Origin of the sequence: Streptomyces cyanogenus (genome assembly GCF_017526105.1) — a bacterium.
Lineage (GTDB): Bacteria > Actinomycetota > Actinomycetes > Streptomycetales > Streptomycetaceae > Streptomyces > Streptomyces cyanogenus.
In genome coordinates this window covers 5,145,502-5,201,563 of record NZ_CP071839.1, presented here as the reverse complement: position 1 = coordinate 5,201,563, position 56,062 = coordinate 5,145,502, and the positions used below count along the sequence as shown (strand labels likewise).

53 protein-coding genes and 4 tRNA genes (2 of these 57 running past the window's edge) are annotated in these 56,062 nt (G+C 70.3%); 12 read left to right on the top strand and 45 right to left on the bottom strand.

The annotated features are described in order from the left end of the window. The 10 genes from rplD to S1361_RS23445 form a co-directional block, all read right to left on the bottom strand. Positions 1 to 130 carry the 5' end (the start) of a 50S ribosomal protein L4 gene (gene rplD, locus S1361_RS23490; protein WP_208033768.1) on the bottom strand. Its footprint begins 521 nt before the window's first position, so only the first 130 of its 651 coding nucleotides appear in the window; the start codon lies at positions 128 to 130; the stop codon falls past the left edge of the window. 8 nt (positions 131 to 138) lie between these two features. Continuing rightward, positions 139 to 783, bottom strand: coding sequence for a 50S ribosomal protein L3 (gene rplC / locus S1361_RS23485; protein ID WP_030641186.1), 645 nt, complete (start codon positions 781 to 783; stop codon positions 139 to 141). Positions 784 to 799: 16 nt separating this feature from the next. After that, a complete protein-coding gene (gene rpsJ / locus S1361_RS23480) occupies positions 800 to 1,108 on the bottom strand; it encodes a 30S ribosomal protein S10 (protein WP_003948644.1) in 309 nt (102 codons plus the stop codon). A gap of 432 nt (positions 1,109 to 1,540) precedes the next feature. Beyond that, positions 1,541 to 2,602 carry a hypothetical protein gene (locus tag S1361_RS23475; protein WP_208033767.1) on the bottom strand — a complete coding sequence of 354 codons (1,062 nt, stop codon included), beginning with the start codon at positions 2,600 to 2,602 and terminating at the stop codon, positions 1,541 to 1,543. 168 nt (positions 2,603 to 2,770) lie between these two features. After that, complete coding sequence (locus S1361_RS23470) at positions 2,771 to 2,950, bottom strand: hypothetical protein (RefSeq protein WP_208033766.1); 180 nt, start codon at positions 2,948 to 2,950, stop codon at positions 2,771 to 2,773. Positions 2,951 to 3,121: 171 nt separating this feature from the next. Beyond that, positions 3,122 to 3,622 (bottom strand): hypothetical protein, encoded by a 501-nt coding sequence (locus S1361_RS23465; RefSeq protein WP_208033765.1) that lies wholly within the window; start codon positions 3,620 to 3,622, stop codon positions 3,122 to 3,124. A gap of 95 nt (positions 3,623 to 3,717) precedes the next feature. Beyond that, positions 3,718 to 5,505 (bottom strand): alpha/beta hydrolase, encoded by a 1,788-nt coding sequence (locus tag S1361_RS23460; protein WP_208033764.1) that lies wholly within the window; start codon positions 5,503 to 5,505, stop codon positions 3,718 to 3,720. Between the two features lie 8 nt (positions 5,506 to 5,513). Continuing rightward, the gene (locus S1361_RS23455) at positions 5,514 to 5,936 is read right to left on the bottom strand and encodes an amino acid ABC transporter permease (protein ID WP_208033763.1); all 423 of its coding nucleotides are present in this window, start codon (positions 5,934 to 5,936) and stop codon (positions 5,514 to 5,516) included. A gap of 166 nt (positions 5,937 to 6,102) precedes the next feature. Then, positions 6,103 to 6,354, bottom strand: a complete 252-nt coding sequence (locus S1361_RS23450) for a DUF397 domain-containing protein (RefSeq protein ID WP_208033762.1) — start codon at positions 6,352 to 6,354, stop codon at positions 6,103 to 6,105. Beyond that, a complete protein-coding gene (locus S1361_RS23445) occupies positions 6,351 to 7,196 on the bottom strand; it encodes a helix-turn-helix domain-containing protein (protein WP_208033761.1) in 846 nt (281 codons plus the stop codon). The genes S1361_RS23450 and S1361_RS23445 overlap by 4 nt, the downstream gene beginning before the upstream one ends. A 138-nt stretch (positions 7,197 to 7,334) precedes the next feature. On the opposite strand from S1361_RS23445, the gene S1361_RS23440 reads away from it, so the two are divergent. The 4 genes from S1361_RS23440 to S1361_RS23425 are packed head-to-tail and all read left to right on the top strand — an operon-like array spanning position 7,335 to position 13,174. Continuing rightward, entirely contained in the window at positions 7,335 to 7,859 is a 525-nt protein-coding gene (locus tag S1361_RS23440) for an ATP-binding protein (protein WP_208033760.1), read from the top strand. Between the two features lie 39 nt (positions 7,860 to 7,898). Next, positions 7,899 to 8,819, top strand: a complete 921-nt coding sequence (locus S1361_RS23435) for a protein kinase family protein (protein WP_208033759.1) — start codon at positions 7,899 to 7,901, stop codon at positions 8,817 to 8,819. Beyond that, complete coding sequence (locus S1361_RS23430) at positions 8,819 to 11,020, top strand: protein kinase domain-containing protein (RefSeq protein WP_208033758.1); 2,202 nt, start codon at positions 8,819 to 8,821, stop codon at positions 11,018 to 11,020. The genes S1361_RS23435 and S1361_RS23430 overlap by 1 nt, the downstream gene beginning before the upstream one ends. Positions 11,021 to 11,038: 18 nt before the next feature. Continuing rightward, a complete protein-coding gene (locus S1361_RS23425; RefSeq protein WP_208033757.1) occupies positions 11,039 to 13,174 on the top strand; it encodes a protein kinase domain-containing protein in 2,136 nt (711 codons plus the stop codon). Between the two features lie 147 nt (positions 13,175 to 13,321). On the opposite strand, the gene S1361_RS23420 is transcribed toward S1361_RS23425, so the two are convergent. The 5 genes from S1361_RS23420 to rpsL form a co-directional block, all read right to left on the bottom strand. After that, positions 13,322 to 14,269, bottom strand: a complete 948-nt coding sequence (locus S1361_RS23420; protein WP_243769272.1) for a hypothetical protein — start codon at positions 14,267 to 14,269, stop codon at positions 13,322 to 13,324. A gap of 121 nt (positions 14,270 to 14,390) precedes the next feature. Continuing rightward, positions 14,391 to 15,584 carry an elongation factor Tu gene (gene tuf / locus S1361_RS23415; protein WP_014674366.1) on the bottom strand — a complete coding sequence of 398 codons (1,194 nt, stop codon included), beginning with the start codon at positions 15,582 to 15,584 and terminating at the stop codon, positions 14,391 to 14,393. Between the two features lie 156 nt (positions 15,585 to 15,740). Then, complete coding sequence (gene fusA / locus S1361_RS23410) at positions 15,741 to 17,867, bottom strand: elongation factor G (protein ID WP_208033756.1); 2,127 nt, start codon at positions 17,865 to 17,867, stop codon at positions 15,741 to 15,743. A gap of 39 nt (positions 17,868 to 17,906) precedes the next feature. Next, positions 17,907 to 18,377, bottom strand: coding sequence for a 30S ribosomal protein S7 (gene rpsG / locus S1361_RS23405; protein WP_003998848.1), 471 nt, complete (start codon positions 18,375 to 18,377; stop codon positions 17,907 to 17,909). A gap of 2 nt (positions 18,378 to 18,379) precedes the next feature. Beyond that, a complete protein-coding gene (gene rpsL / locus S1361_RS23400; RefSeq protein WP_003948652.1) occupies positions 18,380 to 18,751 on the bottom strand; it encodes a 30S ribosomal protein S12 in 372 nt (123 codons plus the stop codon). A 389-nt stretch (positions 18,752 to 19,140) separates the two neighbouring features. Between rpsL and S1361_RS23395 the strand changes: the two genes are divergently transcribed. After that, positions 19,141 to 20,073: a hypothetical protein gene (locus tag S1361_RS23395; RefSeq protein WP_243769271.1), complete on the top strand. Its 933-nt coding sequence runs from the start codon at positions 19,141 to 19,143 to the stop codon at positions 20,071 to 20,073. Positions 20,074 to 20,080: 7 nt separating this feature from the next. On the opposite strand, the gene S1361_RS23390 is transcribed toward S1361_RS23395, so the two are convergent. The 12 genes from S1361_RS23390 to S1361_RS23335 all read right to left on the bottom strand — a co-directional run bounded on the left by S1361_RS23390 (position 20,081) and on the right by S1361_RS23335 (position 35,416). Next, positions 20,081 to 20,785, bottom strand: a complete 705-nt coding sequence (locus S1361_RS23390; RefSeq protein WP_208033755.1) for a hypothetical protein — start codon at positions 20,783 to 20,785, stop codon at positions 20,081 to 20,083. Positions 20,786 to 20,958: 173 nt separating this feature from the next. After that, positions 20,959 to 24,858 carry a DNA-directed RNA polymerase subunit beta' gene (locus S1361_RS23385; protein WP_208033754.1) on the bottom strand — a complete coding sequence of 1,300 codons (3,900 nt, stop codon included), beginning with the start codon at positions 24,856 to 24,858 and terminating at the stop codon, positions 20,959 to 20,961. Between the two features lie 100 nt (positions 24,859 to 24,958). Then, complete coding sequence (gene rpoB / locus S1361_RS23380; RefSeq protein ID WP_208033753.1) at positions 24,959 to 28,444, bottom strand: DNA-directed RNA polymerase subunit beta; 3,486 nt, start codon at positions 28,442 to 28,444, stop codon at positions 24,959 to 24,961. 549 nt (positions 28,445 to 28,993) lie between these two features. Next, the gene (rplL, locus tag S1361_RS23375) at positions 28,994 to 29,383 is read right to left on the bottom strand and encodes a 50S ribosomal protein L7/L12 (RefSeq protein ID WP_208033752.1); all 390 of its coding nucleotides are present in this window, start codon (positions 29,381 to 29,383) and stop codon (positions 28,994 to 28,996) included. A 111-nt stretch (positions 29,384 to 29,494) separates the two neighbouring features. Beyond that, the gene (rplJ, locus tag S1361_RS23370) at positions 29,495 to 30,025 is read right to left on the bottom strand and encodes a 50S ribosomal protein L10 (protein WP_014674354.1); all 531 of its coding nucleotides are present in this window, start codon (positions 30,023 to 30,025) and stop codon (positions 29,495 to 29,497) included. Positions 30,026 to 31,053: 1,028 nt separating this feature from the next. Then, positions 31,054 to 31,971 (bottom strand): SCO4651 family lipoprotein, encoded by a 918-nt coding sequence (locus tag S1361_RS23365; protein ID WP_208033751.1) that lies wholly within the window; start codon positions 31,969 to 31,971, stop codon positions 31,054 to 31,056. 164 nt (positions 31,972 to 32,135) lie between these two features. Then, on the bottom strand, positions 32,136 to 32,861 hold the full coding sequence (gene rplA / locus S1361_RS23360) for a 50S ribosomal protein L1 (RefSeq protein WP_208033750.1): 726 nt from the start codon (positions 32,859 to 32,861) through the stop codon (positions 32,136 to 32,138). Between the two features lie 106 nt (positions 32,862 to 32,967). Beyond that, positions 32,968 to 33,402 carry a 50S ribosomal protein L11 gene (gene rplK / locus S1361_RS23355; RefSeq protein ID WP_023547415.1) on the bottom strand — a complete coding sequence of 145 codons (435 nt, stop codon included), beginning with the start codon at positions 33,400 to 33,402 and terminating at the stop codon, positions 32,968 to 32,970. Between the two features lie 133 nt (positions 33,403 to 33,535). After that, complete coding sequence (locus tag S1361_RS23350; RefSeq protein WP_208033749.1) at positions 33,536 to 33,988, bottom strand: hypothetical protein; 453 nt, start codon at positions 33,986 to 33,988, stop codon at positions 33,536 to 33,538. 26 nt (positions 33,989 to 34,014) lie between these two features. Next, complete coding sequence (nusG, locus tag S1361_RS23345) at positions 34,015 to 34,869, bottom strand: transcription termination/antitermination protein NusG (RefSeq protein ID WP_208033748.1); 855 nt, start codon at positions 34,867 to 34,869, stop codon at positions 34,015 to 34,017. Positions 34,870 to 34,949: 80 nt separating this feature from the next. Next, positions 34,950 to 35,237 carry a preprotein translocase subunit SecE gene (gene secE, locus S1361_RS23340; protein ID WP_208033747.1) on the bottom strand — a complete coding sequence of 96 codons (288 nt, stop codon included), beginning with the start codon at positions 35,235 to 35,237 and terminating at the stop codon, positions 34,950 to 34,952. A 106-nt stretch (positions 35,238 to 35,343) separates the two neighbouring features. Continuing rightward, positions 35,344 to 35,416, bottom strand: a tRNA-Trp gene (locus S1361_RS23335). A 260-nt stretch (positions 35,417 to 35,676) separates the two neighbouring features. Here S1361_RS23335 and S1361_RS23330 point away from each other — a divergent pair. Beyond that, positions 35,677 to 36,903: a pyridoxal phosphate-dependent aminotransferase gene (locus S1361_RS23330; RefSeq protein WP_208033746.1), complete on the top strand. Its 1,227-nt coding sequence runs from the start codon at positions 35,677 to 35,679 to the stop codon at positions 36,901 to 36,903. A gap of 127 nt (positions 36,904 to 37,030) precedes the next feature. Then, the gene (locus S1361_RS23325) at positions 37,031 to 38,071 is read left to right on the top strand and encodes an adenosine deaminase (protein ID WP_208033745.1); all 1,041 of its coding nucleotides are present in this window, start codon (positions 37,031 to 37,033) and stop codon (positions 38,069 to 38,071) included. A gap of 27 nt (positions 38,072 to 38,098) precedes the next feature. Here the strand turns inward: S1361_RS23325 and S1361_RS23320 are convergent, their stop codons facing one another. Continuing rightward, a complete protein-coding gene (locus S1361_RS23320) occupies positions 38,099 to 38,707 on the bottom strand; it encodes a TetR/AcrR family transcriptional regulator (protein ID WP_208033744.1) in 609 nt (202 codons plus the stop codon). A 137-nt stretch (positions 38,708 to 38,844) separates the two neighbouring features. Here S1361_RS23320 and S1361_RS23315 point away from each other — a divergent pair, with 137 nt between their 5' ends. Next, a complete protein-coding gene (locus S1361_RS23315; RefSeq protein ID WP_208033743.1) occupies positions 38,845 to 39,477 on the top strand; it encodes an NAD(P)-dependent oxidoreductase in 633 nt (210 codons plus the stop codon). A gap of 35 nt (positions 39,478 to 39,512) precedes the next feature. Here the strand turns inward: S1361_RS23315 and S1361_RS23310 are convergent, their stop codons facing one another. The 8 genes from S1361_RS23310 to S1361_RS23275 form a co-directional block, all read right to left on the bottom strand. Then, the gene (locus S1361_RS23310) at positions 39,513 to 40,574 is read right to left on the bottom strand and encodes a UDP-N-acetylmuramate dehydrogenase (protein ID WP_208033742.1); all 1,062 of its coding nucleotides are present in this window, start codon (positions 40,572 to 40,574) and stop codon (positions 39,513 to 39,515) included. A gap of 304 nt (positions 40,575 to 40,878) precedes the next feature. Beyond that, positions 40,879 to 42,339, bottom strand: coding sequence for an MFS transporter (locus S1361_RS23305; RefSeq protein ID WP_208033741.1), 1,461 nt, complete (start codon positions 42,337 to 42,339; stop codon positions 40,879 to 40,881). 82 nt (positions 42,340 to 42,421) lie between these two features. Beyond that, entirely contained in the window at positions 42,422 to 42,991 is a 570-nt protein-coding gene (locus tag S1361_RS23300; protein WP_208033740.1) for a TetR/AcrR family transcriptional regulator, read from the bottom strand. Between the two features lie 168 nt (positions 42,992 to 43,159). Further along, positions 43,160 to 43,588: a MaoC family dehydratase gene (locus S1361_RS23295; RefSeq protein ID WP_208033739.1), complete on the bottom strand. Its 429-nt coding sequence runs from the start codon at positions 43,586 to 43,588 to the stop codon at positions 43,160 to 43,162. Positions 43,589 to 43,595: 7 nt separating this feature from the next. Next, positions 43,596 to 44,048 (bottom strand): MaoC family dehydratase N-terminal domain-containing protein, encoded by a 453-nt coding sequence (locus tag S1361_RS23290; protein ID WP_208033738.1) that lies wholly within the window; start codon positions 44,046 to 44,048, stop codon positions 43,596 to 43,598. A 159-nt stretch (positions 44,049 to 44,207) separates the two neighbouring features. Further along, complete coding sequence (rpmG, locus tag S1361_RS23285) at positions 44,208 to 44,372, bottom strand: 50S ribosomal protein L33 (RefSeq protein WP_003948671.1); 165 nt, start codon at positions 44,370 to 44,372, stop codon at positions 44,208 to 44,210. A 90-nt stretch (positions 44,373 to 44,462) separates the two neighbouring features. Then, positions 44,463 to 44,535, bottom strand: a tRNA-Met gene (locus tag S1361_RS23280). A 46-nt stretch (positions 44,536 to 44,581) separates the two neighbouring features. After that, a tRNA-Thr gene (locus tag S1361_RS23275) sits at positions 44,582 to 44,654 on the bottom strand. 412 nt (positions 44,655 to 45,066) lie between these two features. Here S1361_RS23275 and S1361_RS23270 point away from each other — a divergent pair. Further along, positions 45,067 to 46,326: an amidohydrolase family protein gene (locus S1361_RS23270; protein WP_208033737.1), complete on the top strand. Its 1,260-nt coding sequence runs from the start codon at positions 45,067 to 45,069 to the stop codon at positions 46,324 to 46,326. A gap of 365 nt (positions 46,327 to 46,691) precedes the next feature. Continuing rightward, on the top strand, positions 46,692 to 47,348 hold the full coding sequence (locus S1361_RS23265) for an SDR family oxidoreductase (protein ID WP_208033736.1): 657 nt from the start codon (positions 46,692 to 46,694) through the stop codon (positions 47,346 to 47,348). Positions 47,349 to 47,465: 117 nt separating this feature from the next. On the opposite strand, the gene S1361_RS23260 is transcribed toward S1361_RS23265, so the two are convergent. The 4 genes from S1361_RS23260 to S1361_RS23245 form a co-directional block, all read right to left on the bottom strand. Then, entirely contained in the window at positions 47,466 to 47,678 is a 213-nt protein-coding gene (locus S1361_RS23260) for a hypothetical protein (RefSeq protein WP_208033735.1), read from the bottom strand. A 62-nt stretch (positions 47,679 to 47,740) separates the two neighbouring features. Further along, a complete protein-coding gene (locus tag S1361_RS23255) occupies positions 47,741 to 47,965 on the bottom strand; it encodes a hypothetical protein (protein ID WP_208033734.1) in 225 nt (74 codons plus the stop codon). A gap of 44 nt (positions 47,966 to 48,009) precedes the next feature. Then, on the bottom strand, positions 48,010 to 48,363 hold the full coding sequence (locus S1361_RS23250; RefSeq protein ID WP_208033733.1) for a DUF6233 domain-containing protein: 354 nt from the start codon (positions 48,361 to 48,363) through the stop codon (positions 48,010 to 48,012). A 692-nt stretch (positions 48,364 to 49,055) separates the two neighbouring features. Then, positions 49,056 to 49,137 (bottom strand) — tRNA-Tyr (locus tag S1361_RS23245). 226 nt (positions 49,138 to 49,363) lie between these two features. Between S1361_RS23245 and S1361_RS23240 the strand changes: the two genes are divergently transcribed. Continuing rightward, complete coding sequence (locus S1361_RS23240; protein WP_208033732.1) at positions 49,364 to 49,852, top strand: YajQ family cyclic di-GMP-binding protein; 489 nt, start codon at positions 49,364 to 49,366, stop codon at positions 49,850 to 49,852. Positions 49,853 to 49,939: 87 nt separating this feature from the next. Here the strand turns inward: S1361_RS23240 and S1361_RS23235 are convergent, their stop codons facing one another. Beyond that, on the bottom strand, positions 49,940 to 50,206 hold the full coding sequence (locus S1361_RS23235; protein WP_208033731.1) for a GlsB/YeaQ/YmgE family stress response membrane protein: 267 nt from the start codon (positions 50,204 to 50,206) through the stop codon (positions 49,940 to 49,942). 154 nt (positions 50,207 to 50,360) lie between these two features. On the opposite strand from S1361_RS23235, the gene S1361_RS23230 reads away from it, so the two are divergent. Then, positions 50,361 to 51,614, top strand: coding sequence for an APC family permease (locus tag S1361_RS23230; RefSeq protein WP_208033730.1), 1,254 nt, complete (start codon positions 50,361 to 50,363; stop codon positions 51,612 to 51,614). 150 nt (positions 51,615 to 51,764) lie between these two features. Here the strand turns inward: S1361_RS23230 and S1361_RS23225 are convergent, their stop codons facing one another. The 4 genes from S1361_RS23225 to S1361_RS23210 form a co-directional block, all read right to left on the bottom strand. Beyond that, positions 51,765 to 52,157: a YccF domain-containing protein gene (locus S1361_RS23225; protein ID WP_208033729.1), complete on the bottom strand. Its 393-nt coding sequence runs from the start codon at positions 52,155 to 52,157 to the stop codon at positions 51,765 to 51,767. Next, positions 52,154 to 53,014, bottom strand: a complete 861-nt coding sequence (gene htpX / locus S1361_RS23220; protein WP_208033728.1) for a zinc metalloprotease HtpX — start codon at positions 53,012 to 53,014, stop codon at positions 52,154 to 52,156. Before htpX ends, S1361_RS23225 begins: the two co-directional genes overlap by 4 nt. Positions 53,015 to 53,203: 189 nt before the next feature. Further along, on the bottom strand, positions 53,204 to 54,721 hold the full coding sequence (locus S1361_RS23215) for an NADH-quinone oxidoreductase subunit N (RefSeq protein WP_208033727.1): 1,518 nt from the start codon (positions 54,719 to 54,721) through the stop codon (positions 53,204 to 53,206). Then, a protein-coding gene (locus tag S1361_RS23210) for an NADH-quinone oxidoreductase subunit M (protein WP_208033726.1) crosses the window boundary here: on the bottom strand, positions 54,718 to 56,062 show its 3' portion. 230 nt of this gene lie beyond the right edge of the window; the window shows 1,345 of its 1,575 coding nt (coding positions 231-1,575); its start codon lies beyond the right edge, outside the window — the gene reads right to left on this strand; its stop codon occupies positions 54,718 to 54,720. Before S1361_RS23210 ends, S1361_RS23215 begins: the two co-directional genes overlap by 4 nt.

Genomic DNA, 56,062 nt, shown 5'->3' with positions numbered 1-56,062 from the left:
CAGCGGCCAGCTGCGCGACGACGACCTGGTGGATCAGCGGAACGCTGACCTTGGCGTCGAAGATCTCCGCGGGGAGCTCGACGGAACCGGCCTTCTCGCCAGCCGGCGAAAGGATGTCAACAGTGCTCATCGGTTACCTCAGGCCCCCTTGGCCGCGGTGCGGACCAGGACGAGGCCGCCGTTCGGACCGGGAACCGCGCCCTTGATGAGCAGCAGACCCTTCTCCGCGTCAACGGCGTGGACGGTCAGGTTCTGGGTGGTGACCCGCTCGTTGCCCATGCGACCCGCCATGCGGAGGCCCTTGAACACACGGCCCGGGGTGGCGCAGCCACCGATGGAACCGGGAGAGCGGTGCTTGCGCTGGGTGCCGTGTCCGGCGCCGAGGCCACGGAAGTTGTGGCGCTTCATGACACCGGCGAAGCCCTTGCCCTTGCTCTTGCCGGTGACGTCGACCTTGGTACCGGCCTCGAACACCGCAGCGGTGATCTCCTGGCCGAGCGTGTACTCGGAGGCGTCCGCGGTGCGGATCTCGACGAGGTGACGACGCGGGGTGACGTCGGCCTTGGCGAAGTGGCCCTTGAGGGGCTTGTTCACCTTGCGCGGGTCGATCTCGCCGAAGGCGATCTGGACCGACTCGTAGCCGTCAGTGTCGTTGGTACGGACCTGGGTGACGACGTTGGGGCCGGCCTTGACGACGGTGACCGGAACAACACGGTTGTTCTCGTCCCACACCTGCGTCATGCCGAGCTTCTCGCCCAGGATGCCCTTGATCTGCTTAGCCATTCTCAGCCCACCAGCCTCAGAGCTTGATCTCGATGTCGACACCGGCCGGGAGGTCGAGTCGCATCAGAGAGTCAACGGTCTTGGGGGTCGGGTCGAGGATGTCGATCAGGCGCTTGTGCGTGCGCATCTCGAAGTGCTCGCGCGAGTCCTTGTACTTGTGCGGCGACTTGATGACGCAGTACACGTTCTTCTCAGTGGGCAGCGGCACCGGGCCCGCGACCGACGCACCAGTGCGGGTCACCGTCTCGACGATCTTCTTCGCCGAGGAGTCGATGACCTCGTGGTCGTAGGCCTTGAGCCGGATGCGGATCTTCTGTCCCGCCATGGCTACTCAGTAGTCCTGTCTCTTCTTACGCTCTGGAACCCGGCGGATTCCGTCTGCTGCCTTCGTTCTTCCGACCCACGCGGTCGGGCGTGTCGCGCTCCCGCTGACACAGATGTCCCTTGTTCGAACATCCCTGCGGGAATGCACACGGCCCTTCCGGAACCGCAAGCCGGGGGCGGAAGGCCCACCGGGTGCCTGGCCGGCGCCGCGCCCACGCTTCCCGGAAGATTCCCGTACGTCCGCCCCAGCGCTGCCTTGCGGCAGTTAGGGCGACGAGTACTGTGGGACTCGCTTCCGGTCCTCCCGGCGGGAGGCGCGCAGCATCAACACTCGACCGAGCAACTCCGACAGTCTGCCATATGGGGCAGGGGCTCCGCCAATCGAGCCGAAGAGATTACCCCGAAGGTGACGTAGGTCAAACCGGGGCCGCGGTCACGTCGGATCCGTGATCCGTACGTCGCCGCAGCCGTGCTGGTGCGCCTCGTGCTCGGCGAAGGCCTTCAGCGCGGACCGGGCGAACGGGGCCGAGTAGTGCGCGACCGGTTCGCTGCGGGTGTCCGGGTCGTAGAGACGGTAGACCGCGAAGACCGCCTCGTGGCCGGCCCGGGGACAGGGCGCGGTAGCCACCACGGAATCGTGATCGAGTCCGCCGAACCCGGTCGACTCGAAGTCCTTGGCGGCGGCGCCGTAGTACGCGTACAGCCCATAGCCGGGCTTCTTCGCGTCGGTCACCAGGTAGCAGTTGGTCTGCGGGGCGCCCGGGTCCGCCGGGTACTCCATGATCCAGGGTGTGCCGCTCCGCGCCACCGACGTGTCCCGCAGCGCCACGCACGACCCCTGCGCCCGCCCGAGCGGTTTCGCCGTGCCGGGCTTGCCGACCCGGGCCGTGGACACCCGGGTGAGCGGCTGGCCGGCCTTCGCCTCGCAGCCGTACTTCCCGGCCGCGTTCCGTGCGGTCTCGGTGGTCACCCGGCCGAGCCCGGTGACCGCGGTCCCGCCGGAGGAGCCGTAGAGATCACCGTAGGCGACCAGCGCCTTGTCCTTCTGCTTCGCACAGTCGAGCACGACCATGATCTGCCAGGTTCCGTCGTACCGGACGACGCCGGGCCAGCCGTTCCCGAGCGGTGCCGCCTGCGCCCGCACCCCGTTCCAGCCCGAGTCGTACCAGACCAGGCTGCCCGAGGGGGCGTCCTCGGTGCTCCAGCGCAGGGTGATCCGCACGGCGCGTCCGCTCCCGGGGGACGTCTTGACGAAGCACCCGGCCAGGACACCGCGGTCGCCCCGCTCGGCCCTCAGGTGCGAGGAGCCCAGCGCCTCGGCCAGCCCGTCCTGCGCCAGCGTGCCGTCGCAGGCCTCGTCCAGCGAGCGGCCGTCACGCCAGGAGTCGTACGCCCCGGAGCCGTACAGGACGGCCGCCACGAGCCCCAGGACCAGCACGGCCACGCCCGCGTACCAGCCGGCGTGGATGCCTCTGAGCCCGGACTTCTTCTGCATCGCGTGCTCTCTTCCCCTCGGGTGACTGTTCCATGCCGCTTCAGCGGTCCGCGGGGAAGCAGGGTGAGGGATGGCGTCCATCCAGAAGCCGTCGGGTTCGATCCACATGCTCACAGTGGGGTAGGGATCGGACCAGTCGGCATCCGACGACTCGAACATCCGGCTGGGTCACCTTGCCGCCAGGATGGCGAGGACCTCGCTGGACGCCCGCTCGACACTCTGCTTGACGGCTCGCTCGTCGCGGACGCCGGCCTTCTTCTCGTCCGTCTCGTCGCTCGCCTGAGAGCAGCTTCCCGAGAAGACGGCGGCCAGAGCCGCGCTGACAGCGGTCGCGTATGTCTTCTTCAAGGGTCGCCTTGTCGTACGGGCCCATCACGAGGGCGTGGTTACGCAAGTCGGTGGCGGCGATGTTCGCCTCGGCCGTGTGCCCCTCGCCCGGGTCTTGCGGACGTCGCCGTCCGAAGTAGTCCGATGAACTCCCGCAGGCCTCTCGGGCAGCAGGCCCCAGGCGGACCCGGATCAGTACTCCGTGTTCAGGTCCGTACCCTTGGGCGCTCGCCAGCAGCCGGATTCGACGTTGACAAGGATCTTCGGTTCCTTCTCGTGGCCGGCTGTCGGGCTGGACACCCAGAGTTCCGCGTTCACCGAGAAGGGCTCGGTCCGAGAGTCCGCCGTCATCTCGAGCGTCCGGTCCTTGCTCTTGTTCGGTCCATACTGGACGATCTTCCAGCCCTTCCCGGGAAGACCTTCCTTAAGGCGCTGGAAACCGGCCTTCAGCTCGTCCTCCGAGACGCCGTAGACGGACCAGGCATGAACGGTCTGGTAGAGATGATCTGGGTCTTGGTCGCAGGTGGCGATGCTGGGACCCGGCTGGGTCACCTTCCCCTTCCGAATGTCGATCAGCTCATAGATCTGACTGGACACCGCCTTGGCTTTGTCCTTGGCTTTGCCGACATCCAGGGTGGTGGCCTTCGATCCGCTGGTCTCGTGCCCCGGGCCGGAGGCTTCATCGTGATCCATCGTGCTTGAACACCCCGTTCCAGTGAGAAAGATGAGGCCACAGGCGACGGCGACGCCCAGCCGGTGAAGCCTCGGACGGTCACTGAGGCGGCGGGTCAATTGTCCTCCTGGACCTTGTCGTAGCGGCCGACGACCACTGCCGCCTGGTTCTTGATGCTTGTTGATCTCTCTGTCCAGTACCCGCTGTGACCACTGGTGTCCACGTCCATCCTGTGGGCACCGAATGACTCGTCGGACGGGATGGTCTGGATGTACCCCGCGTTGTAGGGCACACCGTGGTAGGTGTCCACTCCCCACTTCCAGCCACCGAGGAAATCCCTGCCGATGTACGGCACCGGGTCGGATCCGGCGGCTTCGGACCAGACATGGTCCTTGCCCACGCCCAGGTCGCCCGCGTCGCCGACCAGCATGCCGGGGCTGCCCGCGACGACTATGTCATCGGCCGCGATTTGGTGCTCCTTGGCGGCCGCACCGATCACAGTCGTCCCGTAGCTGTGGCCGATGAGCGTGGTGTGGCTTGCGTTCGGACCGCCCTGCGCTGTTTGCAGTCCGTCCATGAAGGTATTGAGCGTGGGCGCGGCGTGGTAGGCGTAGCTGGATCGCGGGGAGTCGGTAACGATGTTCTGCGGAGCGTCGTAGCCGATCCAGGTGATGGTGGAGGTTGACTGGCCGGAAGACATGGCATTGGCTTGTTGCCACACTCTTGTCATGCGTGAGATGTCGCCGTGGGCACCCTCCAGCCGCGATGTCGTACCCGGCACGTACACCGCCGTGTTGTCGGCCGTGTCCGGGTTGCCGTTGGCCAGGATGACGTGACCGTTGCCCTTGAGGTCGAAACCGAGCAGATAGGCCGGGGGCAGGTCATTGACGCCGGTCTGATCGAAGCGGGCCTCGATGGCCTGCATGCCCGTGAGCCGGCCTTTGAGTCGACTGCCTCCCCGAGCGTCCCAGACGGTCCACTCCGGATTGCGGACGACGCCAGCCGCCGTGACGATCGTCTTGGGTGGCTCCGGACCCAGCTGGTCCAGGTCGTGCTGGACCTGCGCACGGGTCTCATCCAGCACCGTGCGGTTCGCCGAGTCGCGCACCGCGCTCGGTATGCCGTCGAGCGCGCCGATCTCCGCGGGAAACAGCGTCTGGTACTCCTCACGCTGTTCCTGCGTGAGCCCGTCCCACCACTTCCTGTTCTCGGCCGGGGACTTGCCGTGCGGGATGTGATCCTTGCCGAGGTACTTGCCGGCCGCCTGCTGGACCTCGCCCATGTCACGGGCCTGGTCCATGAGCATGTCGTCGGTCACTTCAAGGCCGTCCGGCGCCTTCAGCCGGCGCAGAATCCCGGCGTACCGGTTGTCGATCTCGACGGCGCTGCTCACCGCCTGCCGGATGCGTTCGGCGATGTCCTCGGCCTTGCCCTTGTTGAGGTCGCCCTGCGCCTCCCCGGCGCCGGGCAGGAAGGGCACCGGGGCACCCGGCTTGGCAACCCCCTTGCCGGCCGACGCACCGGCGGCCAGCGGGAGCTGCGTGCTGTGCGGATACTCGACCGAGCCATCCTCGTTGACCGTGAAGCCAAGATCCGCCGCATCATCGAGGGCCTGCTGTAACTTCTTCTGAACGTCGACCAGTTCCGAGGCGAGGCCGTTCAGGGCCGTACGGACGAGACCGCACTCGCCGTGCAGGTACTGGTAGTTGCGGCTGAGCCGCGTCATGTCGTCTTGGGCGGCGTTCTTGGCCTCGCCCTTCTGCGTTGTGTGGATCGGGGCCGCCATGTCCTGGTCGACCCGGATGCGCGCGGCATCGGCCCGGTTGCTGACCTTGCCCCAGCCGTCTGCGGCGTCCTCGTACTCGGTCAACTTCGCGTCACGCAACTGCTGCCAGGTGGGCACCGCTCACCTCACCGGGCCCAGTCGGGCTTGTCGGGAACGCGCACGCCGTCGACCTTGCCCGCGACGGCCGGATCGATCTCGCCGAAGTCGCGTCCGCTCCTGGCTAACGCGCCGTGCAGCCGACCGCACTCGTCGCGCACCGAAGTCAGCCGCTTCTCCCAGGTGGGCAGGATCTCGTGCAGCGCAGCGGTACTGGTGAAGCCTTCGGTTCCGGCCTTGGCGCCCTCATGGGCGGTCTTCAGGTCGGTGAGCGCCGAGTCGGTGGCGGTCCGCAGGTCCTCTGCCACTCCGGACGCCTTCATCCACGGACCCTTCGACGCCTTCAGGTCCGGACCCGCCCCGCCACCCCCGCCGGGGTCGTCGGGCACATGGTCGATGCGCATTCGCTGGGCCGCGCTGGACTTGAGCTGCTCCCACTCGTCCCACGCCATGAGCGTGTGTCCTCCCCCTCGTCGTGACGACGACAGAACTACACGATGTGGCTCAGGAAGCACCTGAGTACAGGTACTCAGTTCACCGCCGACGCGTCGGAGAGTAAGAGGCGGCGCCCGGGACGGCCCCGACCCAGCTCGGCGGGTCTCCCCCCACTCGGGCTGTTCAGCCCCGCCGGGCCAGGGCGACGAACGCCGCCCAGGCGGCCGGGGTGGCGGTGAGGCGGGGGCCTTCTGGGTTCTTGGAGTCGCGGATGTGGATGGTGGTGGGGGTGGGGGCGACTTCGAGGCAGGAGCCGGGTTCGCCGCTGTCGCTGTAGCTGCTCTTGAACCAGTGGAGTGCGACTTCGAGGCAGTCGCCGGGTTCAGCGCTGCTGCTGTAACTGCTCTTGAACCAATGGAGTTCGGCAGTGCTCATAGTCTCCCCAGCGCTTGCTCGATGAAGGCCTGTGACTCCCTCGGCGTGAGAGCCTGCGCCCGGATCATTCCATAGCGCAGTTCGAGGATCCGAAGATCTTTGGGGCTTGAGACCGGGCGGCCGTTGAACGCGCCGTCGGAGCGCCCGATCGCCGTGCCGTCGGCAAACTTCAGCACCTCTACCAGGCCCGACGCCCCGGCGTTCTCTTCTCGGTCGGTCGGCATGACCTGAAGCGTCACGTTCCGCAACTGTGCTACCTCCAGGAGGAGTTCCAGCTGTCGGCGCAGCACCATCTTCCCACCGTAGGGACGCTCGAGCGTCACCTGTTCCTGGACGAAACTGAGCGTCGGGGCGGGATCCCTCTCGAAGACTGCCTTACGAGCCATGCGCGCAGCGGTCTCCCGCTCCACAACGTCTTCGCCGAGCGCGGGCTGCCTCATCTCGAACAGCGCTCGTGCGTACTCCGGCGTCTGCAGCAGGCCATGGATGTTGTGGGTGCCGTAGAGCAGCATCTCCACCGCCCGCCCCTCCATCTCCGCCAGCTCCCGCACCTTCTTCGGATAGCGGGCCCTCTTCATGTCCTCCGTGAAGGCCCTCAGGTGCCCCTGCGCCTTCAGGAACGTGTCCGCCCTGTCCAGCAGCTCCGGCCGGGGAATCCGTGCCCCGCGCTCGATCTTGCGGATCATGTCCTCGCCGTACCCCATGGCCTCGGCCAGCTCGGGCACCGAGACCCCGGCCGCCTCCCGGCAGACCTTGAGCAGGCGCCCCACCGCCTGCACCACCGGCTCGATCTCGTCGCCCGGCTCCACGTCCCAGCCGGCCTCGTCCACTCCCTCACCCATGGCCCCTCCTCCGGCGCGCACTCGTACCCGTACAACGCCCGAGACAGCCGGGACAGCCGAGACAAAGCCGGGACAGTCACCGTACGTACAGGCGAAGTCACTCCCTTCACGGAAGCAGAATCCGCCACGCTCGGTGACGTGAACCACGAAACGGCTGCCCCTGAAATCCAACTCGGCGGCAACATCCCCCACTTCAGCGTCCGCCTCTCCCCCACGCCGCGCGGCGCCCGTCTCGCCCGGATGCTCACGGAACAGCAACTCCGCACGTGGGGGTTGCCGTTGGAGACGGCGACGCAGATCGTCGCCGAGCTCGCCGCCAACGCCGCCACCCACGGCCGCGTCCCCGGCCGCGACTTCCAGCTGCTGCTCTACGTCGTCGGCGGCACGCTCCGCATCGAGGTCACCGACACGCGCGGTGACCGACTCCCCCGGCTCACGTCTCCGGCCGACGAGGGCGAATCAGGCCGCGGCCTCCTGCTCGTGGCGGCGCTCGCCGACCGCTGGGGCGTCACCCAGGGACGGCACCCCCGCAAGACCGTCTGGGCGGAGGTAACTCTCCCCCCACCGGAACCCGGTATGCCCCGCTCCGGTGCCACGGGCGGCTTCTCCCCCTCGGGAACGCATCGGGATGTGGGCCGGAGCGGCCCGAACTCCCCCCGGTAAGATCTCTTCCCTGTGCCGACGACCGGGGGGAACGCGCGCATGAGGCGGCTGCGCCAGGACGATCCGCTGTGGATCGGGCCGTACGCGGTCCTGGCCGGGGTCGACGAGGAGGCCGAGCAACACCGGACGCCCGATCGTCGCTATGTGGCCCGCAGCGCCGACGGCCGGCGCACGGCCCTCGTGCAGGTGCCGCACCCCGGGGCCGACCCCGCCCGCTGGGCCGCCGAGGCCGAGGAGGCACGGCGACTGGCGCTACCCGGCCTCGCGCCCGTCGCGGAGGTGGACCGGGCGGCCGTACCGGTCTGGCACGCGGCGCCGTACACCCCCGTGCTGCCCCTGACCGCCGCTCTCGCCGCGCACGGCGGACCGCTGCCGGAGGCCGTGGTGCGCGCCCTCGGCGCGGCCCTGGCACGCACGCTGGCCACGGCCCACGCGCGAGGTGTCGCGCATGCCGGAGTCTCCCCCGCGGCCGTGCTGCTCGGCGTGGACGGACCGCTGCTGGCGTGCTTCGGCGCGGTGCGCGCCGCGGCTCCGGAGGGCGAGCAGCGGCTGGGGAGGCCCGGACTGGATCCCGGGTGCCTGGCGCCGGAGCAGGCCCAGGGCGGCCGGCCCCGGCCGCTCGGTGACGTGTACGCACTCGGCGCCGTGCTGTCGTACGCGAGCACCGGGTACACCGTCCCGGAGCGCGAGGAGCTTCCGGCGTTCCTGCGGGAGCCGGTCACCGCCTGCCTGGCCCGTGACCCGGCCCGGCGGCCGTCGGCGTCCGATCTCGCGGCCGGTCTGTCGGCGCCGCTCCCGCCCCGGCCGCAGGCGCTCCCGGGCCCCCTCGCACCCGTACCCACCGTCCTCGACGGTCCCCCGTTCCCCCTCCCGGCCCGGATCGTCGCCGCCCTCGCCCGTCAGTCGGCCGACGTCCTCGTGGCCACACCTGCCGAGCACGCCCAGGAGACGCGGCCCTGATGTTCTCCCCCCTCGCTCACGACGACCCCGATCAGCTCGGCGCCTACCACCTGATCGCCCGCCTGGGCAGCGGCGGCATGGGCACGGTCTACCTCGGCCGCTCGGACACCGGCCGCGTCGCCGCCCTCAAGACGATGCACGCCCGCATCGCCGCGGACCCCGTCTTCCGGACCCGGTTCCGGCTGGAGACGGACGCCGCCCGGGTCATCGGCGGCGAGCACGGCGCACGGGTCTTCGACGCCGGCCTCGGCCACGAGACGCCCTGGCTGGCCACGGAGTACCTGATCGGACCGCCCCTGGACGACGCCGTCCGGCTGGGCGGGCCCCTGCCGGAGCGGGCCGTCCGGGCCGTCGGCGCCCGTCTGTGCGCCGCGCTGGCCCAGCTGCACGACTCGGAGGTCGTCCACCGGGACCTGAAGCCGTCCAACATCATGGTGACGGCCGACGGTCCCAAGGTCATCGACTTCGGCATCGCCAGGGCGCTCGGCGACGACCGCCTCACCCGGGCCGGGTCCGCTGCGGGCACGCCCGCCTTCATGTCGCCCGAGCAGGCGGCCGGCGAGGAGCACACACCGGCCGGTGACGTGTTCGCCCTGGCCGGGGTGCTGGTCCACGCCACGACGGGCAGGGGGCCGTTCGGCGTGGGACAGGCGGCGGACCTGCTGTACCGGGTGCGGTACGCGGAACCGGACCTGACCGGGGTCCCGGCCGGTCTCGCCGCCGTACTGGGCCCGTGCTTCGCCAAGGATCCCCGGCAGCGGCCCACGACCGGCGAGCTGCGTGCCCGGCTGGGCGGCGCCGAACAGGACTTCGCGGACTGTCTGCCGGAGCCGGTGCTCGTGGACATCGCCCGGCGGGCCGCCGGCGTCTGGCGCGCCGAGCCGCACCGGCTGCCGCCCCCGGCCGGGCACGGCCTGCCCGGGACCGAACCCGACGGCACCCCGGCGGGCGTGTCCCGCCGCAGGCTCCTGTCCGTCGGCGCGGGTTCCGCCCTCGGTGTCGCCGCGGCCGGAGCGGGTGCCTGGGCCTTGCTCGGCCGCCGGGGTGGCGGCACTCCCGTGCGCCCCGCGCCGACCGGCTCGGCGCGGCCCGCGTGGGACCTGCGCTGGCAGGTGGTGGCCGAGTACACCGACCAGCCGCCGGTTCCGCCGGCCCCGCTGCTGCTCGACCGGCTGGTGGTCGTCGGCGAGTCGGTCGGGGTCAAGGGGCTGGACCCGGCGTCGGGGAAGTCGTTGTGGGCCGATCCCGGCGTGTACTTCGGGCACCTCACCGTCACCGACGGCCGGCGGATCCACGCGCTCGACTACACCGCGCACGAGGCCGGTCCGCTGTCCGTCCGCCCCGTCGGCCTCGCCGACGGCAGACCCGGGGACCCCTTCCTCGAACTGAAGGACTTCAACGGCGGCCTGTACGGGACCCAGCTGCTGTGCGCCTCCGGCACCGCCGTCTACGCGGTCGGCGGCCGGGGCCCCCAACCCGCCGACCGTTTGGGCACCAACGCCTTCCGCAAGGGCCAGACCTGGCACCTGCTCGCCCTCGACCTGGACGCCCGCAAGAAGCTCTGGGACGTTCCCCTCCCGGCACGCCCTGCCGGCAACGAACGGCTCCACTTCCTGGCGGCCCAGGTGTCGGGCGAGCGCCTCGTCCTCGTCCAGCAGTCCGCCGAGGGCGCCACCCGGCTCGTCGTCCGGGACACCGGCACCGGACGGCAGCTGTGGAGCCGTCCGCTCGACAGCGGCCAGCCCGCCTTCGACCGGGCCCACCTGGCCCTCGACGACCGGCACGTGTATCCGTCGGCGGGCGGGCTGCTCGCGCTCGCCCTGGACGACGGCGAAGTCGCCTGGCGCTACGGCAAGGGCGCCCCGGGAGCCGCCTACAGCCCGCCCGCCGTCCAGGACGGGGTGGTGTACGCGGTGGAGTCGGGACGCGGGGTCGTCGCGGTCGACGCCGGCAGCGGCGCACCGCGCTGGACGGAGAAGGGCGGCGGCGCGACCACCGCCGACCTCGGCGCGCCGCCCGTCGTCGGCATCGCCTACGTGTACCGCAGGGCGTCGTCGCGCCTGGCGGCCGTGGCGCTGGCCGACGGCGGCACGTCCCGTCCCGTCAACGCCGCCGCGGCGGCCCGCTACTTCGCCCACCCGGCCTCCCGGCGCCTGATCGCCCTGGGCGGGAGCTACGCCGCCGGTTACCCGCTCCTCTGAGAACCGAGGTCAGCAGACATGAAGCCACTGGACACCGGAGACCCGATCCGCCTCGGGCCCTACCGCATCCTCGGCGTGCTCGGCGAGGGCGGCATGGGCAAGGTGTACGTCGGCCAGGACCGCGACGGGCGGACGGCAGCGGTGAAGGTGCTGCACCGCCATCTGGCGGACGACCCCCAGCTCGGTCAGCGCTTCGTGCGCGAGGCCCGGATGGCGCAGGCGGTCGGCAGCTCCGGGGTGGCCAGGGTGCTGGACACGCAGACCGAGGGCGGGCGCCCGTGGATCGCGACCGAGTTCCTCAGCGGCCCGAACCTGGAGGAGGCGATCGGCACGCACGGCCCCCTCGACGAGAACGGGGTCCGGGCCCTCGCGGCGGCGCTCGCGCACGCGCTGCGGGACATCCACGCCGCCGGCCTGGTGCACCGCGACCTGAAACCCGCCAACGTGGTGCTCACCTCGGCGGGCCCGCGCGTCATCGACTTCGGCATCGCCCGCCCCGAGCACGGACTCACCCTCACCACCACCGGCCAGGTTCCGGTGACCCCGGGCTACGGGGCACCGGAACAGGCTCTCGGGCAGCGTGTGGGCCCGGCCGCCGACGTCTTCTCCCTGGGCGCCCTGCTGGTGTACGCGGCGAGCGGGCAGCGCGCCTACGGGGGCTCGCACGCCGCCGCCGTCCAGTACGAGGTCGTCCACGGCACACCGCGCATGGACCGGGTCCCGGCCGCCCTCCAGCAGCTCATCGGCCCGTGCCTGGCCAAGGACCCCGCGCACCGGCCCACCCCGGACGCCGTCGCGCAGGCCTTCGCCCCGCCCCGCGGCGCCGACCGCGTGTGGCGCTCCGGGCCACTGGCCGAGGACGTGCGGCGGCGGGAACGCTCCCTGCACGAGCTGACCACGCTGCCGGGCACCAGCGCGCCGGGCGGGGTCCCGCGGCGCCGGGTGCTGACGGCCCTCGCGGTCGGCGGCCCGGTCGCCCTCGCCGGTGCCGGCGGCGCCGGCTGGTGGTTCTGGCGGAAGAACGACAGCGGCCCCTTCGACATACCACCCGCGGTGCGCACCCCCAAGGCACGGCTGCTGTCGGCGGACAAGGGGGACTACGTCCTCGGGCAGACGCCCGATCCGCTCTGGAGCCGGCCGTCCGCCCTCGGCGCCCGCACACCTGCCCCGCTGCCGGTACGCGACGTCCTGATCGTCGGAGACTCCAAGGGGGGCATCACGGCACACGGCGTCGTCGACGGGAAACCGCGGTGGTCCGCGCCCGAAGCAGTGGCGGAACGCCGCTTCGTCTCGCTCTCGGACCGGCTGATAGCCGCCGCCGACGGCCACGGCAGGCTGCTGACCTTCGTCGCGTCCACCGGCGAACCCAGGTGGACGGCGCCCGCCGAGGCTTCCTGCGTCCTCGCGGCCGATGCCGAGGCGGTGTACGTCGTCACCGACGACGGCCGGCTGCGCAGCGTGGGCCGCTCCGACGCCGGGATCCGCTGGACCGTGAAACCGGATGCCGGCCTCGGCACGAAGGCCACGGCACGGGGCGTCGTGTCCCAGGGCGTCCTGGCCGTCGCCACGGACGCGGGGGACGTCCTCGCCGTCGACACACGCACCGGCCGCACGCTCTGGACGCTGCGTGACCAGGACGGCGTCAGGCCGGGGATCGCCGCGTCGGGCGGGACCCTGTTCGTGAGCGGCAGCCCGTACTTCACCGCCCGTGGCATCGCTCACGGGAAGCAGCTGTGGCGCCCGGACCTGAGGCGCCGGGACGGCACGAAAGTCTCCTGGGGCCCCTCCGTGATCCACGGCCCCTACGTCTTCGTGGCCGCCCTCGGGGCGCCCCTCCGCTTCGACATCAGGGACGGGAAGCAGAGCGGCTGGCTCTACGACCTCCTCCTCACGCGCGACCCGCTCGGACCGCTGGCGGTCCAGGGCCACGGCTTCTGGTCCGTGGAGGTCAACGCGGAGGAAGGCGTGGTCGGCGTCCTCAATGTGGCTGACGGCACCAATGACGGCACCGGCAGCGATCCCAACTCCACGCTGAACCGCACCACCTGGGCCTTCCGCATCATCAAGAACCCCAGGAACTACTGGATGACGGCCGACGGCAACCGCGTGTTCGTCGCGGACGGTGATGCACTGACGGCCCTGCCGGTCTTCTGACACGGCCCCCGCTACGCCTGACGTGCGCGGACGACATACCGTCCAGCCCCTATTCGCTCACCGGCATGACAAATAGGGGAGGAAGGCCGCCGCGGGGGGAACGGGCCGTAGGCGCCGAACGGTTTCGACGGGGGCCGCGTCCCGCGCTCAGGGAACGTCCGGCACCAGGTTGTTCGCGCTCAGGACGTTGGCGGCCGGCCCCCCGGCCGAGGGGAGTCCGAGCGACGTGCGCAGGGCTCCGACGCCCGGGTCACGGACGGACACGGTCAGGGTGTAGGACGGCTGACCGGTGATGGTGCGCGAGGAGTCGGCCGGCGGCGGCAGGTGCTCGGCCACGGACGTCGCGTCGTACCCGGGGCACAGGGCCTGCGGCGGCAGGGACAGCTCGGCGCCGCCGCCGTCGGCGAGGTCGATGCGCGCCGTGCCGGCGTCGCCGGGCTTCGCCGGAGTGGCCCAGGTGACGGGCAGGCCGTGGGCGCCGCCGACCAGACCGTCCGGGCCCTCGATCTCCACCGCCGCGCCCTCGCCGCCGAGGGTCCGCGACAGCTTCAGCGGCCCGTCGGAGCCCGGCGCGAAGAGCAGGCCGACGGTGAGGCGGCCGGGAGTGCGGCGGGACGGCTTGACGTACCCGTACGACCCGAGGACGAGCTGGGGGCCGTGCTGCGCACTCGCGGACCGCGGGGCCGGCGCGGAGGCGTCCGGCGGCAGCGGGAAGTGGTGGTAACCCCTGGCGCCGCAGTGGTCGCCGTCGGACACCCCGCCGCCCGGCAGGGCGACGGCCCGCGCCGGGCCCGACTCGTCCCCGCCGCCCCACGAGAGCAGGCCCTGCTCCCAGGCGCCGTAGACCACCACGGCCGCCACGGCCAGCCAGGGCACGACCGCCTGCAGCCCCGCGCGGACCGAGAGGCGCGCGGGACGCCGGAACCCGCGGCGCATTGCGGTCCGCACCCGGCGCAGCCGCGTCCTGGCGCGCGCGGACGGCTCCTTGGGGGCACCGGCGCCACTGCCCTCGACGGCGTCGCGCAGGAACGCCGCCCACTGCTCGTCGGACAGGGGCGGCTGCTCGGGCCCGTCGGCGGGCGGCACGGTGCTCACGCGGAGAACCCTATGCGCTGCCGTTAGGAGAGCAGGGGCCGGGAAAGCAGAAGAGGCCCGTACGACCGGAGTCGTACGGGCCTCCCCTTAGGTCAGGTGCTGACCCTCAAGCAAGCGGAACTTACTTGACGATCTTGGTGACCTGGCCGGCGCCCACGGTGCGGCCACCCTCACGGATGGCGAACTTCAGGCCCTCTTCCATGGCGACGGGCTGGATGAGCTCCACCTTCATCTCGGTGTTGTCACCCGGCATGACCATCTCGGTGCCCTCGGGGAGGGTCACCACGCCGGTCACGTCCGTCGTGCGGAAGTAGAACTGCGGACGGTAGTTGTTGAAGAACGGCGTGTGGCGGCCACCCTCGTCCTTGGAGAGGATGTAGGCCTGCGCCTCGAACTCGGTGTGCGGGGTGACCGAGCCCGGCTTGATGATGACCTGGCCGCGCTCGACGTCCTCGCGCTTGATGCCACGGAGGAGCAGACCGACGTTCTCACCGGCCTGGCCCTCGTCGAGCAGCTTGCGGAACATCTCGATGCCGGTGACCGTGGTGGTGGTCTTCTCGGTCTTGATGCCGATGATGTCGACGGTCTCGTTGACCTTGAGGACACCACGCTCGATACGGCCGGTGACGACCGTACCGCGGCCGGTGATCGTGAAGACGTCCTCGATCGGCATGAGGAACGGCTTGTCGACGTCGCGCTCCGGCTGCGGGATCGACTCGTCGACGGCCTTCATCAGGTTGAGGACGGAGTCCACCCACTCCTGCTCGCCCTCGAGGGCCTTGAGCGCGGAGACCTTGACGACCGGAACGTCGTCGCCGGGGAACTCGTACTCGGAGAGGAGCTCACGGACCTCGAGCTCGACGAGCTCCAGGATCTCCTCGTCGTCCACCATGTCGGCCTTGTTCAGGGCGACGACGATGTACGGAACGCCGACCTGGCGGGCCAGGAGCACGTGCTCCTTGGTCTGCGGCATCGGGCCGTCGGTCGCGGCGACCACCAGGATCGCGCCGTCCATCTGCGCGGCACCGGTGATCATGTTCTTGATGTAGTCCGCGTGACCCGGGCAGTCGACGTGGGCGTAGTGACGCGCCTCGGTCTGGTACTCGACGTGCGCGATGGAGATGGTGATACCGCGCTGACGCTCCTCGGGAGCCTTGTCGATGTTGTCGAACGGGGTGGCCTCGTTCAGGTCCGGGTACGCGTCGTGCAGCACCTTGGTAATGGCGGCCGTGAGGGTCGTCTTACCGTGGTCGATGTGACCGATGGTGCCGATGTTGACGTGCGGCTTAGTCCGCTCGAACTTCGCCTTCGCCACTGGGGTCCTCCTGTGGAGTGGTTCTGTACGCCTTACTTCATCGGCGCCAGGTGATCTTTGCTGTAAAGGCCCGGAACCCGGGGCAAACGCTCACGATTGCGGACGTTTGCCCCTGGAGGCTCCGGAGTCAAGCCTACGGCGTGTGAACGCGGTGCGTTACTCGCCCTTGGCCTTCGCGATGATCTCCTCGGCGACGTTCCGCGGAACCTCGGCGTAGGAGTCGAACTGCATCGAGTAGCTTGCGCGACCCGACGTCTTGCTGCGGAGGTCGCCGACGTAGCCGAACATCTCCGACAGGGGCACGAGGCCCTTCACGACGCGGGCACCAGCCCGCTCCTCCATGGCCTGGATCTGACCACGGCGGGAGTTGATGTCGCCGATGACCTCACCCATGTAGTCCTCGGGCGTGGTGACCTCGACGGCCATCATCGGCTCGAGCAGCACGGGGCTGGCCTTGCGCGCGGCCTCCTTGAAGGCCTGCGAACCGGCGATCTTGAAGGCGAGCTCGGAGGAGTCGACCTCGTGGTAGGCGCCGTCGTGGAGGATGACACGGACACCGGTCATCTCGTAGCCGGCGAGGATGCCGAACTGCATGGCCTCCTGCGCACCGGCGTCCACCGAAGGGATGTACTCCTTCGGGATACGGCCACCGGTCACCTTGTTCACGAACTCGTACGAGACGTCGCCGCCCTCGAGGGGCTCGATGCCGATCTGCACCTTCGCGAACTGACCGGTACCACCGGTCTGCTTCTTGTGGGTGTAGTCGACACGCTCGACGGCCTTGCGGATCGTCTCGCGGTAGGCCACCTGCGGCTTGCCGACGTTGGCCTCGACCTTGAACTCACGCTTCATGCGGTCCACGAGGACCTCGAGGTGAAGCTCACCCATACCGCCGATGACGGTCTGGCCGGTCTCCTCGTTGGTGTGCACCTGGAAGGAGGGGTCCTCCTCCGCGAGACGCTGGATGGCGACACCCAGCTTCTCCTGGTCACCCTTGGACTTGGGCTCGATCGCGACCTCGATGACCGGCGCCGGGAAGTCCATGGACTCCAGGATCACCGGGTTCTTCTCGTCGCAGAGCGTCTCACCGGTGGTGGTCTGCTTCAGGCCCATGACGGCGACGATGTCGCCGGCGCCCACCGAGTCGATCTCCTCACGCTTGTTGGCGTGCATGCGGTAGATCTTGCCGATGCGCTCCTTCTTGCCCTTGACGGAGTTCAGCACCGAGGTGCCGGACTCCAGGCGGCCCGAGTAGACCCGGACGAAGGTGAGCTTGCCCAGGTGCGGGTCGCTCATGATCTTGAACGCCAGCGCCGACAGCGGCTCGTCCTCGGACGGCTTGCGCTTGATGACCGTCTCGGGGTCCTTGACGTCGTGGCCCTCGATGGCCTCGATGTCGACCGGGGACGGCAGGTAGCGCACGACCGCGTCGAGCAGGGGCTGGACGCCCTTGTTCTTGAACGCGGTACCGCAGAACACCGGGGTCACGGTGGTGCCCGTGCCCTTGCCGGACGCGATGGTGATACGACGGATCGCGGCGTACAGCTGCTCCTCGGTGGGCTCCTCGCCCTCCAGGTACAGCTCCATGATCTCTTCGTCGTTCTCGGCCACGGCCTCGATCAGCTTGCCGCGGTACTCCTCGGCAGCCTCGGTGTGCGTGGCCGGGATGTCGACGACGTCGTACATCTCGCCCTTGGTGGCCTCGGCGGACCAGACGAGCGCCTTCATGCGGACCAGGTCCACGACGCCCTGGAAGTCGGCCTCGGCACCGATCGGGAGCTGCATGACGATCGGCTGAGCGCCCAGGCGGTCCGAGATCATGTCCACGCAGCGGTGGAACTCGGCGCCCGTGCGGTCGAGCTTGTTGACGAAGCAGATACGCGGCACGCCGTAGCGGTCCGCCTGACGCCACACCGTCTCGGACTGCGGCTCGACACCGGCGACGCCGTCGAACACCGTCACGGCACCGTCGAGCACGCGCAGGGAGCGCTCCACCTCGACGGTGAAGTCGACGTGACCCGGGGTGTCGATGATGTTGATGGTGTGGTCGACGTCTTCCAGCGACCAGTGACAGGTGGTGGCAGCAGAGGTGATCGTGATGCCACGCTCCTGCTCCTGCTCCATCCAGTCCATGGTGGCAGCGCCGTCGTGGACCTCACCGATCTTGTAAGACACACCGGTGTAGAACAGGATCCGCTCGGTGGTGGTCGTCTTGCCCGCGTCGATGTGGGCCATGATGCCGATATTGCGCACCTTGGCCAGGTCAAGTGAAGTGGTAGCCATAAGGCTTCAGTCTTCTCTCGGTCTCGATGTGGGTAGCGACTACCAGCGGTAGTGCGCGAAGGCCTTGTTGGACTCGGCCATCTTGTGGGTGTCCTCGCGCTTCTTCACGGCCGCACCGAGGCCGTTGGAGGCATCGAGAAGCTCGTTGAGGAGACGCTCGGTCATGGTCTTCTCGCGACGGGCGCGGGAGTAACCGACCAGCCAGCGCAGCGCCAGGGTGTTGGCACGGCCGGGCTTGACCTCGACCGGCACCTGGTAGGTGGCGCCACCGACACGGCGGGACTTGACCTCGAGGGTCGGCTTGATGTTCTCGAGAGCGCGCTTCAGCGTGATGACCGGGTCGTTGCCGGTCTTCTCGCGCAGGCCCTCCATGGCGCCGTAGACGATGCGCTCGGCGGTGGAGCGCTTGCCGTTCAGCAGCACCTTGTTGATCAGGGAGGTCACCAGAGGAGAGCCGTAGACCGGGTCGATGATGACCGGGCGCTTCGGGGCGGGGCCCTTACGAGGCATTCTTACTTCTCCTTCTTGGCGCCGTAACGGCTGCGAGCCTGCTTGCGGTTCTTGACACCCTGGGTGTCGAGCGAACCGCGGATGATCTTGTAGCGAACACCCGGCAGGTCCTTCACACGGCCGCCGCGCACGAGCACGATGGAGTGCTCCTGCAGGTTGTGTCCCTCACCCGGAATGTAAGCGGTGACCTCGATGCCGCTGGTCAGACGCACACGCGCGACCTTGCGGAGGGCCGAGTTCGGCTTCTTCGGGGTGGTCGTGAACACACGCGTGCAGACGCCACGACGCTGAGGGGAACCCTCGAGTGCGGGCGTCTTGTTCTTCTCGACCTTGTCCTGCCGGCCCTTACGGACCAGCTGCTGGATCGTAGGCACTACTTCTCCGGTTTCTGTGTGCCGATGGGTACAGCTAACCTGGAACGTCGCCGACCCACGCGGTCGGGTGTGTCGAATCCGCCAGACTCCCGCCGCAAGGCGAAAAGGGCGCGAATTACGGTGGCCGTTCACGGCTCGCCATGCGGTTACAGGCACGCACAGGAGCCAGGGCACACCCCAGGCACAAGGTCTGAGCGTACCTACCTCATTCGCTGCGGTCAAAACAAATGGGGTCCGGAGGCCTGGGGCTGCGGAGCATGTCAAGTCGCCGTACCCTATGCGATCTTCGATTCGGAGACCGGGGCCGCCGGCGGGGGCTCCCGCACCGCGTCAGCCGGGCGGCGCGGCTGGGCGTGCGGGGCCGGCCGCACGCCCACAGACTGGGGGCCATGTCCGCGCCGCAGGAGCCGCCGCTCGGCCCCGAGCCCCCGCCTCCGCGCTCGCCCCTGTCGACGTTCGTGGAGAAGGCGGCGTACATCGCGGCACCGGGGACCATCGCCCTCGCCCTGCTCTACTACTTCGGAAGCCTCTACATCCGGGAGTACTACTCGACCCTCGGCGTGGTGCCCGAGGACCTCGGGGTGTCCGTCCAGAACGTCATGGCCAACAGCACCAGCGCGATCTTCTTCCCGCTGTGTGCCCTGCTGGCCGGCGGGCTGGTCGTGTTCCTGCTCTTCGGTCTGGCGGGACGGTCCCTGGCCGGCCCGGAGCTGTCCGCGCGCCGCCGTACGGCGATCATCCTGCTGTTCGCCGTCGGCACGGCCATGGTGTTCGTGGACTTCCCGGCCCTGTTCTCGGACGTCTCGATCCCTTTCCCGGCGGGCTGGCCGCTCGTCTTCATGCCGGCCCTGATGGTGGCCGTGGGGGCCACCATGGCCCTCTGCGCCGTCCATCTGCGGCTGCACCAGCGCACCGACCTCCGGGGCCGGCGGCGGTCCCCCGAGAGCGACCGCATGTGGCTGGGCATCGGCGCGCTGCTCATCGGGATGCTCACGGTGAGCCTGTTCTTCGACATGGCGCAGTACGCGGCGGTCATCGGACACAGCAACGCCAAGCACGACGCGGAGAAGGGCTACCCCGACAAGCCGGCCGTGGTGGTCCACTCGCGGGTGCTCCTCACCCACCACGCGCGGGACGTCGAGTTCCAGGACCACGGCAACGCGAGCGGACCGTACCGGTACGAGTACCGGGGACTCCAGCTCCTCGCGAAGGCACCGTCACGCTTCTACCTGGTCTCCCACACCGCGCACTACCGGGACGGCGTGGTGGTGCTGCCGGACGACGGCACCGCCTGGCTGGAGATCCGCGCCGCGCAGGGCTAGTACGGCGCTACGTCTGCGACTCCGTGGTGTCGGGATCCGTGGTGTCGGGCTCGGTCGTTTCCGGCTCCGTGGTCTCCGGCTCGGTCGTTTCCGGCTCGGTCGTTTCCGGCTCGGTCGTTTCCGGCTCCGTGGTCTCCGGCTCGGTGGTGTCCTCCCCGGTCGCCTCACCGTGGATGGGGGCGGTGACGGTCCTACCGTCGGCCAGCGTGACCGTCAGCTCACCGCTGTACGGCCCCGGCTCTGTCGGCGTGTACTGGAACGTCACCTGGCACGGCGGTGCCTCGCCCACGCAACTGCGGGTGATCTCGACGGGCTCACCCCCGATGTTCCCGTCCTCCTTCGCCACGGGCTGGGAGCTCTCCTGATCCGACGCGTTGATCTGCACCGTCGCCTGGACCGGCTCGCCCACCCGGGTCCTCGACAGTTCGATGTCCGACGCGGAGGACCCCTCGGAGTCGCTGCCCACGAAGATGTCGCCGTTCGACTCGCCGCCGGTCGACTCCGTCTCCTCCGGGGTCGTCTCCTCCGGGGTCGTCTCCTCCGGCGTCGTCTCCTCCGAGGTCGGCGCCTCGGTCCCGGTCTCCTGCGTCCCCTCGGACGCGGTCCCGTCGCGCGTCGGCCCCCCGGATCCGCCGCCCCCGCAGGCCGCCGTCGCCAGCAGCGCGACCAGCGCCGCAGCCGCGGCGAGCCGCCGGTCCCTCGCTGACGTCATGGCGTCGGCACCTCCGCTCACGCTCGGCCAGGTACGGCGACAACGTCGCACACCGGTCCCCGGGAAGCGCGGACGGCCGCCGCTGACACGAGGCGATCACTCGAACGCCAGAACCGGACAACGCCGAAGGGCGGCCACCCCGGAGGGTGACCGCCCTTCAGTGGACGTACGCCTTACTGGTTGTACGGACCGTAGTCGTAGTCCTCCAGCGGAACGGCCTGGCCGGAGCCCGTGCCGAACGGCGAGTAGTCGATGTCGTCGTAGCCGACGGCCGAGTACATCGCGGCCTTGGCCTCCTCGGTCGGCTCGACCCGGATGTTGCGGTAGCGGGACAGACCCGTACCGGCCGGGATGAGCTTACCGATGATGACGTTCTCCTTGAGGCCGATGAGGCTGTCGGACTTGGCGTTGATCGCCGCGTCCGTCAGGACTCGGGTCGTCTCCTGGAAGGAGGCGGCCGACAGCCAGGACTCCGTCGCCAGCGAGGCCTTGGTGATACCCATCAGCTGCGGACGACCGGAGGCCGGGTGACCGCCCTCCTGGACCACACGACGGTTCTCGGTCTCGAACTTCGAGCGCTCGACCAGCTCGCCGGGCAGCAGCTCGGCGTCGCCGGACTCGATGATCGTCACGCGGCGCAGCATCTGCCGGATGATGATCTCGATGTGCTTGTCGTGGATCGACACACCCTGCGAGTTGTAGACCTTCTGGACCTCGCCGACCAGGTGGACCTGGACGGCACGCTGGCCCAGGATGCGCAGCACGTCGTGCGGGTTGGTGGCACCCACGGTGAGCTGCTGGCCCACCTCGACGTGGTCGCCCTCGCGGACCAGGACCTTGGCACGCTTCGAGATCGGGTACGCCGTCTCGTCGCTGCCGTCGTCCGGGGTGACGACGATCTTCTTGGTCTTCTCGGTCTCCTCGATCCGCACGCGGCCGGAGGCCTCGGAGATCGGGGCGACACCCTTCGGGGTACGGGCCTCGAAGAGCTCGACGACACGGGGCAGACCCTGGGTGATGTCGTCACCGGCCACACCACCGGTGTGGAAGGTACGCATCGTCAGCTGGGTACCGGGCTCACCGATGGACTGGGCGGCGATGATGCCGACCGCCTCACCGATGTCGACCAGCTTGCCGGTGGCCAGCGAACGGCCGTAGCACATCGCGCAGGTACCGACGGCGGACTCGCAGGTCAGGACCGAGCGGGTCTTGACCTCCTCGACGCCACGGCCGACGAGCTCCTCGATGAGGACGTCGCCCAGGTCGGTGCCGGCCGGGGCCAGCACCTGGCCGTCGACCACGATGTCCTCGGCGAGGCAGCGCGCGTACACGGACGTCTCGACGTCGTCCGCCTTGCGCAGCACGCCGTCGGCGCCGCGCTCGGCGATCCGCAGCTTGAGGCCGCGCTCGGTGCCGCAGTCCTCCTCACGGATGATGACGTCCTGCGAGACGTCGACCAGACGACGGGTGAGGTAACCCGAGTCGGCGGTACGCAGGGCGGTGTCCGCCAGACCCTTACGGGCACCGTGCGTGGAGATGAAGTACTCCAGCACGGACAGGCCCTCACGGAAGGACGCCTTGATCGGACGCGGGATCGTCTCGTTCTTCGCGTTCGACACCAGACCACGCATACCGGCAATCTGACGCATCTGCATCATGTTGCCTCGTGCACCCGAGTTCACCATCATGAAGATCGGGTTGGTCTTCGGGAAGTTGTCGTTCATCGCCTCGGCGACCTCGTTGGTCGCCTTGGTCCAGATCGCGATGAGCTCCTGCGTGCGCTCGTCCTTGGTGATCAGACCGCGCTCGTACTGCTTCTGGACCTTCTCGTCCTGCGCCTCGTAGCCCTTGACGATCTCCTTCTTCGCCTCGGGAACGACGACGTCGGAGATGGCGACGGTGACGCCGGAACGGGTGGCCCAGTAGAAGCCGGCCGCCTTCAGGTTGTCGAGCGTCGCCGCCACGATGACCTTCGGGTAGCGCTCGGCGAGGTCGTTGACGATCTCGGAGAGCTGCTTCTTGCCGACCTCGTAGTCGACGAACGGGTAGTCCTCGGGCAGCAGCTCGTTGAAGAGCGCGCGGCCCAGCGTGGTGTTCAGCCGGAAGCTGTCACCCTGCTGCCACTCCGGCTCGCCCTCCTCGCGCGCCGGCGGGGTCCAGCCGCGCGGCGGGATGGTGCCCACCGGGAAGCGGATGTCCACGCGCGACTGCAGCGACAGCTCGCCGGCGTCGAACGCCATGATCGCCTCGGCCACGGACGCGAACGAGCGGCCCTCGCCCTTGACGTCACGCATCTCGCCGTCGGTGGTGAGGAAGAACAGACCGAGGACCATGTCCTGGGTCGGCATCGTCACCGGACGGCCGTCGGCCGGCTTGAGGATGTTGTTCGAGGACAGCATCAGGATGCGGGCCTCGGCCTGCGCCTCCGCGGACAGCGGCAGGTGCACGGCCATCTGGTCACCGTCGAAGTCCGCGTTGAACGCGGTGCAGACGAGCGGGTGGATCTGGATGGCCTTGCCCTCGACCAGCTGCGGCTCGAAGGCCTGGATGCCGAGGCGGTGCAGGGTGGGAGCACGGTTCAGCAGCACCGGGTGCTCGGCGATGACCTCTTCGAGGACGTCGTACACGACGGTGCGGCCGCGCTCCACCATGCGCTTGGCGCTCTTGATGTTCTGCGCGTGGTTCAGGTCGACCAGGCGCTTCATCACGAACGGCTTGAACAGCTCCAGCGCCATCGCCTTCGGCAGACCGCACTGGTGCAGCTTCAGCTGCGGACCGACGACGATCACGGAACGCGCGGAGTAGTCCACACGCTTGCCGAGCAGGTTCTGACGGAAGCGGCCCTGCTTACCCTTCAGCATGTCGCTGAGGGACTTCAGCGGACGGTTGCCCGGACCGGTGACCGGGCGACCACGACGACCGTTGTCGAAGAGGGCGTCAACAGCCTCCTGAAGCATGCGCTTCTCGTTGTTGACGATGATCTCCGGGGCACCGAGGTCCAGGAGCCGCTTCAGACGGTTGTTGCGGTTGATCACACGGCGGTACAGGTCGTTCAGGTCGGAGGTCGCGAAGCGGCCACCGTCCAGCTGCACCATCGGACGCAGGTCCGGCGGGATGACCGGGACGCAGTCCAGGACCATGCCCTTGGGGCTGTTGGACGTCTGCAGGAACGCGGAGACGACCTTCAGGCGCTTGAGGGCACGGGTCTTCTTCTGGCCCTTGCCGGTGCGGATGATCTCGCGGAGCTTCTCGGCCTCCTCCTCGAGGTCGAAGGACTCCAGGCGCTTCTGCAGCGCCGCGGCACCCATCGAGCCGTCGAAGTACGTGCCGAAGCGGTCGCGCAGCTCGCGGTAGAGCAGCTCGTCGCCCTCCAGGTCCTGGACCTTGAGGTTCTTGAACCGGTTCCACACCTCGTCGAGGCGGTCGATCTCGCGCTGCGCACGGTCGCGCAGCTGCTTCATCTCGCGCTCGGCACCCTCGCGCACCTTGCGGCGCACGTCGGCCTTGGCACCCTCGGCCTCCAGCTCGGCCAGGTCGGCCTCGAGCTTCTTGGCGCGGGCCTCCAGGTCGGCGTCGCGGCGGTTCTCGATCTGCTGGCGCTCGACGGAGACGTGCGCCTCCAGGGAGGGCAGGTCGCGGGTACGGCGCTCCTCGTCGACGTACGTGATCATGTACGCCGCGAAGTAGATGACCTTCTCGAGGTCCTTCGGCGCCAGGTCGAGCAGGTAGCCCAGGCGGCTCGGGACACCCTTGAAGTACCAGATGTGCGTGACGGGCGCGGCCAGCTCGATGTGGCCCATCCGCTCACGGCGCACCTTGGCGCGCGTGACCTCGACGCCGCAGCGCTCGCAGATGATGCCCTTGAAGCGGACGCGCTTGTACTTGCCGCAGTAGCACTCCCAGTCCCGGGTCGGACCGAAGATCTTCTCGCAGAAGAGTCCGTCCTTCTCGGGCTTCAGGGTGCGGTAGTTGATGGTCTCCGGCTTCTTGACCTCGCCGTGGCTCCACTGGCGGATGTCGTCAGCGGTGGCCAGACCGATCCGGAGCTCGTCGAAGAAGTTGACGTCGAGCACTATGCGTCAATCCCTCTCAGGGTTTGTTAAGTCTGTGGTCTGAAACGGGGGCCTGGGGGTCGGCGGGGCCCTTGTGGGTCAGGGCCCCGCCGGACTCCCGTCAGACCTCTTCGACGCTGCTCGGCTCGCGCCGGGACAGGTCGATGCCGAGCTCCTCCGCAGCGCGGAAGACGTCCTCGTCGGTGTCGCGCATCTCGATGGACATGCCGTCCGAGGACAGCACCTCCACGTTGAGGCACAGGGACTGCATTTCCTTGATGAGCACCTTGAAGGACTCGGGAATGCCGGGCTCAGGGATGTTCTCGCCCTTGACGATGGCCTCGTAGACCTTCACGCGGCCGGTGACGTCGTCGGACTTGATGGTCAGCAGCTCCTGGAGGGCGTACGCGGCGCCGTACGCCTCCAGCGCCCACACCTCCATCTCACCGAACCGCTGGCCACCGAACTGGGCCTTACCACCCAGCGGCTGCTGGGTGATCATCGAGTACGGACCGGTCGAGCGGGCGTGCAGCTTGTCGTCGACCAGGTGGTGCAGCTTGAGGATGTACATGTAGCCGACCGAGATCGGGTCCGGGAACGGCTCACCGCTACGGCCGTCGAACAGCCGCGCCTTACCGGTCGGGAGCACCATGCGCTCGCCGTCCCGGTTCGGGATGGTGTGCTGCAGCAGACCCGCCAGCTCGTCCTCACGGGCACCGTCGAAGACCGGGGTGGCGACGTTGGTGCCGGGGGCGACCTGGTCGGCGCCGATGGCCTGCAGGCGCTGGGCCCACTCGTCGGCGAGACCGGAGACGTCCCAGCCGCGGCTGGCGAGCCAGCCGAGGTGGATCTCCAGGACCTGTCCCGGGTTCATTCGGGACGGCACACCCAGCGGGTTGAGGATGATGTCGACCGGGGTGCCGTCCTCCAGGAACGGCATGTCCTCGATCGGCAGGATCTTGGAGATGACACCCTTGTTGCCGTGACGGCCGGCGAGCTTGTCACCGTCGGTGATCTTGCGCTTCTGCGCGACGTAGACGCGGACCAGCTGGTTCACGCCCGGCGGCAGCTCGTCGCCCTCCTCGCGGTCGAAGACGCGCACGCCGATGACCTTGCCGGTCTCGCCGTGCGGCACCTTCAGCGAGGTGTCACGGACCTCACGGGCCTTCTCACCGAAGATGGCGCGCAGCAGGCGCTCCTCGGGGGTCAGCTCGGTCTCACCCTTCGGGGTGACCTTGCCGACGAGGATGTCACCGGCGATGACCTCGGCACCGATGCGGATGATGCCGCGCTCGTCGAGGTCGGCGAGGACCTCCTCGGAGACGTTCGGGATGTCCCGGGTGATCTCCTCGGGGCCGAGCTTGGTGTCACGGGCGTCGACCTCGTGCTCCTCGATGTGGATCGAGGAGAGGACGTCGTCCTGCACGAGGCGCTGCGACAGGATGATCGCGTCCTCGTAGTTGTGACCCTCCCACGGCATGAACGCCACGAGCAGGTTCTTGCCGAGGGCCATCTCGCCGTTCTGGGTGGCCGGGCCGTCGGCGAGGACCTGGCCCTCGACGACACGGTCGCCCTCGTTGACGATGACCTTCTGGTTGACCGAGGTGCCCTGGTTGGAGCGGGCGAACTTGGCCAGGCGGTACGTGATGTACGTGCCGTCGTCGTTGGCCGTGGTGATGTAGTCCGCGGAGACCTCCTGGACCACACCGGCCTTCTCGGCCTTGACGACGTCGCCGGCGTCGACGGCGGAGCGGTACTCCATGCCGGTGCCGACGAGCGGGGCCTCCGACTTAATCAGCGGAACGGCCTGGCGCATCATGTTCGCGCCCATGAGGGCACGGTTGGCGTCGTCGTGCTCGAGGAACGGGATCATGGCGGTCGCGACCGACACCATCTGGCGCGGCGAGACGTCCATGTAGTCCACGTCCTCGGGGCCGACGTAGTCGACCTCGCCGCCACGACGGCGGACGAGCACGCGGCTCTCCTCGAAACGGAGGTCGCTGGTCAGCGGCGCGTTGGCCTGCGCGATGACGAAGCGGTCCTCCTCGTCGGCGGTCAGGTAGTCCACCTCGTCGGTGACCTGGCCGTCGATGACCTTGCGGTACGGGGTCTCGACGAAACCGAACGCGTTGACCCGGCCGTAGGAGGCGAGCGAGCCGATCAGACCGATGTTCGGGCCTTCCGGCGTCTCGATCGGGCACATACGGCCGTAGTGCGACGGGTGCACGTCACGGACCTCGAAGCCGGCCCGCTCACGGGAGAGACCACCCGGGCCAAGAGCCGACAGACGGCGCTTGTGGGTGAGACCCGACAGCGGGTTGTTCTGGTCCATGAACTGGGACAGCTGGCTGGTGCCGAAGAACTCCTTGATGGAGGCGACGACCGGCCGGATGTTGATCAGGGTCTGCGGCGTGATCGCCTCGACGTCCTGGGTCGTCATCCGCTCGCGGACGACACGCTCCATACGCGCCAGACCCGTACGGACCTGGTTCTGGATGAGCTCGCCGACGCTGCGCAGACGACGGTTGCCGAAGTGGTCGATGTCGTCCGTCTCGACGACGACCGTCTCGCCGTTGTCACCGGTGGTCTCGGTCTCGCCGGCGTGCAGCTTCACCAGGTACTTGATCGTCGCGATGATGTCCTCGACGGTCAGGATGCCCGCGTCCAGCGGGGTGTCCGTACCCAGCTTCTTGTTGACCTTGTAACGGCCGACCTTGGCGAGGTCGTAGCGCTTGGGGTTGAAGTAGAGGTTCTCCAGCAGCGTCTGCGCGGCCTCACGCGTGGGGGGCTCGCCCGGGCGCAGCTTGCGGTAGATGTCGAGCAGCGCGTCGTCCTGGCCCTGGGTGTGGTCCTTCTCCAGGGTGGCGCGCATCGACTCGTAGTCGCCGAACTCCTCAAGGATCTGCTCGGTCGTCCAGCCGAGCGCCTTCAGCAGCACGGTGACCGACTGCTTGCGCTTGCGGTCGATACGGACACCGACCATGTCGCGCTTGTCGATCTCCATCTCCAGCCAGGCACCCCGGGACGGGATGATCTTGGCGGAGAAGATGTCCTTGTCGGACGTCTTGTCGATGCTGGAATCGAAGTAGACACCGGGGGAACGGACCAGCTGCGACACCACGACACGCTCGGTGCCGTTGATGACGAAAGTGCCCTTGTTCGTCATGAGCGGGAAGTCGCCCATGAAGACGGTCTGGGACTTGATCTCGCCAGTCTCGTTGTTGGTGAACTCGGCGGTGACGAAGAGCGGGGCGGCGTACGTGAAGTCGCGCTCCTTGCACTCGTCGATCGAGTTCTTCGGCGGCTCGAAGCGGTGGTCCCGGAACGTCAGCGACATCGACCCGGAGAAGTCCTCGATCGAGGAGATCTCCTCGAAGATCTCCTCCAGACCGGACTTGGTGGGGACGTCCTGACCGTTCTCCAGAGCCTCCTCGACCCGAGTCTGCCAGGCGGTGTTGCCGAGCAGCCAGTCAAAGCTCTCGGTCTGCAGCGCAAGCAGGTTCGGAACCTCGAGGGGCTCCTTGATCTTTGCAAAGGAGATGCGCAGCGGGGCGGTGCTGGCGCCGTTGTTCGTATTCGCGGTCGAGGCAGTGCGCGAGGCGGCCAAGAGGGGGTCCTTCCGAGGGCTCGGACTCACTACGCGCGTACCGGTCCCTCTCCCGTACACAGGGAAGGAAACCCCAGGTCAGGGGGGCTTCGGTCGACTGTGCTCGGGTGAGGGCAGACCCCTGGTGACGGGCAGGGGACAGCTAACAGGCAGCGCAAAGGGTCAGTGTAGCCACTTGGCACACTGATGTCCAGTGCGGGTTTTCGAAGACCCTCGTTGTGCTCAACGCCCTTGTCAACGCCCTCGGCATCCTGCCCTCAACGCACGTTGATACTGCCCTCTTCGTCGTCGATCCATGCCTCGGATTCGGATCCTTGTGACGACGCGTCCTGAGAATTGCGCGCTGCGTGCGGTTCGTCAAGGGCTCCTTGCCGGAACCGGGACAACGGGAGACACGACGAAGATCACCTTACCCCTCACGAACACAGGTGCAAGGTAGGCCAGGCCGGGCCCCGGGGAACGCCGAAGGGCGACCACCCGGATGGATGATCGCCCTGCGGTGCGTTCGCGTTACAGCCCTAGCGGGCCGTTTCTGCGGTCGCGAAGGTCTTACTTGACCTCGACGGAGGCGCCGGCGCCCTTGAGGGCCTCGGCGGCCTTGTCGGCCTGCTCCTTGTTGACCTTCTCGAGGACCGGCTTCGGGGTGCCGTCGACGAGGTCCTTGGCCTCCTTCAGACCCAGGGAGGTCAGCTCACGCACGACCTTGATGACCTGGATCTTCTTGTCGCCGGCGCCGGTGAGGATGACGTCGAACTCGTCCTTCTCCTCCTCGGCCTCGGCGGCGGCGCCACCAGCGGCACCACCGGCGACGACGACCGGCGCGGCGGCGGCGGCGGTGACGTCGAACTTCTCCTCGAAGGCCTTCACGAACTCGGAGAGCTCGATGAGGGTCATCTCCTCGAACTGGGCGAGCAGGTCTTCCTGGCTGAGCTTCGCCATGATGGCGGTCCTTCCACTCAAATCGGCAGGTGCCGGATGTACTGGGTAAGGCGGGCGTACGTCGGCCCGCTGCGACCCGCGCCGTTGGTGCGGGTCAGAAAGCGAGCCGAATTACTCGGCACCGCCCTGCTCGGCCTGCTTGGCGCGCAGCGCGTCCACGGTGCGGACGAGCTTCGACGGCAGAGCCTGGAAGACGGAGGCAGCCTGGGACTGCTTCGCCTTGAAGGCACCGGCCAGCTTGCTGAGCAGAACCTCGCGGGACTCGAGGTCCGCAAGCTTCTTGATCTCGTCGGCGGAGAGGGCCTTGCCCTCCAGGACACCGCCCTTGATGACGAGATTGGGGTTGTCCTTGGCGAAGTCACGCAGACCCTTCGCCGACTCCACCGGGTCACCGGTGACGAAGGCGACGGCCGTCGGGCCAGCGAAGAGCTGGTCCTCCAGCGTGATCCCGGCCTCCTTGGCCGCAATCTTGGTCAGCGTGTTCTTCACCACGGCGTACTGGGCGTTCTCACCGAGCGACCGGCGCAGCGTCTTGAGCTGCGCCACGGTGAGACCGCGGTACTCGGTCAGCACGGCGGCGTTGGAGCTGCGGAACTTGTCCGTCAGCTCCGCAACCGCGGCAGCCTTGTCGGGCCTCGCCATAGAGCCTCGGCCTCCTTCCGGGTGATTCGGACCGCGCGGACCCGAAGGAGGACTGGGTAAAACGAAACGCCCCGGCGCAGGCGCACGGGGCGGACTCGACCGGCCGCACACGCGCTCGGCGCGCGCACTCCGGGAGTTCTTCCACAGTCACCTGCGCGGGTCGCCCACTTTTCAGCGGATCCTTCGGCCACCGCACCCTCATTCGAGCGCACGGCAACGACCAGCGGTCTTTGGCTTCCCCGAGAGAGTACGGGACGGGTGCTCCCCCGAGCAAATCGACCGGTTTACGGCCGGATGGCCGGGGCGCCGGGTCCGGAGGAGTGAGGCCGGGGCGGGGGGCGCCGGGTTGGCCGGCGGGGCTTGCCGGGTGGGCCGGTGGGGCACCGGGAGCGGCTGGGCAGGGGCTGCACGGCGGAGCACCGGGTCGGCCGGGCGGGGGCTGCACGGCGGAGCGCCGGGGCAGCCGGGGCAGCGGGGGCAGCCGGGGCAGCCGGGGCAGAGCTTGCCGGGGCGGCCGGCGGGGCACCGGGAGCGGCCGGGCAGGGTCGGTACGGCGGAGCACCGGGGCGGCCGGGCGGAGCTTGCCGGGTCGGCCGGGCGGAGTCCGCCAGGGTCGGTACGGCGATGGGGGCGCCCCGGGGTGGCCTGCCCGGGTCGGTACGGGGGAGCGCCGGGTCGGCCGGGCGGAGCTTGCCGGGTCGGCCGGCGGGGCACCCAGAGCGGCCGGCGGGGGCTGCACGGCGGAGCCCGGGGCGGCCGGGCGGGGTCCGCCAGGGTCGGTACGGCGGTGGGAGCGCCCCGGGGTGGCCTGCCCGGGTCGGCACGGCCGGGCCGCCGGTGGCTGGCGCGGTGCTCGGCCGACGTCCCCGGCTGTGCGGCCCTGGACCCTGCCCGCGTGTGCGGCCCTGCTCGGCCTCCGGGGCGGCCTGAGGCGCGTACACACCCCCGGAACCGGCGGAGCCCCGGCCGGGGCCGCTCAGGCCGCCCCAGGCCGAGGCTGTGTTCCTACGACCCTCTCCCGAGAAACGTCAGGAGCTGGTGCCGGTGCCGCCGGAGGCGAGACCGCCGGACTTCATCATGTCCGCGAAGTCCTTGGTGTCGCTCGCCGGCGGCGCCTCCGCGGTGACCTTGGCGCCGTACTCGGTGTAGTACGTCGTGTTGGTCATGGCGCCGTTGGCCGTGTTCGCCTTCTCGGACTTCTTGACCAGCAGGTCCTCGTCGTCGATCCAGACGTCCACGGTCTCGGTGGTGACGCCGGCCTGGGTGAGCTGCTTCTTCAGGGCGGACAGCTGCTCGGCGCTGAGGTCGCTGGACTTCTGGGCGAGGTCGGCGACGTCGACCTTGCCCGAGTAGTGCGTGGTGTGGGCGCCGGAGACCGTCTCCTCGCCGACCTTCTTGACGTCGCCGGAGGCCAGCAGCAGCTTCACGGACTGGTTCGGCGTGGAGTTCTGGAGCTGGTCCTTCATGAACGACCCGGACGCTCCGCCGAGCTTGGCGAGGTCGTCGTAGGAGTACTTGATCCAGTGCTTGCCGCCGCCCGCCTGCTGGGCGTAGGCGTCGCTCATGTGCGCGTAGTAGGCGTCCGGCAGATACCGGGCCTCCATCGACGCGGTGCCGGCCTTCTTCATCATCTCGGCCATCTGGCCGCCGGTGTAGGTGATGGTGAGGTTGCCCTTGAGGCCGTCGCCCCAGGTGAGGGCGCCGTTCGCGGTCATCGCCATGAGGTCGCCGACGGACGTGGTGGAGCGCACCTTCGCCGAATCGGCCTTGTCGGTGGACTTCACGGCGGAGCGCAGGGCCGCGATGGGGCTGACGTGCGTCACCGTCTTGCCGGCCGCCTTGCCGCCGTCCTTGCCGGAGTCGGAGGAGCCGCAGGCGGCCACCCCGGTGAGCGCGGCCACCACCGCTATGGAAAGGCCCGCCCTGCGCACGGTAGTGCTGTTCATCTACTCCCACCCCTATTGCGTGTCCTGTGCCTGCACCGTAGCCCAGGCCACTGACAGTCGTACGAAAGGTCGCACAAAGAAAGGACGGGCCCGGAACCTACAAGGTTCCAGGGCCCGCCCTTTTTACGCGTACCTGACGCGACTACCGGTTCCGAGCCTCAGGCTCAGACGGCGGCCGGGTCCTCCTCGACGAGGAGGTTGCGGGTGCGGTTCGGGTCGACCGGGATGCCGGGGCCCATGGTGGTGCTGACCGCGGCCTTCTTGATGTAGCGACCCTTGGCGGCGGACGGCTTCAGACGGAGGATCTCCTCCAGCGCGGCGCCGTAGTTCTCCACCAGCTTGGCGTCGTCGAAGGACGCCTTGCCGATGATGAAGTGCAGGTTCGAGTGCTTGTCGACGCGGAACTCGATCTTGCCGCCCTTGATGTCGGTGACGGCCTTGGCGACGTCGGGGGTGACGGTGCCGGTCTTCGGGTTCGGCATCAGACCACGCGGGCCGAGGACGCGGCCGAGACGGCCGACCTTGCCCATGAGGTCCGGGGTGGCGACGACGGCGTCGAAGTCCAGACGGCCCTTCGCCACCTCGTCGATCAGCTCGTCGGCGCCGACGATGTCGGCGCCCGCGGCACGCGCGGCCTCGGCACGGTCGCCGGTCGCGAAGACCAGGACCCGGGCGGTCTTACCGGTGCCGTGCGGAAGGTTCACGGTGCCACGCACCATCTGGTCGGCCTTGCGCGGGTCGACACCCAGACGGAAGGCGACCTCGACGGTGGCGTCGAACTTGGTCGTGGAGGTCTCCTTGGCGAGACGGACGGCCTCGAGCGGGGCGTAGAGCTTCTCCCGGTCGACCTTGGCGTCCGCAGCGCGGAGAGCCTTGCTGCGCTTGCTCACAACTGCTCCTGTGTGTTCTGAAAGGAGTCGTGGTCATTGGGCCGAGCAGGCCCTGCCACGTGCGGCTGCGTATCGCTGGCAGCCGCATGACTTACGAAGGTGGGGTTCAGCCCTCGACCGTGACGCCCATGGAACGCGCGGTACCGGCGATGATCTTCGCGGCGGCGTCCAGGTCGTTCGCGTTCAGGTCGGGCATCTTGGTCTGGGCGATCTCGCGGACCTGCGCCTCGGTGATCTTGGCGACCTTGGTCTTGTGAGGCTCGCCGGAGCCCTTCTCGATGCCCGCGGCCTTGAGGATCATCTTCGCGGCCGGCGGCGTCTTGGTGACGAAGGTGAAGGAACGGTCCTCGTAGACCGTGATCTCCACCGGGATGACCCAACCGCGCTGCGACTCGGTCGCGGCGTTGTAGGCCTTGCAGAACTCCATGATGTTGACGCCGTGCTGACCCAGCGCCGGGCCGACCGGCGGAGCCGGGTTGGCGGCGCCGGCCTGGATCTGGAGCTTGATGAGCCCCGTGACCTTCTTCTTCTTGGGAGGCATGCTCTCTCCGGGTCCTTACTGAGAGGTTGACTGCCATCCGCGCCTCGGACCTGCACCCATGGGGGCAAGATCGCACAGATGGCATACCGCACCACGATAGCCGCTGTCCCCACCGGACAGGAAATCGCCCTGGTCAGGCGGCTTTCTCGGGGCCTTGAGACCGTCGGCCGCGCCGCACGTACGCGGCTGCGGTCAGCAGGGTGACCACGGTCGCTCCGCCCGGCACGGCGAGCAGCGCGGCCACGGTCCCGCGCCCGGTGTCCTCGGCGAGCACGACCCGCCGCGGGTCCCCGGGCGCGTGCCGTACCTCCACGGTGTCACCTTCGGCATGCCCACGCGCGCGCGTGCCGAACGGGAGGCCGGCCGTCACGTCCTGGCCCGCCAGCGGGAAGGTCACGCTGCAGCGGCCGAGGACGCACGTACCGGTGTGGAAGGTGGCCGTGGCCGGCTCGGCGTCCCGCAGTTCGCTCCGCAGCCAGGCCGCGGGGAGGAACACGGCGTACGCGGCCACGAGCAGCGCCAGTGCGGCCGCGGCGCCGAGGACGGCGGGCCGTGCACGGCGAGAGCGCCCCGGCCCGGTGCTCACCGGCGGGGCGCTCTCGGGAGACGTGATCAGTTCTTCTGGATCTGGTCGAAGGACAGCTCGACCGGGGTCTCGCGGCCGAAGATCTCGACCAGGCCCTTGACCTTCTTGGAGTCGGGGTTGATCTCGTTGATGGTCGCCTGGAGCGTGGCGAACGGGCCGTCGGTGACGGTGACCGAGTCGCCGACCTCGAAGTCCAGGACCTGGACCTCGACCTTGCGCTGCGGGGCGGGCTTGCCCTCGGCCTCGGCGGCCTCGCGGGCGGCCTTCTCCTCGGCCTCCGGGGCGAGCATCTTGACGATCTCGTCCAGGGTCAGCGGGTACGGGTCGTAGGCGTTGCCGACGAAGCCGGTGACGCCCGGGGTGTTGCGGACGACGCCCCAGGACTCGTTGGTCAGGTCCATCCGGACCAGGACGTAACCCGGCAGCTTGTTCTGCTTGATCGTCTTGCGGTCGCCGTTCTTGATCTGGACGACCTCTTCCTGCGGCACCTCGGCCTGGAAGATGTAGTCCTCGACGTTCAGCGAGACGGCGCGCTGCTCCAGGTTGGTCTTCACGCGGTTCTCGTAGCCGGCGTAGGTGTGGATGACGTACCACTCGCCGGGCAGGGTGCGCAGCTCCTCGCGGAGGGCCTCCACCGGGTCCACCGGGGCGGCCGGCTCCTCCTCGGCGGCCTCGGCGACGGCGGTCTCCTCGTCGGCCTCTTCGCCCTCGTCCTCGGCGTGCACGGCGGCCTCCTCGGCCGGCTCACCCGCCTCGGCCTCGGCAGCCTCGAACTCGTCCTGCTCGTCCGCGCCCTCGACGATGTCGAGCTCGTCATCCACCGTCTCGGCAGCCAGCCCGCGGGGCTCAGTGGCGTCGTCGTTCAGGTTCGGGTCAGACACGATGGCTGCTTCTTCCTGGATACATAGGGGTGGAACATGCGAAAACGGGCGCCGGTGCCACGGCGCCCTTCGCTCTTGGCTCAGCCGAAGACGTACTTGGCCGCGTGGTTGAGCCCATAGTCAATCACGGTCACCAGGGCGATCATGATGACAACAAAGAAGATCACCACGGTGGTGTACGAGGTCAGCTGGTTGCGCGTCGGCCAGACGACCTTGCGCAGTTCCGCGATGATCTGGCGGTAGAAGGTGGCCAGGCGCTTGAGCGGGCCCTTCTTGGCGCGCTTGCCGCCCTTGCGGACCCTCTTCTTGGACTCGGGCACCTCGTCCTGGGCATCAGGCGTGTCGATGGAGCCCACGGCGTCCGTCATTGTCCTCACCTGGTCCCGGGTCGTGGCCGTGCCGCGCCCGGTTTCTGAGCCGCACGGCGGTGCATTGCTGTACGTACATGCGCACACATCCTGGCGGTGTGTGTAGCAGGGCCGGAGGGACTTGAACCCCCAACCGCCGGTTTTGGAGACCGGTGCTCTACCAATTGAGCTACGACCCTTTGTGTGTCCCCCAACGTACCGCATCCGACCGGGTGCTCGGTGTGCACCGGTCCGGCCGCGGCTGCTGAAGGCCAACGAGGTGAGAGTGTACGTGGTCCACGGCCCGGCGTCGAACAGAAAGTGCCCGTCCAGGGCCTCGTGGCCAAAGATCGTCCTGGCCGCGGGCCGGATTCGGACCCGTGTTCACGACTCGACCCTTCCTGTTCAGTCTGTGAAACCCGTGTGCCCGGCGCGTTTCCGGTCTGGAACCATGGGCCGTATGAGCGCTGCAACCCCTCCCACCGAGCGCCGGGTCTCCGCCCGAGTCGGCGCGATCTCCGAGTCCGCCACCCTCGCCGTGGACGCCAAGGCCAAGGCCCTGAAGGCCGCCGGGCGTCCGGTGATCGGCTTCGGCGCCGGTGAGCCCGACTTCCCGACCCCGGACTACATCGTCGAGGCGGCCGTCGAGGCCTGCAAGAACCCCAAGTACCACCGCTACACCCCGGCCGGCGGCCTGCCCGAGCTGAAGGCCGCGATCGCCGCGAAGACGCTGCGCGACTCCGGCTGGGAGCCGGACGTCTCCCAGATCCTCGTCACCAACGGTGGCAAGCAGGCGATCTACGAGGCGTTCGCCGCGATCCTGGACCCGGGCGACGAGGTCATCGTCCCGGCGCCGTACTGGACGACGTACCCGGAGTCGATCCGCCTGGCCGGCGGTGTCCCGGTCGAGGTCGTCGCCGACGAGACGACCGGCTACCGCGTCTCGGTGGAGCAGCTGGAGGCGGCGCGCACCGAGAAGACGAAGGTCGTCCTCTTCGTCTCCCCCTCCAACCCGACCGGCGCGGTGTACTCCGAGGCCGAGACCGAGGCGATCGGCCGCTGGGCCGCCGAGCACGGCCTGTGGGTGCTCACCGACGAGATCTACGAGCACCTGGTCTACGGCGACGCGGTCTCGGTGTCCCTGCCGGCGCTCCTGCCCGAACTGCGCGACAAGTGCATCGTGGTCAACGGTGTGGCGAAGACGTACGCCATGACCGGCTGGCGCGTGGGCTGGGTCATCGGCCCGAAGGACGTCGTCAAGGCCGCGACGAACCTGCAGTCGCACGCCACCTCGAACGTCTCCAACGTCGCCCAGGTGGCCGCCCTCGCCGCCGTCTCCGGCGGTCTGGAGGCCGTGGCGAAGATGCGTGAGGCCTTCGACCGGCGCCGCAGGACCATCGTGCGGATGCTCAACGAGATCGACGGCGTGGTCTGCCCGGAGCCCGAGGGCGCCTTCTACGCCTACCCCTCGGTCAAGGCTCTGCTCGGCAAGGAGATCCGTGGCAAGCGCCCGCAGGACACCGTCGAGCTGGCCGCGCTGATCCTGGAGGAGGCCGAGGTCGCGGTCGTCCCCGGTGAGGCCTTCGGCACGCCGGGCTACCTGCGGCTGTCGTACGCCCTCGGTGACGAGGACCTCGTCGAGGGCGTGAGCCGGATGCAGAAGCTGCTGGCGGAGGCGCGGGACTAGTTCCCGGCGTCCACGCGCGCGTGCGGGCCGTTTCCCTCCGGGGAAGCGGCCCGCTTCTGTGTGCGAGCAAGACCCCGTGAGGGGAAACGGCTACCGGGACGGCGGTGACGTACGGCAGGATCTGGGAATGGAGCGTGTACGTGATCTCTCTGAGCTGCCGAAAGCCCATCTGCACCTGCACTTCACCGGCTCGATGCGGCCGACGACCGTCCTGGAACTGGCCGACAAGTACGGCGTCCGCCTGCCCGACGCGCTGACGGAGGCGCTGACCAGCGGGGAACCGCCGAGACTGCGGGCCACGGACGAGCGGGGCTGGTTCCGTTTCCAGCGGCTGTACGACGCGGCGCGCTCCTGCCTGCGCGAGCCGGAGGACATCCGGCGCCTGGTCCGGGAGGCCGCCGAGGAGGATCTGAAGGACGGCTCGGGCTGGCTGGAGATCCAGGTGGACCCGACGTCGTACGCGCCCCGGCTGGGCGGTCTGATCCCGGCCCTGGAGATCATCCTGGACGCGGTGGACACCACGTCCCGGGAGACCGGGCTCGGCATGCGGGTGCTGGTCGCCGCGAACCGGATGAAGCACCCCCTGGACGCGCGCACCCTGGCCCGGCTGGCGGTGCGGTACGCGGACCGGGGCGTGGTCGGCTTCGGGCTCTCCAACGACGAGCGGCGGGGCATGGCGCGGGACTTCGACCGGGCCTTCCACATCGCGCGGGAGGGCGGTCTGCTGTCGGCGCCGCACGGCGGTGAGCTGACGGGCCCGGCGTCGGTCCGGGACTGCCTGGACGACCTGCACGCCGCGCGGATCGGGCACGGGGTGCGGGCGGCCGAGGACCCGCGGCTGCTGAAGCGGCTGGCCGACCGGGGCGTGACCTGCGAGGTGTGCCCGGCCTCGAACGTGGCGCTCGGCGTGTACGAGAAGCCGGAGGACGTCCCGCTGCGCACGCTCTTCGAGGCGGGCGTCCCGATGGCCCTCGGCGCCGACGACCCGCTGCTGTTCGGCTCCCGGCTGGCCGCCCAGTACGAGATCGCCCGCACCGAGCACGGTTTCACGGACGCCGAGCTGGCGGAGCTGGCCCGGCAGTCGGTGCGCGGTTCGGCCGCCCCGCAGGAAGTGAAGGCGCGCCTGCTGGCCGGCGTGGACGACTGGCTGGCACGCCCGGCGGCCTGACGGGTCCCGGCCGGGCGGTGGCGGCCCTCAGGGCCGGTCCGCCACGGAGATTCCGCCCAGGAGGGTCCGGACGAGCCGGGTGGCGAACGCGTCCACGGGCGGGCGTTCGCCGCTGTCGGTGGCGTCGTAGGCGAAGGCGCGCTGTGCGCAGGCCCCCAGGAGGAGGGAGGCGGCGGCGTAGGTGTCGGCGTCGGCGCGGACCCGGCCGGCGGCCTGCTCGGCGCGGAGGTAGGCGTCCAGGCCCTGGAGAGGCAGGTGCGGGCCGGAACCGAGGGTGCGCAGGGCGTCGTCGTGGCGGCGTTTGAGCTGGGTCTCGGCGTACAGGGAGGCGGCGATCGGGAAGCTCTGCTCGTAGAAGAGCGCGGCCTGGCGGGCGATCTCGGTGAGGTTCTCCTCCAGCGTGCCGCGGCCCGTGCCGGCGGCGAGGCTGTCGAGCAGCGGGGTGAGCCGGGGCAGGCGCTCGGTGAGGACGCGTACGAACAGCTCTTCCTTGCTGTCGAAGTACTTGTAGAGGGCCGCTTCGGAGCAGCCGGCCGCGCGGGCGATCTCCTTGGTGGTGGCGCGGGCGAGTCCGACGGTCAGCATCAGCTCGTGGGCGGCGTCGAGGATGCGGACGCGTGCGGGCTTCGTCTCCATGGGGCTCCGATCGGGCCTTGACGTGTGGGTGAGTGTTTACCCACCCTAGACGGGCACAGGGGTGAGTGAGTACTCACCCACCACCTTGCCGCCGGAGAGCCGCGGCCGGAGTCGCGGCCGGAAAGTCGGTAGTCACCATGAAGCTCACTGTTTTCGGCGCCACCGGAGGGATCGGCCGGGAGCTGGTCCGCCAGGCCCTGGACGCCGGTCACGAGGTCACGGCGGTCGTCCGCGACCCGGCCCGGCTCGACGTCACCGGTGACCGCCTGGAGGTCGTCCGCAGCGACCTGACCGACCCGGAGGCGCTGCGCGGCGCGGTCCGGGGCCGGGACGCGGTCCTGTCCGGCCTGGGCGCGCGCAGGCGCAGGGACGCGGGGGTGGCGACCCGGCTGATCCGTACGGTGCTCGCCGCCATGGAGGCGGAGGGCGTCCGCCGGCTGCTGGTGGTCAGCGCCGGCCCGGTCGGCCCGGCCCCGGCGGGCGACGGGCCCCTGGACCGCGGGGTGCGGGGCCTGGTGTCGGCGATCCTGAAGGACGTCTACGCCGACCTGCGCGCGATGGAGGCCGAGCTGGCCCGCAGCGGCACGGACTGGACGTCCGTACGGCCGCCGCGCCTGCAGAACAAGCCGCTCACCGGCCGCTACCGCACCGTCGTCGGCGGCTTCCCGCCCCGGGGCCGCTTCATCGCGCGCGCGGACGTCGCGCACGCGATGCTGTCGATGATCGACGCCGGGGAGACCCTGAAGCAGGGGGTGGGGGTGGCCTACTGAGCCGGCGGCCGGCCCTGTCGCCGGCCCGGTCCGCGCTACGGCTGGAGGCTCACGCCCACCGTCACCGGCTCGTTGACCAGCGTGATGCCGAAGGCCTCGTGGACCCCGGCGACCACCTCGCGGGCCAGGGCGAGCAGGTCCTCCGTGGTGGCGCCGCCCCGGTTGGTCAGGGCGAGGGTGTGCTTGGTGGAGATGCGGGCGGGGCCGCTGCCGTAGCCCTTGGTGAAGCCCGCCTTGTCGATGAGCCAGGCCGCGGAGGTCTTCGTACGGCCCTCCCCCGCCGGGTAGGCGGGCGGCTCGACGCCGTCGCCCAGCCGCTCGCGCACGCGCGCGCGGAACGCGGCGAACTGCTCGTCGGTGAGGATCGGGTTGGTGAAGAAGGACCCGGCCGACCAGGTGTCGTGGTCCTCGGCGTCCAGCACCATGCCCTTGCCGGCGCGCAGCTTCAGCACGGTCTCGCGGGCGTCGGCCAGCGGCACCCGGTCGCCGGGCTCCACTCCCAGCGCGCGGGCCGCCTCGGCGTACCTGACCGGTGCGGACAGCCCGCCCGCGTCCTCCAGCTCGAAGCGGACCCGGAGCACGACATAGCGCTCGGGGTCGGCCTTGAAGCGGCTGTGCCGGTACGAGAACGCGCACTCCTCGTTCGTCAGCGTGACCGTCTCGCCGGCCCGCCGGTCGTAGGCGATCACCTCCGTGATCGTCGAGGAGACCTCCTGGCCGTAGGCGCCGACGTTCTGGATCGGCGTGGCGCCCGCGGATCCGGGGATGCCGGCCAGGCACTCGATCCCGGCGAGCCCGGCCTCCACGGTGCGGGCGACGGCGTCGGTCCACACCTCGCCGGCCGCCAGCTCCAGGGTGCTGCCGCGCAGTTCGACCCCGCGCGTGGCGATGCGCAGTGCGGTGCCGTCGAAGCCCTTGTCACCGATGACCAGGTTCGATCCCCCGCCGATGACCAGCAGCGGCGTACCGCTGTCGTCGGCCTCACTAACGGCGGCGATCACCTCGGCGTCGGTCGCGGCGGTGACCAGCCGGGTCGCGGGACCGCCCAGCCGGAAGGTGGTCAGCGGGGCAAGGGGGGCATCGTGGAGTACCTGCACGCGCCCAAGACTACGAGACACCACCGACAGCCCTGCGCCCCCGGGAGCGTGACCCGCATGGCCCGGCCGGGGCACGCGCGCGTGTCCTGTCGGCGGGTGGGCCGCGCGGACACGCGGAAGCACGCACGCGCGCGTGGACCGTCGTAGGCGCTGTCGGTCCACGCGCGTGTGCGCGGTGCTGCCGACCGGTTGTGTCGCGCACGCGCACGTGCGGGGTGCTGCCGGCCGGCTGTGTCGCCTTCGGCCGCGGCCGAAGGCGTTGAGGGTCGTTGGCCGCACGGGCTCCCCGGGCGGGCCGGCCAGGTCAGCGGGAAGCGGTTTCGAGGACCGCTGCGGGTTCCTGTCCGGCCGTCGTGGCCGGGTGTCCCGCGCCGCGGCGGCCGGGGATCACCAGGGCCGCGACCGCGGCGAGGGCGACCACCGCCGAGCCGGTGACCAGGGCCGGCCGCAGACCGTCCACGAAGCTCTGCGCGGACTCGTAGCCGCCCTGCGCCGAGAAGATCGACGACATGACCGCGATGCCGAGCGCGCCGCCCACCTCGCGCAGCGCGTTGTTCGCGCCGGAGGCGATGCCCTGCTCCTGCGGGCGGACGCTGGACATGACCAGGTTGGCGGCCGGTGCGAAGTACAGGGCCATGCCGACACCGCTGATGATCAAGGCCGGCAGCTGGACGGCGTAGGAGGCGTCGGCGGTGGCCACCCAGGCCATGTAGCCGAGGCCGGCGGCCTGCAGGAAGAGGCCCGCGGCGACGACCGGCCGGCCGCCGATCCGGTCGGAGAGGATGCCGGCGACGGGCGCGACGAGCATCGGCATGCCGGTCCACGGCAGCATCCGCAGCCCCGCCTCGGTGGGCGAGTAGCCGAGGACGCCCTGCATGTACTGGCTGAGCAGGAAGATCGAGCCGAACATGCCGACGAACATCAGCAGGCTGGCCGCGTTGATGCCGGAGAAGGCCCGGGAGCGGAACAGCCGCATCGGCAGCATCGGGGCGGCCGCGCGGGAGCTGTAGCCGACGAAGCCCGCCAGCAGCGCTCCGCCCGCGCTCAGCGCGGTCAGCACCACGGGGTCGGTCCAGCCGTCGGCGGGGCCGCGGACCAGGCCGTACACGATCCCGAAGAGCCCGCCGCTGGCGAGCAGCGTGCCGGGTATGTCGAGCCGGGCGCCGGTGCCGTACGACTCGGCGAGGCGCAGCCGGGCGAGCGGCAGCGTGACCAGGCCGAGCGGGACGTTCAGCCAGAAGATCCAGTGCCAGGAGACGTGCTCGGTGAGGCTGCCGCCGATGAGCGGCCCGGAGGCGACGGCGAGCCCGTTGACGGCGCCCCAGATGCCGTACACCGTGCCGCGCCTGGCGGCGGGTACGGCCGCGGTCAGCAGGGTCAGCGTGAGCGGCATCATCACGGCCGCGCCGACGCCCTGGACCGCGCGTGCGGCGATCAGGGAGCCGATGCCGGGTGCCAGGGCCGCGGCGGCGGAGGCACCGGTGAACACGGCGAGTCCGGCGATGAAGAGCCGGCGGCGCCCGAAGCGGTCGCCGAGCGCGGCACCGAACATCAGCAGGACGGCGAAGGTGAGCGTGTAGGCGCTCACGGTCCACTCGAGGTCGTCCAGTGCGCCGCCGAGGTCCTGGCGGATGGACGGCAGGGCGGTGGTGACGACGAGGTTGTCCAGGGCCGCCATGAACCCGGCGACGCTGGTGATGACGAGGGCCCACACCGCCCGCGCGCGGGAGGTGGTGGTGCCGGACGCTGCTGTCTCCTGTGACATCGCTCCCCCAGTGAGTGATCACTAGTTAGTTATTGATGACTAACTTTTGCGGCCATGAGAAGGCCGCGAAAAGGCCGGGCGCTCACGCTTCCAGGCGCCCCTTGATCCGGGCCGACGGGTACAACCCCTCCCACACGCGGTGCTCAGGCGGAAAGCCCATGGCCACCAGGCAGTTGACGAGCATCCCGTACGCCATGAAGTCGGTGGTCTCGTTGACGTCCGCGCCGAGCGGCAGGTGCACGGTGTCCCACAGCCGCATCCAGCCGGCCCGGACCTTCTCGCCGAACTCGCGGTCGCCCTCCTCCTCGGCCGCGGCGACGGCGACGTACATCTGCATCTGCATCAGCAGCCGTTCGGGCCGCTCCGCGATGACCCTGGTGTACGCGTTCGCCATCGCGTGCAGGGCCTCTTCGCCCCGCAGCCCCTCCGAGGCCTCCTCGAAGGTGCGGATGGTGTCCTCCACGCAGCGTTCGGCCACCGCGAGGAAGATCGCCTTCTTGCCCGGGAAGAGCCGGAACAGGTACGGCTGCGAGACACCGACCCGCTTGGCGATCGCCTCCGTGGTGGTGCCGTGGTATCCGCCGCGCGCGAACTCGGCGGTCGCGGCACGGATGACGCTCTCGCGCCGCTCCTCTGCGCTCATCCTGGGCATGCCGCTAAGTTAGTACTCAATCACTAACTTGGTCAAGGGCGCTCTCGGCCTGGGAGCGGCGGGCGATCCCGGTGCCGGAGATCAGCGAACCTCGCTCGGCGTGGGCCGAGGGGCACGCGTAAGGGGCGCCCTCCCGTGAGGACGCCCCTTACCGCCGTACTACGGCCCTCAGGCGAGTCGTACGACCGCCCGGGACATGCCCAGCACCTTCTGGCCACCACTCATGGCCGTCAGGTCCACCCGGACGGTGTTGTCGTCCAGCTTGGCCGCGACCTTGCCGCTGACCTCGATCAGGGCACCCTGGTCGTCGTTCGGGACCACGACGGGCTTGGTGAAGCGGACGCCGTACTCCACGACCGCGCCCGGGTCCCCGGTCCAGTCGGTGACCACACGGATCGCCTCGGCCATGGTGAACATGCCGTGCGCGATCACGTCCGGCAGGCCCACCTCCTTGGCGAACTTCTCGTTCCAGTGGATCGGGTTGAAGTCCCCGGACGCGCCCGCGTAGCGCACCAGCGTGGCGCGGGTCACGGGGAAGGTCCGGGCCGGCAGCTCGGTGCCGACCTCGACGTCGTCGTACGCGATGTTCGCCGTCATCGGGTCCTCACGCCTCCTCGGCCGCACGGGCCACGAGCTTGGTCCAGGCGGTCACGACGTGCTCGCCGGCCTCGTCGTGCACCTCACCGCGGATGTCCAGGATGTCGTTGCCCGCGAGGGACTTGATCCCCTCGATCGTGGAGGTGACCGTGAGCCGGTCGCCGGCGCGGACCGGGCGGGTGTAGGCGAACTTCTGGTCACCGTGCACCACGCGGCTGTAGTCCAGCCCGAGCTGCGGGTCCTGGACGACCTGTCCGGCGGCCCGGAAGGTGATGGAGAACACGAAGGTCGGCGGGGCGATCACGTCGGGGTGACCGAACGCCTTGGCGGCCTCGGGATCCGTGTACGCCGGGTTGGTCTCGCCCACCGCCTCGGCGAACTCCCGGATCTTCTCCCGGCCCACCTCATAGGGCGCGGTGGGCGGGTAGGTCCGTCCCACGAAGGACTGGTCGAGCGCCATGGCCCGGCACCTCCTGATCTCTGCTGTGATGGCCCCAAATTAGCGGGAAACCAGTCATGGAATGCGCACGGGGGCGGTGGGGCCCCGTGGGTGCCGGGCAGCGGAAAACGCCGTGAGGCCGCCCCCTCGGAAGGGGACGGCCTCACGGACGAGCCTGTTTTATCGCGTCTCGCGGTGCGCGGTGTGCGCGTTGCAACGCGGGCAGTGCTTCTTCATCTCAAGACGGTCCGGGTTGTTACGCCGGTTCTTCTTGGTGATGTAGTTCCGCTCCTTGCACTCCACGCAGGCCAGCGTGATCTTCGGGCGGACGTCGGTGGCAGCCACGTGAGTGCTCCTAAGACGAACAGGTGGACTAATTCAACGCAAGAAAGAGTAGCCGATCGAAGGACCGACCCCGCAATCGGCTACTGTCAGTAGCGGTGACCGGACTTGAACCGGTGACACAGCGATTATGAGCCGCTTGCTCTACCGACTGAGCTACACCGCTTTGATGAGATCAGCTCCCGCCTCGCGGCGGGAACCTCTCACACCAGAGCCCCAAAACGGAATCGAACCGTTGACCTTCTCCTTACCATGGAGACGCTCTGCCGACTGAGCTATTGGGGCGAGCGATGAAGACATTACACGGTCTGCCGCCGTTCACCCAAATCCGTATCCCGCCGCCCGCCGCACCCCTCGTCGCAGGCCTCCCGGCGGTCCCGCGAGCCCCCGGCGCGGCCCGTCGCCGGCGACTGCACGCGCGCGTACGCGTGCGCGCCGACGGCACAGAGCGCCACGCGCGCGGGAGACCTGCCGTGTCCCTGCGACCGGAGCCGGCCGGGGCTGTCCGTCCCGTCACGCGCGCGGGCGACCTGCGTACGCCTGGGGCGGACCACGCCGGTACGACTATTGCGCTCCTGCGCGCCGCGCGCGGGTCGCCGCCCTAGGCTCGACTCACTCTGCGTGATCATGGGCCGGTCACGGCCCCGGACCCCTCACGCCGATCCGCCCGAGCCCCCGGCCCCCATCCTGGAGCGCGATGCCCGACAGCCAGTCGCCCCCGCCGTCGAACTCGCCGTGGTCCTCGGGATCGTCCGACCCGGCCGCCACCCTGCTCTGCGGAGCGCGGCTCACCGACGGCCGGACCGTGGACGTACGGCTGGGCGGAGGGCGCATCGAGGCGGTCGGCACCACCGGCAGCCTCGCCCCGGGGCCGGCCCGGACGGGCGTCACGCGCGTGGACCTGAGCGGCTACCTGCTGCTGCCGGCCCCGGCCGAACCGCACGCCCACGGCGACACCGCCCTGTCCGCGGAACGCCCCGGCCCGGCTTCGTACGCACCCGAGGACGTCCAGCGCCGGGCCACGGAGGCGGCCCTGCTGCAGCTCGGCCACGGGACGACGGCGCTCCGCACGCACGTGCGCGTGGGGGATGTCCAAGGACTCGGCGCGCTGGGCGCGGTGCTCCAGGCGCGGCGGTCGCTGCGGGGGCTGGCGGAGCTGACGACGGTGGCGATGCCCCGGCTGCTGACCGGGGCGGCCGGCGCCGACGGGCTGGTGATGCTGCGGGACGCGGTGAAGATGGGCGCCTCCGTGGTGGGCGGCTGCCCCGACCTGGATCCTGACCCCACCGGCTACGTGGAGGCGGTCCTGGAGGTGGCCTCCGAACACGGCTGCCCGGTGGACCTGCACACGGACGCCGCCGACCCGGCCCGGCTGTCCCGGCTCGCGGCCATGGCGGGGGGCCTGCGCCCCGGTGTGACGATCGGACCGTGCGCCGGTCTCGCGCGCCTGCCCGCCGAGGTCGCCGCCCGTGCCGCCGACCAGCTCGCGGCGGCCGGCGTGACGGTCGTGTGCCTGCCCCAGGGCGGCTGTGGCGGCGCCGAGCGGCGGGGCACGGCCCCGGTACGGCTGCTGCGCGCGGCCGGGGTGCGGGTGGCGGCCGGCAGCGGCGCCCTGCGCGACGTCTCGAACCCCGTGGGCCGCGGTGACCCCCTGGAGGCCGCATACCTCCTCGCCTCCGCCCACGGCCTGCGCCCGGAGGACGCCTACGACACCGTGAGCGCCTCGGCGCGCGCGGTGCTGGGCTTCCCGGAGGTCCGCGTGGAGGCGGGCTTCCCGGCCGAGTTGCTGGCCGTACGCGGCGACCATCTGGCCGGCGCGCTCTCCCTGGCCTACAGCCGGATCGTGGTGCACCGGGGGCGGGTGGTGGCCCGTACGAGCGCGGTACGCGAGTACTGCAACTCGGCGGCGGCCGCGGAGCTCGGGTTGCCGCGGCAGGGGCGGGGGGAGCTGTCGTGAGCGTGGAACTGGGCGTGGGAGGACCTGTGGGGTGGTGCGGTCCGGGGTGCGCGGGGCCTGCCGGCGTCCTTGTGGGGCGCGGGCGCTGAGAGTCTTGGCTGGGCGCGGGCGCGTGAAGCGGGGTGGGTGGGGCCGGTGGGGTCGGTGGGGTGGCCGGCACTCGTGAGGTCCGGTCGGCAGTCGTGAGGTCTCTTGCGTACGCCGGCGCCTGCTGCCGCGCACGCGCCGGGCGCGTGAAGCGGGGTGCGCGCCGGGTTCGTAACCGGGAGGCGCGTCGGCGCAGGTGCGCGCCCGGCAGGCCCGGCCCCACCTGCGCCGGTTAACTCGTGCGGCGGATGCGCCCCTTCGGGCGTACGGTCGGAATCATGCGCATTGTCATCGCTGGTGGTCATGGTCAGATCGCGCTGCGGCTGGAGCGTCTGCTCTCCGCGCGCGGGGACGAGGTGGCGGGCATCATCCGCAGCCTCGAACAGGGCGACGATCTTCGGGCGGCGGGTGCCGAACCGGTCCTGCTCGACCTGGAATCCGCCTCGGTGGAAGAGGTCGCGGCGCATCTGCAGGGCGCGGACGCGGCGGTCTTCGCGGCCGGCGCGGGCCCGGGCAGCGGCGCGGCCCGCAAGGACACGGTGGACCGGGGCGCGGCGGTGCTGTTCGCGGACGCCGCCGTACGCGCGCGCGTACGCCGTTTCCTGGTGGTGTCCTCGATGGGCGCGGATCCAACGCACCAGGGGGACGACGTGTTCGACGTGTACCAGCGTGCCAAGGGCGAGGCCGACGCGTACGTCACCCGGCAGGAGGCCCTGGACTGGACGATCCTGCGCCCGGGCATGCTGACGAACGACGCGGGCACCGGTCTGGTCCGGCTGGAGGCGCACACCGGGCGCGGCGCGATCCCGCGGGACGACGTGGCGGCCGTCCTCGCGGAGCTGGTGGACACACCGGCGACGGCCGGTCTCACGCTGGAGCTGATCAGTGGTTCGACGCCGGTGTCGGTCGCGGTGAAGTCGGTGGCCGGGAACTGAGGCCGGCCGCCGGTCGTTGACCTGTCGAACCGGCCGCACGCCCGCTCCGTCCGTCCGCTGACGAGCCGTCGGACGGGTCCGCAGCGACCGCCCGCCGCGCTGTCGGCCCGTCACGAGTCAGAAGAGCGGCAGCTGCCCGGGAAAGTCCGGCACGGCGTAGCCGTCCAATGAGGGCTGCGCCGCCCCGAGTTGTGCCGGCTGCCGTGACCCGGCGCAGGAGACGAGTTCGCCGGTCTCCCGCGCGCCGGGCGGGTCGTGCCGTGCGAAGCGGCCCGCGACGACGGCGATCTCGCGGCGGCACACGGGACAGGTTCTGCGTCGGGAGGACATGCCGCCAGTGTGCCCGCGGCGGACCGTGGGTGCGCCTGTGCCCGGGTGGAACCGGTGGCGTGTCAGGTCCGGGTCTCCGCCTCCCACCGCTCGGGGCCCACTCCGCGCCAGTCGATCAGCGGCGAGTCGGCGACGTCCTCGGGTTCGATCTCCAGCCCGGCCCGGCGGAGGAACTCCACCAGGTCCCGCACGTTGTGCGCGAGGCCGAGGATCTCGCCGTCCACCCGCACCCGGCGACCGCCGGTCGGGGACGGCAGCTGCACGACGATGGGACGTTTCCCGGCCATGGCTCCAGCATCATCCGGACCGGCCGGGCCCGCACCCGGGCCGGTCATTCGAGAATCCCCAGCGCGGTGTCCGGCCGGCACAGCGGGCACGCGGGGACACCTCCGTCGGTGAGGGCCCGTACCGCCTGCTCCCGGCCGACGCCCTTCGCCCGCCCGCCGGCGCCCGTACAGCCGCCCACGTGGACGTAGACCGCGCTCCGGCCGTTCAGACCACGCTCGATCGCCCATTCCGGAGCAGCCTGCCGGGCGGCGAGACGGCGCTGCCGCTCGGCCTCCCGGCGCTCCTCGTCGGCGATCCACCGGTCCATCAACGCAAGCTGCCGGGCAGCCTGGTGTTCGACGACGCGGCGGGCGAACCGCAGCATGTCGAGACGCGTCAGCGGACGGTCATCGTTCACACGTTCGATTCTAGTGTCCTCGCGGAGAAGCGCGAGCACCCGCACCCGGCTACAACGACGAAGACCCCGTGCGGCGGCGCGTCGTCAGGGGCTGCCGCCGGCTCATCGGCTGCCCAGGTCTTCCTCGGACGGCCGGCAGACGGCTCCCGGGAGGCCTGGACGCGCGCGGGTCAGTAGTCGGTGAGATCCACGATCACATCGCAGTGCGGATCGCCGGAAGGCTGGTGCTGATGCTCGTTCACCAGGACCGCCGGGGAGATGGACGAGAGCGCCGAGCAGGCCGGGCCCGGTGTTGCTGATCAGCACGTCCACGCCGTATGTGCGGTGGCCGTCTGCTCGCGTCCCTTACGCGTGCCCCTCGGCCCACACCGAGACGCGGTTCGCTGATCTCCGGCCTCGGCACGCCCGTCTCGAACTCGACGCCGTCGTACTCCCGGTGGCCGTGGTGGTCTGACGCCAACCCAGCTTCGAGTCGATCAGATCATCGGGCCAGGAAGACCCGACAGGCACTTATCGGACTTCCGGCCGCGTACACCGGCCAGACCGTCCCTGTCGACTCCTCACGGCCACGCGCATCCCAGGACGGGGCGTTCGACGCGAGACGGAGTGAGACGGTCGACTGACGACCAAGGTGCATGACGAAGGGCCCGTGACCTGTTGTTGCAACAGGTCACGGGCCCTTCGTTCCCGTGTGGCGGCGCCAGGATTCGAACCTGGGAAGGCTGAGCCGGCAGATTTACAGTCTGCTCCCTTTGGCCGCTCGGGCACACCGCCGGGTAGTGCTGCCGTTCCGAACCCGCCATCGGCGGTGTTCCCCGGCAACGACGTAAACAATACCCGATCGACAGGGGTGCTTCGCCACCCCATTGATCTCCACCCGCGAGGCCCGGGGTGGCTAGGCTGGTGCGGATGCGGCCCGGTGCTCCACCGGGCCCGGCGGTCGCCGCCGCGCACGCCGGCACGCACCCGATTCGCACCCCGATACAAGGAGCCACAGGACATGGCCGACTCCAGTTTCGACATCGTCTCGAAGGTCGAGCGGCAGGAGGTCGACAACGCCCTCAACCAGGCCGCCAAGGAGATCTCGCAGCGCTACGACTTCAAGGGCGTGGGGGCCTCGATCTCGTGGTCCGGTGAAAAGATCCTCATGGAGGCGAACTCCGAGGACCGGGTGAAGGCCATCCTCGACGTCTTCCAGTCGAAGCTCATCAAGCGCGGCATCTCGCTGAAGGCGCTGGAGGCGGGCGAGCCGCAGCTCTCCGGCAAGGAGTACAAGATCTTCGCGTCGATCCAGGAGGGCATCTCCCAGGAGAACGCCAAGAAGGTGGCGAAGATCATTCGCGACGAGGGCCCCAAGGGCGTGAAGGCCCAGGTCCAGGGTGACGAGCTGCGCGTCAGCTCCAAGAGCCGCGACGACCTCCAGACCGTCATCGCCCTCCTCAAGGGCAAGGACTTCGACTTCGCGCTGCAGTTCGTGAACTACCGGTAGGACCGGGCGAGCCGAACAGAGAACAAGGGTGGGCACCCGGCGGTGCCCACCCTTTCCGTGCTCCCGCGCTCCGCGCCGCCGCGCCGCTCAGTCGCGCGAGTTGCCGAACAGGATCCGGTAGACGATCAGCAGCACCAGGGAGCCGCCGACGGCCGCGGCCCAGGTGGCGCCGTCGTAGAAGTGCTTGCTGACCGGGTGGTCCAGCCAGCGGGCCGAGATCCAGCCCCCGATGAACGCGCCCGCGATGCCGATGAGGGTCGTACCGATGAAGCCGCCCGGGTCACGTCCCGGCAGCAGGACCTTGGCGATGGCTCCGGCCAGCAGTCCCAGAATGATCCAACCGATGATGCTCATGCCGTGAACCTGCCCTTCCGCGCTGTGTCCGCACTGACGGGTCACTGGGATTCCGGTGGGAGCCGCCGTCCGTCGCGCGCGTGTTCGTGCCGTGTCGATGAAGAGGACGTCACGGGTCCGTCCGCCGGTTGCCGCCCTCACTAGGGTGCTGCACATGACACGTACCGATCCCGGTCTGCGCCGCACCCTCGGCGTGCGGGACGCCGTGGTCGTCGGCCTGGGCTCGATGGTCGGCGCCGGCGTCTTCTCCGCTCCGGGCCCGGCCGCGCGCGCGGCGGGGTCCGGGCTGCTGCCCGGGCTCGCCGTCGCCGCCCTGGTGGCCTACTGCAACGCCACGTCCTCGGCCCGGCTCGCCGCCCGCTACCCGGCCTCCGGCGGGACGTACGTGTACGGCAGAGAGCGGCTCGGCGCCTTCTGGGGTTATCTCGCCGGCTGGGCCTTCGTGGTCGGCAAGACGGCTTCCTGCGCGGCCATGGCGCTCACCGTGGGCGCCTACGTGTGGCCGGGACAGGCGCACGCCGTGGCGGTCGCGGCCGTGGTGGCCCTGACCGCCGTGAACTACGGCGGGATCCACAAGTCGGCCTGGCTGACGCGGGCGGTCGTGGCCGTCGTCCTGGCCGTTCTCGCGGCCGTGGTCGTGGTGTGCCTGACCTCCGGAGGAGCCGACGCCGGGCGGCTGGACGTCGGCCTGTCGTCGGGGGCCGCAGGAGTGTTGCAGGCGGCCGGCCTGCTGTTCTTCGCCTTCGCCGGGTACGCGCGGATCGCCACCCTCGGCGAGGAGGTGCGCGATCCCGCGCGGACGATCCCGCGGGCCATCCCGCTGGCTCTGGGCATCGCTCTGGTGGTGTACGCGTGCGTGGCCGTCGCGGTGCTCGCGGTCCTCGGCCCGGACCGGCTCGGGAACGCGGCGGCGCCGCTGGCCGACGCCGTGCGGGCGGCCGGGGCGCCGGGGCTCGTGCCCGTGGTGCGGGCCGGGGCGGCGGTGGCCGCGCTGGGCTCGCTGCTCGCGCTGATCCTCGGGGTGTCCCGGACGACGCTCGCCATGGCCCGGGACGGGCATCTGCCGGGCGCGCTGGCGGCCGTGCACCCGCGGTTCCGGGTGCCGCACCGGGCGGAGCTCGCCGTGGGCGCGATGGTCGCGGTGCTGGCCGCCACGGTCGACGTGCGCGGGGCGATCGGCTTCTCGTCGTTCGGTGTGCTCGCCTACTACGCCGTCGCCAACGCCTCCGCCTGGACGCTCAGCCCGGCCCGACGCTCCCGCGTGGTGCCCGCGGTGGGGCTGCTGGGCTGCGCCACGCTGGCGTTCGCGCTGCCCGCGACAGCGGTGGCCGTCGGTGCGGGCGTGCTCGCGGCGGGCGGGTCGGCCTACGGCGTACGGCGGTGGTGGGCCGGCCGGCGTGGGGCGTGACGCGCTCGGGGCGCCCGTCGGCACCGCCGTCGGAGGCGGCACGCGTACGTGCGCGTACGTGCACGTACGCGCGTGCGTGCGTGCGACGGTTCGGCTACGGCGGCTCGGCGATGGCCACTCGGCAATGGCGGCTCGGCGACGGCGACTCGGTCAGCGGCTCGCGAACGGCTGGTCGGTGCGGACGATCTCGCGGCCGAGCGGCAGCAGGGAGACCGGGATCAGCTTGAAGTTGGCCACGCCGAACGGGATGCCGATGACCGTGATGCACAAGGCGATGCCGGTGGCGATGTGGGCGAGCGCCAGCCACCAGCCGGCCAGGAGCAGCCACAGGACGTTGCCCACGCAGGACGGCGCGCCCGCGTCGCGCCGCTCGACCGTCGTGTACCCGAACGGCCAGAGGGCGTAGATGCCGATGCGGAAGGCGGCGAGGCCGAAGGGGATGCCGATGACCGTGATGCACAGCAGGACGCCGGCGGCCAGGTACCCCAGGAACAGCCAGAAGCCGCTCAGGACGAGCCAGATGACGTTCAGGATGGTCTTCACGGGCGTCCTGCCATCTTCTCCAGGCGGGCGATGCGCTCCGCCATCGGCGGGTGGGTGGAGAACATCTTGGACAGCCCCTGCCCCGGGCGGAAGGGGTTGGCGATCATCATGTGGCTTGCCGTCTCGAGCCGGGGCTCGGGCGGCAGCGGAAGCTGCTGGGTGCCCGTCTCCAGCTTACGCAGCGCACTGGCCAGGGCGAGCGGGTCGCCCGTGAGCTGGGCGCCGGAGGCGTCCGCCTCGTACTCCCGGGAACGGCTGATGGCCAGCTGGATCAGGCTGGCGGCGAGCGGGCCGAGGATCATGATCAGCAGCATGCCGAACAGGCCGGGGCCGTCGTCGTCGTCCGAGCGGCCGATCGGGATGAGCCAGGCGAAGTTCACCAGGAACATGATCACCGAGGCGAGTGCGCCGGCGACGGAGGAGATGAGGATGTCCCGGTTGTAGACGTGGCTCAGTTCGTGGCCGATGACGCCCCGCAGTTCGCGCTCGTCCAGCAGGCGCAGGATGCCCTCGGTGCAGCACACCGCCGCGTTGCGCGGGTTGCGGCCGGTGGCGAAGGCGTTGGGGGCCTCCGTCGGTGAGATGTACAGCCGGGGCATGGGCTGGCGGGCCTGCGTGGACAGCTCCCGCACCATCCGGTACAGCGCCGGGGCCTCGAACTCGCTGACCGGGCGGGCGCGCATCGCGCGCAGCGCCAGTTTGTCGCTGTTCCAGTACGCGTACGCGTTCGTCCCCAGGGCGACCAGGACCGCGACGATCAGTCCCGTCCGGCCGAAGAAGCTGCCGATGACGATGATGAGTGCGGACAGTCCCCCGAGGAGTACGGCGGTCCTGAGCCCGTTGTGCCGGCGGTGCACGGTGCGCCCTCCAAATCGTGCAGCTGGGGAACACTCTGATCCAGTGGACCCTCCCGCTGTTGACAACGCCAGGCGGCTGCCACGAGTTCCCCGACGGGTACGGCGGCGCGCGTGGGCTGCCCGGGTGACGTGCGGGTTCGGCCACGCGCGCGTGGTGGCACGGGTGCCCCACGCGCGCCTGACGACTCCTCAGAACAGTCCGGTGGCCGCGAAGCGGAGGACCAGCTGGGGTGCCCCGGACAGGGCGACGCCGAGGACGCCGGTCAGGGCGAGCGCGGCCGTGAGGGGGGCCGGAACGCGGTGCCGGGCGGGCTCGCCCTCGGGGGCGCGGAACAGCAGGGCCGTCCACTGCAGGTAGTAGAAGAGGGCGATCACGACGTTGACGGCCATGACGACGGCGAGCCAGCCGAGACCGGCGTCGACGGCCGCCGAGAACACGGTGACCTTGGCGAACAGGCCGATGACACCCGGCGGCAGCCCGGCCAGGCACAGCAGGAAGAAGGCCAGCAGGAGCGCGCTGAGCGGGTTGGTGGCGTACAGGCCCCGGTAGTCGCTGATCCGGTTCAGGATGCGGCCACGGCCCACCAGGGCGGCCACGGCGAAGGCGCCGAGGTTCACGGCGGCGTACATCAGGGCGTACGCGACCGTGGAACCGATCGCCTTCTGGGCGTCCTCGGTGTATCCGGCGGCGGCGATCGGCACCAGCAGGTAGCCGGCCTGACCGACGGAGGACCAGGCGAGCAGCCGTACGGCGCTGTACGCGCGCGTGGCCTGCTGGCGCAGGGCGGCGACATTGCCGACGGTCATGGTCAGGGCGGCCAGGGCGGCGAGCGCGGGGCCCCACACGTCGGCGTACGAGGGGAACGCGACGACGGTGACGAGGATCAGGCCCGAGAAGCCGACCGCCTTGCCGACGACGGACAGGTAGGCGGCGACGGGCAGGGGCGCGCCCACGTAGGTGTCGGGCACCCAGAAGTGGAAGGGCACGGCGGCCGTCTTGAAGGCGAAGCCGACGAGGGTGAGGACGACGCCGGTCTGGGCGAGGGTGTGCAGCTGCCCGTCGACGTGCGGCAGGCGCTGGGCGACCTGGGTGAGATAGAGGGTGCCGGTGGAGGCGTAGACGAAGCTGATGCCCATCAGGCTGACCGCGGTGGCGGTGACCGAGGACAGGAAGAACTTCAGGGCGGCCTCGGAGGACCGCTTGTCGCCGTGCCGGATGCCGACGAGGGCGAAGGCGGGCAGGGAGGCGACCTCCAGCGCGACGATCAGGGTGGCGAGGTCCCGGGACGCGGGCAGCAGGGCGGCTCCGGCCGCCGAGGACAGCAGCAGGAACCAGAACTCCCCGGCCGGGACGCGGCGCCGCTCGTCGTCCAGGTGGGTGACGGAGAGCAGGGCCGCGAGCAGGGCGCCGCCGAGCACCAGGAACTGGATGACGAGGGTGAAGTGGTCGGCGGTGTAGCTGCACGCGCGCGCGTGGCCGCCGGTGCAGAAGGTGCTGCGGTCGCCGTCCAGGAGGGGCATCAGCAGCGCGGTCGCCGCGGCGAGCCCGGCCACCGAGACCCAGCCGAGCACGGCCTTGCGGGACTCCGGCACGAACAGGTCGGCGACGAGGACGGCTAGCGCCACGACGGCCGCGAGGGTGGGCGGGGCGATCGCGAGCCAGTCGACGGACTGGACCAGCGACTCGGCAAGCGGCTGGGCGCTCATCGGGTGCCTCCTGCGAGGAGCTGCTGCACGGCCGGGTCGGTCAGGCCGAGCAGGGCCCTCGGCCACAGTCCGGCGAGGACGGTGAGGGTGACGAGCGGAGTCCAGGCGGCGAACTCGTACCCGTGCACGTCGGCGAGTTTCGGTACCTCCCGCTCCGCGCCGCCCATGCAGACGCGGCGGACCACGATCAGCATGTACGCGGCGGTCAGCAGGGTGCCGAACGCGCCGATCGCCATGAAGGTGAGGAAGGCGGGCCGGCTGAGGTCGGCGCCGGGCCGGAACGCGCCGAAGAGCGCGAGCATCTCGCCCCAGAACCCGGCGAGCCCGGGCAGGCCGAGGGAGGCGACGGCGCCGAAGGCGAGCAGGCCGCCGAGGCGCGGGGCCCTGCCGTACAGCGCGGCCCCGGTCTTCTCGGCGAGCGTGTCGAGGTCGGTGCTGCCGGTGCGGTCCTTCAGCGCGCCGACCAGGAAGAAGAGCAGGCCGGTGATGAGGCCGTGGGCGATGTTGGCGAACAGGGCGCCGTTGACGCCGGTCGGGGTCATGGTGGCGATGCCGAGCAGGACGAAGCCCATGTGGCCGACGGAGGAGTAGGCGATCAGGCGCTTGAGGTCGCCCTTCGCACCCTGCTTGGCGAGGGCCAGGCAGGCCAGGGATCCGTAGATGATCCCGACGACGGCGAGCGCGGCGAGGTACGGCGCGAAGGTGTGGAAGCCGTGCGGCGCGATCGGCAGCAGGATCCGGACGAACCCGTACGTACCCATCTTCAGCAGGACGCCGGCCAGCAGGACCGAGCCGACGGTCGGGGCGGCGGTGTGGGCGTCGGGCAGCCAGCTGTGCAGCGGCCACATCGGCGTCTTCACCGCCAGCCCGATCCCGATCGCCAGAACCGCGATGACCTGCACGGATGTGGTCAGCGACCGGCCGTTGTCAGTGGCGAGTGCCACCATGTCGAACGTGCCCGCCTTGATTCCGATCAGGAGCAGGCCGAGCAGCATGACCACGGAACCGAGCAGCGTGAACAGGATGAACTTCCACGCGGCCCGGGTCCGGCCCTCGCCGCCCCAGCGGGCGATGAGGAAGTACATCGGGATGAGCACCATCTCGAACGCGAGGAAGAACAGCAGCAGGTCGAGGACGGCGAAGGTCGCGAGGGTGCCGGACTCGAGCAGGAGCAGCAGGGCGACGAACGCCTTCGGGGCCGGGCCCGAAGGCGCCTTGAAGTACGAGTAGAGCGCGCAGAGGAAGGTCAGCAGCGCGGTCAGGACCAGAAGGGGGAGGGAGATGCCGTCGATGCCGAGGTGGATCCGCACGTCGAGCGCGGGGATCCAGCTGATGTCGGTC

Coding starts and splice junctions, on each gene's coding strand:
- S1361_RS23260 (WP_208033735.1), bottom strand. CDS start 47,678: ATGTCCTCCCGACGCAGAACCTGTCCCGTGTGCCGCCGCGAGATCGCC.
- rpsJ (WP_003948644.1), bottom strand. CDS start 1,108: ATGGCGGGACAGAAGATCCGCATCCGGCTCAAGGCCTACGACCACGAG.
- S1361_RS23390 (WP_208033755.1), bottom strand. CDS start 20,785: ATGACGTCAGCGAGGGACCGGCGGCTCGCCGCGGCTGCGGCGCTGGTC.
- S1361_RS23270 (WP_208033737.1), top strand. CDS start 45,067: ATGCCCGACAGCCAGTCGCCCCCGCCGTCGAACTCGCCGTGGTCCTCG.
- S1361_RS23365 (WP_208033751.1), bottom strand. CDS start 31,971: ATGAACAGCACTACCGTGCGCAGGGCGGGCCTTTCCATAGCGGTGGTG.
- S1361_RS23455 (WP_208033763.1), bottom strand. CDS start 5,936: ATGGCGTGGGACGAGTGGGAGCAGCTCAAGTCCAGCGCGGCCCAGCGA.
- rplC (WP_030641186.1), bottom strand. CDS start 783: ATGGCTAAGCAGATCAAGGGCATCCTGGGCGAGAAGCTCGGCATGACG.
- S1361_RS23435 (WP_208033759.1), top strand. CDS start 7,899: ATGAGGCGGCTGCGCCAGGACGATCCGCTGTGGATCGGGCCGTACGCG.
- S1361_RS23265 (WP_208033736.1), top strand. CDS start 46,692: ATGCGCATTGTCATCGCTGGTGGTCATGGTCAGATCGCGCTGCGGCTG.
- S1361_RS23315 (WP_208033743.1), top strand. CDS start 38,845: ATGAAGCTCACTGTTTTCGGCGCCACCGGAGGGATCGGCCGGGAGCTG.
- S1361_RS23330 (WP_208033746.1), top strand. CDS start 35,677: ATGAGCGCTGCAACCCCTCCCACCGAGCGCCGGGTCTCCGCCCGAGTC.
- S1361_RS23215 (WP_208033727.1), bottom strand. CDS start 54,721: ATGAGCGCCCAGCCGCTTGCCGAGTCGCTGGTCCAGTCCGTCGACTGG.
- S1361_RS23475 (WP_208033767.1), bottom strand. CDS start 2,602: ATGCAGAAGAAGTCCGGGCTCAGAGGCATCCACGCCGGCTGGTACGCG.
- S1361_RS23450 (WP_208033762.1), bottom strand. CDS start 6,354: ATGAGCACTGCCGAACTCCATTGGTTCAAGAGCAGTTACAGCAGCAGC.
- rplL (WP_208033752.1), bottom strand. CDS start 29,383: ATGGCGAAGCTCAGCCAGGAAGACCTGCTCGCCCAGTTCGAGGAGATG.
- S1361_RS23320 (WP_208033744.1), bottom strand. CDS start 38,707: ATGGAGACGAAGCCCGCACGCGTCCGCATCCTCGACGCCGCCCACGAG.
- S1361_RS23295 (WP_208033739.1), bottom strand. CDS start 43,588: ATGACGGCGAACATCGCGTACGACGACGTCGAGGTCGGCACCGAGCTG.
- S1361_RS23395 (WP_243769271.1), top strand. CDS start 19,141: ATGTCCGCGCCGCAGGAGCCGCCGCTCGGCCCCGAGCCCCCGCCTCCG.
- S1361_RS23230 (WP_208033730.1), top strand. CDS start 50,361: ATGACACGTACCGATCCCGGTCTGCGCCGCACCCTCGGCGTGCGGGAC.
- S1361_RS23235 (WP_208033731.1), bottom strand. CDS start 50,206: ATGAGCATCATCGGTTGGATCATTCTGGGACTGCTGGCCGGAGCCATC.
- S1361_RS23465 (WP_208033765.1), bottom strand. CDS start 3,622: ATGGATCACGATGAAGCCTCCGGCCCGGGGCACGAGACCAGCGGATCG.
- fusA (WP_208033756.1), bottom strand. CDS start 17,867: ATGGCTACCACTTCACTTGACCTGGCCAAGGTGCGCAATATCGGCATC.
- S1361_RS23255 (WP_208033734.1), bottom strand. CDS start 47,965: ATGGCCGGGAAACGTCCCATCGTCGTGCAGCTGCCGTCCCCGACCGGC.
- rplK (WP_023547415.1), bottom strand. CDS start 33,402: ATGCCTCCCAAGAAGAAGAAGGTCACGGGGCTCATCAAGCTCCAGATC.
- S1361_RS23305 (WP_208033741.1), bottom strand. CDS start 42,339: ATGTCACAGGAGACAGCAGCGTCCGGCACCACCACCTCCCGCGCGCGG.
- rplJ (WP_014674354.1), bottom strand. CDS start 30,025: ATGGCGAGGCCCGACAAGGCTGCCGCGGTTGCGGAGCTGACGGACAAG.
- S1361_RS23290 (WP_208033738.1), bottom strand. CDS start 44,048: ATGGCGCTCGACCAGTCCTTCGTGGGACGGACCTACCCGCCCACCGCG.
- rpsG (WP_003998848.1), bottom strand. CDS start 18,377: ATGCCTCGTAAGGGCCCCGCCCCGAAGCGCCCGGTCATCATCGACCCG.
- S1361_RS23300 (WP_208033740.1), bottom strand. CDS start 42,991: ATGCCCAGGATGAGCGCAGAGGAGCGGCGCGAGAGCGTCATCCGTGCC.
- secE (WP_208033747.1), bottom strand. CDS start 35,237: ATGACGGACGCCGTGGGCTCCATCGACACGCCTGATGCCCAGGACGAG.
- S1361_RS23325 (WP_208033745.1), top strand. CDS start 37,031: ATGGAGCGTGTACGTGATCTCTCTGAGCTGCCGAAAGCCCATCTGCAC.
- S1361_RS23430 (WP_208033758.1), top strand. CDS start 8,819: ATGTTCTCCCCCCTCGCTCACGACGACCCCGATCAGCTCGGCGCCTAC.
- S1361_RS23445 (WP_208033761.1), bottom strand. CDS start 7,196: ATGGGTGAGGGAGTGGACGAGGCCGGCTGGGACGTGGAGCCGGGCGAC.
- S1361_RS23240 (WP_208033732.1), top strand. CDS start 49,364: ATGGCCGACTCCAGTTTCGACATCGTCTCGAAGGTCGAGCGGCAGGAG.
- S1361_RS23425 (WP_208033757.1), top strand. CDS start 11,039: ATGAAGCCACTGGACACCGGAGACCCGATCCGCCTCGGGCCCTACCGC.